Annotated in this window: 50 protein-coding genes; 42 read left to right on the forward strand and 8 right to left on the reverse strand. The window is 61.9% G+C overall.

Going from position 1 to position 55830, the window contains the following annotated elements; genetic code table 11:
* Window positions 1–94: 94 nt before the first annotated feature.
* From PSV26_RS18190 to hppD, 3 genes are all read right to left on the reverse strand, one after another.
* Window positions 95–1867, reverse strand: coding sequence for an adenylate/guanylate cyclase domain-containing protein (locus PSV26_RS18190; protein WP_300572775.1), 1773 nt, complete (start codon window positions 1865–1867; stop codon window positions 95–97).
* 114 nt (window positions 1868–1981) lie between these two features.
* Window positions 1982–2836 (reverse strand): phenylalanine 4-monooxygenase, encoded by an 855-nt coding sequence (gene phhA / locus PSV26_RS18195; protein ID WP_300572778.1) that lies wholly within the window; start codon window positions 2834–2836, stop codon window positions 1982–1984.
* Window positions 2837–2949: 113 nt separating this feature from the next.
* Window positions 2950–4086, reverse strand: coding sequence for a 4-hydroxyphenylpyruvate dioxygenase (hppD, locus tag PSV26_RS18200; protein ID WP_300512414.1), 1137 nt, complete (start codon window positions 4084–4086; stop codon window positions 2950–2952).
* Between the two features lie 129 nt (window positions 4087–4215).
* On the opposite strand from hppD, the gene PSV26_RS18205 reads away from it, so the two are divergent.
* The 4 genes from PSV26_RS18205 to lnt all read left to right on the forward strand — a co-directional run bounded on the left by PSV26_RS18205 (window position 4216) and on the right by lnt (window position 8399).
* Window positions 4216–4689 carry an Lrp/AsnC family transcriptional regulator gene (locus PSV26_RS18205; protein ID WP_300512413.1) on the forward strand — a complete coding sequence of 158 codons (474 nt, stop codon included), beginning with the start codon at window positions 4216–4218 and terminating at the stop codon, window positions 4687–4689.
* A 248-nt stretch (window positions 4690–4937) separates the two neighbouring features.
* A complete protein-coding gene (locus PSV26_RS18210; RefSeq protein WP_300512412.1) occupies window positions 4938–5663 on the forward strand; it encodes a GNAT family N-acetyltransferase in 726 nt (241 codons plus the stop codon).
* 229 nt (window positions 5664–5892) lie between these two features.
* Window positions 5893–6747 (forward strand): transporter associated domain-containing protein, encoded by an 855-nt coding sequence (locus PSV26_RS18215; protein WP_300512411.1) that lies wholly within the window; start codon window positions 5893–5895, stop codon window positions 6745–6747.
* Window positions 6748–6770: 23 nt separating this feature from the next.
* Window positions 6771–8399, forward strand: coding sequence for an apolipoprotein N-acyltransferase (gene lnt, locus PSV26_RS18220; RefSeq protein ID WP_300572781.1), 1629 nt, complete (start codon window positions 6771–6773; stop codon window positions 8397–8399).
* On the opposite strand, the gene PSV26_RS18225 is transcribed toward lnt, so the two are convergent.
* On the reverse strand, window positions 8379–10139 hold the full coding sequence (locus PSV26_RS18225; protein ID WP_300572784.1) for an amidohydrolase family protein: 1761 nt from the start codon (window positions 10137–10139) through the stop codon (window positions 8379–8381). The two genes, lnt and PSV26_RS18225, sit on opposite strands and share 21 nt — an antisense overlap.
* Window positions 10120–11046, reverse strand: coding sequence for a bile acid:sodium symporter family protein (locus tag PSV26_RS18230; protein WP_300572787.1), 927 nt, complete (start codon window positions 11044–11046; stop codon window positions 10120–10122). The genes PSV26_RS18225 and PSV26_RS18230 overlap by 20 nt, the downstream gene beginning before the upstream one ends.
* Before the next feature lie 87 nt (window positions 11047–11133).
* On the opposite strand from PSV26_RS18230, the gene glyQ reads away from it, so the two are divergent.
* The 27 genes from glyQ (at window position 11134) to PSV26_RS18365 (ending at window position 44800) form a co-directional block, all read left to right on the forward strand.
* Window positions 11134–12039 carry a glycine--tRNA ligase subunit alpha gene (gene glyQ / locus PSV26_RS18235; protein ID WP_300512405.1) on the forward strand — a complete coding sequence of 302 codons (906 nt, stop codon included), beginning with the start codon at window positions 11134–11136 and terminating at the stop codon, window positions 12037–12039.
* Window positions 12040–12041: 2 nt separating this feature from the next.
* A complete protein-coding gene (gene glyS, locus PSV26_RS18240; RefSeq protein WP_300572790.1) occupies window positions 12042–14192 on the forward strand; it encodes a glycine--tRNA ligase subunit beta in 2151 nt (716 codons plus the stop codon).
* Between the two features lie 10 nt (window positions 14193–14202).
* Window positions 14203–14760, forward strand: coding sequence for a D-glycero-beta-D-manno-heptose 1,7-bisphosphate 7-phosphatase (gmhB, locus tag PSV26_RS18245; RefSeq protein WP_300572794.1), 558 nt, complete (start codon window positions 14203–14205; stop codon window positions 14758–14760).
* Between the two features lie 86 nt (window positions 14761–14846).
* A complete protein-coding gene (locus PSV26_RS18250; RefSeq protein ID WP_300572795.1) occupies window positions 14847–15602 on the forward strand; it encodes a 1-acyl-sn-glycerol-3-phosphate acyltransferase in 756 nt (251 codons plus the stop codon).
* Between the two features lie 35 nt (window positions 15603–15637).
* Window positions 15638–16651, forward strand: a complete 1014-nt coding sequence (locus tag PSV26_RS18255; RefSeq protein WP_300572796.1) for a SprT family zinc-dependent metalloprotease — start codon at window positions 15638–15640, stop codon at window positions 16649–16651.
* A 146-nt stretch (window positions 16652–16797) separates the two neighbouring features.
* A complete protein-coding gene (locus PSV26_RS18260) occupies window positions 16798–17238 on the forward strand; it encodes a response regulator (RefSeq protein WP_300512399.1) in 441 nt (146 codons plus the stop codon).
* A gap of 399 nt (window positions 17239–17637) precedes the next feature.
* On the forward strand, window positions 17638–22329 hold the full coding sequence (locus PSV26_RS18265) for a PAS domain S-box protein (RefSeq protein WP_300572798.1): 4692 nt from the start codon (window positions 17638–17640) through the stop codon (window positions 22327–22329).
* A 116-nt stretch (window positions 22330–22445) separates the two neighbouring features.
* Entirely contained in the window at window positions 22446–23087 is a 642-nt protein-coding gene (locus PSV26_RS18270) for a response regulator (RefSeq protein ID WP_300512396.1), read from the forward strand.
* Window positions 23088–23143: 56 nt separating this feature from the next.
* Complete coding sequence (locus tag PSV26_RS18275; protein ID WP_300572801.1) at window positions 23144–24727, forward strand: ATP-binding protein; 1584 nt, start codon at window positions 23144–23146, stop codon at window positions 24725–24727.
* A gap of 312 nt (window positions 24728–25039) precedes the next feature.
* Window positions 25040–26242, forward strand: a complete 1203-nt coding sequence (locus tag PSV26_RS18280; protein WP_300572804.1) for an EAL and HDOD domain-containing protein — start codon at window positions 25040–25042, stop codon at window positions 26240–26242.
* A 1-nt stretch (window position 26243) separates the two neighbouring features.
* A complete protein-coding gene (locus PSV26_RS18285) occupies window positions 26244–27731 on the forward strand; it encodes an EAL and HDOD domain-containing protein (RefSeq protein ID WP_300572807.1) in 1488 nt (495 codons plus the stop codon).
* 258 nt (window positions 27732–27989) lie between these two features.
* Window positions 27990–29186 carry an EAL and HDOD domain-containing protein gene (locus PSV26_RS18290; protein WP_300572809.1) on the forward strand — a complete coding sequence of 399 codons (1197 nt, stop codon included), beginning with the start codon at window positions 27990–27992 and terminating at the stop codon, window positions 29184–29186.
* A 199-nt stretch (window positions 29187–29385) separates the two neighbouring features.
* A complete protein-coding gene (locus PSV26_RS18295) occupies window positions 29386–30255 on the forward strand; it encodes a CheR family methyltransferase (RefSeq protein WP_300572854.1) in 870 nt (289 codons plus the stop codon).
* Window positions 30252–30911 (forward strand): chemoreceptor glutamine deamidase CheD, encoded by a 660-nt coding sequence (cheD, locus tag PSV26_RS18300; RefSeq protein WP_300512391.1) that lies wholly within the window; start codon window positions 30252–30254, stop codon window positions 30909–30911. The genes PSV26_RS18295 and cheD overlap by 4 nt, the downstream gene beginning before the upstream one ends.
* Window positions 30908–31993 carry a chemotaxis response regulator protein-glutamate methylesterase gene (locus PSV26_RS18305; protein ID WP_300572811.1) on the forward strand — a complete coding sequence of 362 codons (1086 nt, stop codon included), beginning with the start codon at window positions 30908–30910 and terminating at the stop codon, window positions 31991–31993. The genes cheD and PSV26_RS18305 overlap by 4 nt, the downstream gene beginning before the upstream one ends.
* A 78-nt stretch (window positions 31994–32071) precedes the next feature.
* Window positions 32072–32470 (forward strand): chemotaxis response regulator CheY, encoded by a 399-nt coding sequence (gene cheY, locus PSV26_RS18310; RefSeq protein ID WP_300512389.1) that lies wholly within the window; start codon window positions 32072–32074, stop codon window positions 32468–32470.
* A 1-nt stretch (window position 32471) separates the two neighbouring features.
* Complete coding sequence (gene cheZ, locus PSV26_RS18315) at window positions 32472–33113, forward strand: protein phosphatase CheZ (RefSeq protein ID WP_300512388.1); 642 nt, start codon at window positions 32472–32474, stop codon at window positions 33111–33113.
* A 130-nt stretch (window positions 33114–33243) separates the two neighbouring features.
* The gene (flhB, locus tag PSV26_RS18320) at window positions 33244–34386 is read left to right on the forward strand and encodes a flagellar biosynthesis protein FlhB (RefSeq protein ID WP_300512387.1); all 1143 of its coding nucleotides are present in this window, start codon (window positions 33244–33246) and stop codon (window positions 34384–34386) included.
* Window positions 34383–36473 (forward strand): flagellar biosynthesis protein FlhA, encoded by a 2091-nt coding sequence (gene flhA, locus PSV26_RS18325; protein WP_300572814.1) that lies wholly within the window; start codon window positions 34383–34385, stop codon window positions 36471–36473. The genes flhB and flhA overlap by 4 nt, the downstream gene beginning before the upstream one ends.
* Complete coding sequence (gene flhF / locus PSV26_RS18330; RefSeq protein ID WP_300572817.1) at window positions 36470–38869, forward strand: flagellar biosynthesis protein FlhF; 2400 nt, start codon at window positions 36470–36472, stop codon at window positions 38867–38869. Before flhA ends, flhF begins: the two co-directional genes overlap by 4 nt.
* 10 nt (window positions 38870–38879) lie before the next feature.
* A complete protein-coding gene (locus PSV26_RS18335) occupies window positions 38880–39578 on the forward strand; it encodes a MinD/ParA family protein (protein ID WP_300512383.1) in 699 nt (232 codons plus the stop codon).
* Window positions 39579–39633: 55 nt separating this feature from the next.
* A complete protein-coding gene (locus PSV26_RS18340) occupies window positions 39634–40386 on the forward strand; it encodes an RNA polymerase sigma factor FliA (protein ID WP_300572820.1) in 753 nt (250 codons plus the stop codon).
* An 85-nt stretch (window positions 40387–40471) separates the two neighbouring features.
* The gene (locus PSV26_RS18345) at window positions 40472–40837 is read left to right on the forward strand and encodes a PAS domain-containing protein (protein ID WP_300572823.1); all 366 of its coding nucleotides are present in this window, start codon (window positions 40472–40474) and stop codon (window positions 40835–40837) included.
* A 60-nt stretch (window positions 40838–40897) separates the two neighbouring features.
* Entirely contained in the window at window positions 40898–41086 is a 189-nt protein-coding gene (locus PSV26_RS18350) for a hypothetical protein (RefSeq protein WP_300572857.1), read from the forward strand.
* 93 nt (window positions 41087–41179) lie between these two features.
* On the forward strand, window positions 41180–41713 hold the full coding sequence (locus PSV26_RS18355; protein ID WP_300572826.1) for a chemotaxis protein CheW: 534 nt from the start codon (window positions 41180–41182) through the stop codon (window positions 41711–41713).
* 50 nt (window positions 41714–41763) lie between these two features.
* Window positions 41764–43467 carry a methyl-accepting chemotaxis protein gene (locus PSV26_RS18360; protein WP_300572829.1) on the forward strand — a complete coding sequence of 568 codons (1704 nt, stop codon included), beginning with the start codon at window positions 41764–41766 and terminating at the stop codon, window positions 43465–43467.
* A gap of 91 nt (window positions 43468–43558) precedes the next feature.
* A complete protein-coding gene (locus tag PSV26_RS18365; protein WP_300572832.1) occupies window positions 43559–44800 on the forward strand; it encodes a PAS domain-containing sensor histidine kinase in 1242 nt (413 codons plus the stop codon).
* A gap of 159 nt (window positions 44801–44959) precedes the next feature.
* On the opposite strand, the gene PSV26_RS18370 is transcribed toward PSV26_RS18365, so the two are convergent.
* From PSV26_RS18370 to flgA, 3 genes are all read right to left on the reverse strand, one after another.
* Complete coding sequence (locus PSV26_RS18370) at window positions 44960–45418, reverse strand: flagella synthesis protein FlgN (RefSeq protein WP_300572835.1); 459 nt, start codon at window positions 45416–45418, stop codon at window positions 44960–44962.
* Window positions 45415–45711: a flagellar biosynthesis anti-sigma factor FlgM gene (gene flgM, locus PSV26_RS18375; protein WP_300572838.1), complete on the reverse strand. Its 297-nt coding sequence runs from the start codon at window positions 45709–45711 to the stop codon at window positions 45415–45417. Before flgM ends, PSV26_RS18370 begins: the two co-directional genes overlap by 4 nt.
* Before the next feature lie 79 nt (window positions 45712–45790).
* A complete protein-coding gene (gene flgA, locus PSV26_RS18380; protein ID WP_300512372.1) occupies window positions 45791–46489 on the reverse strand; it encodes a flagellar basal body P-ring formation chaperone FlgA in 699 nt (232 codons plus the stop codon).
* 352 nt (window positions 46490–46841) lie between these two features.
* Here flgA and flgB point away from each other — a divergent pair, with 352 nt between their 5' ends.
* The 11 genes from flgB to PSV26_RS18435 all read left to right on the forward strand — a co-directional run.
* Window positions 46842–47240 (forward strand): flagellar basal body rod protein FlgB, encoded by a 399-nt coding sequence (gene flgB, locus PSV26_RS18385; RefSeq protein WP_300512371.1) that lies wholly within the window; start codon window positions 46842–46844, stop codon window positions 47238–47240.
* Window positions 47241–47260: 20 nt separating this feature from the next.
* Window positions 47261–47677: a flagellar basal body rod protein FlgC gene (gene flgC, locus PSV26_RS18390; RefSeq protein WP_300512370.1), complete on the forward strand. Its 417-nt coding sequence runs from the start codon at window positions 47261–47263 to the stop codon at window positions 47675–47677.
* Window positions 47678–47718: 41 nt separating this feature from the next.
* Complete coding sequence (locus tag PSV26_RS18395) at window positions 47719–48384, forward strand: flagellar hook assembly protein FlgD (RefSeq protein ID WP_300512369.1); 666 nt, start codon at window positions 47719–47721, stop codon at window positions 48382–48384.
* 57 nt (window positions 48385–48441) lie between these two features.
* Entirely contained in the window at window positions 48442–49707 is a 1266-nt protein-coding gene (gene flgE / locus PSV26_RS18400) for a flagellar hook protein FlgE (protein WP_300572841.1), read from the forward strand.
* 66 nt (window positions 49708–49773) lie between these two features.
* Window positions 49774–50517, forward strand: a complete 744-nt coding sequence (gene flgF / locus PSV26_RS18405) for a flagellar basal-body rod protein FlgF (RefSeq protein WP_300572843.1) — start codon at window positions 49774–49776, stop codon at window positions 50515–50517.
* A 70-nt stretch (window positions 50518–50587) separates the two neighbouring features.
* Window positions 50588–51370 (forward strand): flagellar basal-body rod protein FlgG, encoded by a 783-nt coding sequence (gene flgG, locus PSV26_RS18410; RefSeq protein WP_300512366.1) that lies wholly within the window; start codon window positions 50588–50590, stop codon window positions 51368–51370.
* Window positions 51370–52068, forward strand: a complete 699-nt coding sequence (locus PSV26_RS18415) for a flagellar basal body L-ring protein FlgH (protein WP_300512365.1) — start codon at window positions 51370–51372, stop codon at window positions 52066–52068. The genes flgG and PSV26_RS18415 overlap by 1 nt, the downstream gene beginning before the upstream one ends.
* Before the next feature lie 2 nt (window positions 52069–52070).
* A complete protein-coding gene (locus PSV26_RS18420; protein WP_300512363.1) occupies window positions 52071–53219 on the forward strand; it encodes a flagellar basal body P-ring protein FlgI in 1149 nt (382 codons plus the stop codon).
* Window positions 53220–53226: 7 nt separating this feature from the next.
* Window positions 53227–54204 carry a flagellar assembly peptidoglycan hydrolase FlgJ gene (gene flgJ, locus PSV26_RS18425; RefSeq protein ID WP_300512362.1) on the forward strand — a complete coding sequence of 326 codons (978 nt, stop codon included), beginning with the start codon at window positions 53227–53229 and terminating at the stop codon, window positions 54202–54204.
* Between the two features lie 171 nt (window positions 54205–54375).
* Window positions 54376–54897: a chemotaxis protein CheW gene (locus tag PSV26_RS18430; RefSeq protein WP_300572846.1), complete on the forward strand. Its 522-nt coding sequence runs from the start codon at window positions 54376–54378 to the stop codon at window positions 54895–54897.
* A 17-nt stretch (window positions 54898–54914) separates the two neighbouring features.
* The coding region (locus PSV26_RS18435) for a methyl-accepting chemotaxis protein (protein ID WP_300572849.1) at window positions 54915–55830 on the forward strand (916 nt) is incomplete at its 3' end.

Genomic DNA, 55830 nt, shown 5'->3' on the forward strand with positions numbered 1-55830 from the left:
CGCTATACCCACCGCTATACCCACCGCTATACCCACCGCTATACCCACCGCTATATCCACCGCTCATTTTTCGCTCCCAGTTATGTTGATGAGGTTAATGTTCAGTGAGGCCCAGTGCACGAAGCGCAACGGCGCAGCGTTGCCGGGTGACGCTGCTCGCGCTCCCGATGGCGAGATAGCTTGACACAGACATGCCGGGAGTTTCTGCCAAAAGCATGGCCAAGGTCGATTTCGCATCTTCGAGCATGCTCGCTTCAACCTGCGCAGTCAGAAGCACGCGCATGGTCGGTGCGTGATGTCGATTCGCTTTCAGGGACTGTCGCGCATACTGAATTGCGCGGCCGTGATCGTTGACGGTAAGCAAGGCCGCTGCCGAAAGCATGTCGAAATAATATTTAAGGGGGTCTATCGGAGACAGTGCATTCGCATACTCCACTTCCGAAACTGCGTCACTCGGCGCTCCCCACATGGTTGAGGCCACGCTCTTGAAAAGCCAGGCCATTGGCTCATTCGGGTTCGCCTCAATTGACTGCGCAAGTCTGGTTGCTGCAAGGTCAAAGTTGCCGAGCAATTGGCAATATGCATGCCCCTCGACTGCCAGTGTGAGCGCGTTGGCCGGCTCAATGTCGAGCGCTCGCTTTGTTTGCTCAAGTGCCATGCGCGCGTCTTCTTCCGGGCTCTGGCTCAGCCCCCGGATGATCCGCATGATGTACCACTTGGCCAGCCATGCACGCGGTGTGGCGATGCGACCGTGTCGTTCTATCAGGGCATCAAGAGCCTGACGGCTTCGATCAAAGTCACGGACCGAGGATCGGTGCATCATCGAAATTCCACCGAGCAGCAAGGCGCTGCTGTCCAGCCGCGGCATGGGCTGCAGCAAAGTCTGCTGGACTTCAGCATCAATGAGTGCGCGGGATGTTGCCGCTGCTAGGCTGTTGAGCAATTCGCTTTGGGCCTGTAGCAAGTCATCTGTCACGCCCGATACACGTTCCGCCCAGACGATTTGAGTCGTTCGCGCGTCGGCCAGCTCGGCCATGATCAGAATCTTGCCGCCGCTGGCGATGTAGCTGCCGGACAGAACAAACGAAGCGCCCAAACGTGATTCCACATCCGGCATGACGCTGGTTCGTCCTCGGAACGCCGTGGTCGACAGGCGGGAAATGACACGTATGTCAGGGCTGCGGGAGAGCTGCGCAATCACTCCATCCGCAATGAGCTCACCGATAACAAAATTTTCTGGCTCGTTGCTGCGTGCTTCGAAGGGAATGACCGCGATGGTTGGCCGCAAGTCTGAGGGCAGAGCACCGCTGGCGGGTATGACCGGCGCATGGCCCACCGGGCCGACCCGGTAGGCGCGAACCGGTTTTTCAACATGTTTGAGATGGCATTCCCCCAGGTCTTCGACATCGGCGTCCAGCCCTGCTGCGAGCTCATCGCGCAGCTCGGACGAAACCACCATTTCCCCTGGACCGGCGAGCGTGCTCACGCGCGAGGTCAGGTTGACGTCGGTGCCGTAGATGTCGTGCTGGTCGGTAACGAAGCTGGCCAGGTGGCCGCCCATGCGCAGGTGCATCTGGTGCTCGGGCGGCACGCCGAGGTTGGCCTGCCGGGCGAAGCTGTGCAGGGCAAACGCGGCCTTGACACAACTTTGGGCGCTCGCGAACTCGAGCATCAGGCCGTCACCCAGGCTTTTGACAATGCGCCCGCCATGGCGCGGCAACACGTTCTGCTCCGCTTCTTCCACGAGTTGTTGCCACCGCCGTACAAAGCCATCCTGATCCTGCTCCATGATCCGGACCGACTCCACCACGTCCATGACCAGCAACACTTTTGTGCTTCTTGTCAGGTTGGCGGGTAGTTCGATCAACGGGAGCCTCATCGTAGACGGTGTAACAAAATTTTACCTCCTCCTTTTGTAGGAGAAGCCGTCTCGATGAGTTGGACAGACACGATGGCGCACTGGAAGGCGCCATGCGTTGCTTTAGCGCTGAATGGCTTCCTCGTTGCCCTGCCGCGCACCGGCGGCGATGTCGGGCAGTCCCTGCAGCCGCTGGTAAATCGGCGTGAAGTCGGGCGCGGTTTTGTCGAACAGTTCCTGAAAGCTGTTGATGACAAAGTAGGTCTGCTGGTAGCTGTCGATCTTGTAGCGGGTGCGCATCACGCGTTCAATGTCCAGCGGGAGGCGCTGTGGCTCCGGGCTTTGCACCGAGTACTGCAACTCGCCCGACGAGCTCAGGATGCCGGCACCGTAAGCACGCAAACCATCTTTCTGCTGGATCAGCCCGAACTCGACGGTGTACCAGTAGAGCCGGCTCAATTGCTCGCACGCGCCCAGGCCATGCGCCTTGAGCCCGCCCTTGCCGTATTCCTGCATGTGGTCGGCGAAGACGGGGTTGAACAGCAGCGGTACATGGCCGAACAGGTCGTGAAACACGTCGGGCTCAACGATGTAGTCGAACTCTTCCGGTTTGCGTATCCAGTCGGTCACCGGAAATTTCCGGTTCGCCAGCAGCGTGAAAAACGGCACCTCCGGAATCAGCCCGGGCACGGTGACGATCTCCCATCCCGTGGCATGGCGCAGGCGCCGGTTGATGTCCTCAAACCTTGGAATATGGTCACTGGCGCCCAGCAAGGGCAGGGCCGCGATGAACTCGTCACAGGCCAGGCCCGGCAACAGTGTGGCCTGGCGCGCGTACAGGCGCCGGTAGGTGTCGTGGTCGGCGGCGGTGTAGCAGTCGTAGTCCTGCGGGCAGGTGTAGTCGGCGCCGGCGCGCGTGTAGTCGCCGCGCGGCGGGCGTTCGCTCGCGCCGTAGACAACGGGTGGAGCAGCCCCCACGCTCCCCACTGGGTGTGGTTCGCTGCCCCCCGAGGGGGCCGTCGCTTGCTCGGGGCGGCCCTTCGCGGCGCGGGCTGCGTCACCGCTGATTGCTGCCTGAGACATGGTATTTGTCATGCTGTTTGGAGCACGCCACGCCGCATCTGGTCCAATTCCATGCTTTCAAACAGCGCCTTGAAGTTGCCTTCGCCAAAACCCTGGTTGCCCTTGCGCTGGATGAACTCGAAGAAGATCGGGCCGAGCTGGTTTTCGCTGAAGATCTGCAGCAGCAGCTCGCCGGGCGTGCCGTCCACCAGGATGTTGCGCGAACGCAGCTCGGCCACGTTTTCGCCATGGCCGGGGATGCGCTTGTCGAGCAGCTCGTAGTAGGTATCGCTGGTGTTGAGCAGCTTGATGCCGCTCAGTTGCAGGGCGTCCACCGTGGCGAACAGGTCGTTGGACCCCATGGCAATGTGCTGGATGCCTTCACCCTGGTACTTGTCGAGGTACTCCTGGATCTGGCCGGCTTTCTCGTTGCCCTCCTCATTGATCGGGATGCGTATCTTGCCGCAGGGGCTGGTCATGGCCTTGCTCTTGACGCCGGTGGTCTGGCCCTCGATGTCGAAGTAACGCACCTCGCGGAAGTTGAACAGGCGCTCGTAAAAGCCCGACCACTCGGCCATGCGGCCGCGGTGCACGTTGTGGGTCAGGTGGTCGATGTAGGTCAGGCCGTGGCCGGCCGGGTTCAGCTCGGCACCCGGCAGGGGCTCGAAGTCCACATCGAAGAACCCGATGTTGCCGATGTCGCCGTCCTTCGCACCGTTCTTGCCGCGCCAGCGGTCGATGAAATAAATGATGGAGTCGCCAATGCCCTTGATCGCCGGGATGTTCAGCTCGCCCGGGCCGGCGGTGTGCGCATAACCCCAGGCACCCAGGCGGATCGCGCGTTCGTAGGCGGCCTTGGCATCCTGCACGCGGAAGGCGATGGCGCAGACGCTGGGGCCGTGCTGGCGCGCAAAACGCTGGGCAAAGGAGTCCGGCTCGGCGTTGATGATGAAGTTGATGCCGCCCTGGCGGTACAGCGTCACGTTCTTGTGGCGGTGTTTGGCAATCGGCTTGAAGCCCATGCGCTCGAACAAGGCGCCCATGGCGGCCGGATCCGGCGCGGCGTATTCAATGAACTCGAAGCCGTCCGTGCCCATGGGGTTGTCCCAGGTAGCCGTGGCGGCTGGCGGGGAAGACGGGGCGGGTTGGGTGATGGCTGCGTTCATGCGTGTTGTCTCCAGGCGGTTCAGAAAAAAATAGCGGCACATCCACTTTAGACGCGTAGCCCATCAATTTTTATGCAAAACACGGCGTCAAGCTTGCTGGTTGCGCATCAAACCTGCAAAATGCTGGCCATGGAAGCACTCGACAAGCTGGACAAGCTCATATTGCGCAGCCTTCAAGCTGACGGTCGCGCGACTTACGAACAGATTGCCGAACAGGTCAGCCTGTCGCCCAGCGCGGTGCTGCGCCGTGTCAAGCGGCTGGAGGAAAGCGGCGTGATCGACCGGTATGTGGCGCTGGTCAGGCCGGAAGCGGTCGGGCTGGGGCTGACCGCCTACATCAATGTGCGGCTGGAAAAACACACGGAATCGCACAAGCGCAACCCGATGGACCTGTTTCGCGCCAGTGTGCAGACCTGGCCCGAGGTGGTGGAATGTGCAGCGCTGACCGGCGAGATGGACTATTTGCTGCGTGTGGTGGTGGCCGACATGGGGCATTACAGCCGCTTCATCATGGACACGCTGCTCAAACACCCCAGCGTGCAGGACTGCAAGACCAGTTTTGTGCTGGACCGCGTGAAAACGACGACGGCTGTGCCGGTTTGATGCGGGGCCGAGGGCTGGCCCGGGCCAGACGAGGTGCTGATTTAGGGGCCTGCCCCCCTTTTGATGTCCACTAGTACCGGTTTGACGGGCTCCGGGCAAGAAAGTTGCTATAATATTCATAGCTGTTTGCGCATGCCCCACAAGGGATTAATGCCTTTCTGACTAGGAATTTCCGCGGATCCCCGGGCCCAGCCGTTTAAATATCCTTCAGGGCTGGACATTCTAGGGAAAACCCTTATATTGAACCCATGGTTACCCCCGGCACATTCATCAAGGCGTCCATTTCTGCGGGCAGGGAGTTCTTCCGCCCGCCCGCGGACGACGCAACGCGCGCGCCGCATCGCCCGCCTGTGCTGGTGCCCATCCGCTCCATCGGCCCCACGCACGGTGAACGCATCGAAAAACATCTGCTGTCGCTGGACCCGCATGACCGTTACCTGCGCTTTGGTTACGCCGCCCGCGACGAGCAGATCCAGCGCTACGTGGCAGGCCTGAACTTCGAGCGCGACGAGATTTTCGGCATCTACAACCGCAAGCTCGAGCTGATCGCCATGGCGCACCTGGCGCTGTCGATCGACCCGGAGCTGAAAAGCTGCGCCGAGTTCGGCGTGTCGGTGCTCAAGCACGCGCGCGGGCGCGGCTACGGCGCGCGCCTGTTCGACCGCGCCGTGATGCACTCACGCAATGAGGGGGTGAGCATGATGTTCATCCACGCGCTCAGTGAAAACACCGCCATGCTCAACATCGCCCGCAAGGCTGGCGCGGTGATCGAGCGTGACGGCTCGGAAAGCGAGGCCTACCTCAAGCTGCCTCCGGCCGATCTGGACTCGCGCATGACCGAGATCGCCCTGGAGCAGATCGCCCAGACCGACTACCGCCTGAAAGTTCAGGCCAAACAGTTCTGGGACCTCCTGGCCCTGGTCCAGGAAGTGCGGCAGGGCGTGCGCGACAGCCGCGACCGCATGCCTATATAGCCCCCACGGTCGCTCGCTTCGCGTAGCTTCCTGCCCCCCCCCGAGGGGGCCGCTGCGCCTGCGACCCGGCAAAGCCGGTTCCGCGGCCCCTGCTTGAATGGAGATGGCCCCAGGCTCGCTCAACTTTGAACCCGTTCGTCCTGAGCCTGTCGAAGGATGCGCCCGAGCGGGAGCATCGCCAGATCGAAGTACGTTATCCTTGGCAACTTGCCAACTACCGCACACCTCCGTGTCCGACAACCCCCCCAGTAGACCGCCCAAGCCCGAAGACAAACGCGGCTTCCTGCAGAAGCTTGCAGAAATGCTTCATCCCGGGCCCGATTCCAAAGCCGAGCTGATTGAAACCCTGGTCGAGGCGCAGGACAACGAGGTCATCGGCGCGCAAAGCCGCGAGATGCTCGAAGGCGTGATCCGCATGGCCGACATGACGGCCGGCGACGTGATGGTGGCAACGCCCCGCATGGATGTCATCAACATCGATGCGCCGTTCGACGAGTTGCTGCATCTGGTGATCGACACCGCCCACTCGCGCTTTCCGGTTTTCGAGAACGAGAAAGAAAACATCATTGGCATCCTGATGGCCAAGGACCTTCTCAAGCTGCAGCGTGCGCCCGAGCTCAACATCCGCGCCTTGCTGCGTCCGGCGGTGTTTGTGCCCGAGAGCAAGGGCCTGAACGACCTGCTGCGCGAATTCCGCGGCAACCGCAACCACCTGGCCATCGTCATCGACGAGTTCGGCCGCGTGGCCGGGCTCATCACGATTGAAGACGTGCTCGAGCAGATCGTCGGCGAGATCGAGGATGAGTTCGACATCGCCGAGGACGAGGGCGACATCTTCGGCCTGACCGACCACACCTACCGCGTCAGCGGTGACACCTCGATCGAACGGGTCAACGAGGCCTTCGGTGTGCTGTTGCCCGAAACCGACTTCGAGACGATTGGCGGACTGGTGGCCCACGAGATGGGCCATGTGCCCAAACGCGGCGAGCTCTTCGCGCTGGCCGGCCTGCAGTTCACCGTGCTGCACACCAAAGGGGGCGCCGTGCGCTGGTTCAAGGTGTCGCCCGTCGCCACGGGTACCTGAGGCGCGGCGGACGCGAGCAAACGATGGCAAGGGACTCCATTCACAGCATGATGTCGGCGTTGCCCACGTTGCCGGCCCTGCTGGAGCATATCGGGCACCCCCAGCCGCGCAAGGGGCTTTCCTTTCTTGACATTGCTATTGTTTTAATAGCTGGTTGCGCCCATGCCCTGAGCGTTGCATGGCCTTTTTCCTCCGGATTGGCACAAGGCCAGCCGGTCTGGTGGCTGCAGCTGCTGGCCCTGGCTGCGCTGGTCCGGTCGCTGGAGCGCTGCGCCCGTTTCAAGCAGGGGCTGCTGCTGGGCTGGCTGTTTGCCACCGCCTGGCTGTGCGGTATTTTCTGGTGGCTGTTCATCTCGCTGCATGTTTACGGCGGGCTGGCCGCGCCGCTGACGGTGCTGGCCGTGCTTGGCCTGGCGATTTTTCTGGCTACCTATTACGCCGTGGCCTGCGCGGCCTACGTCCGCCTGGCCCCCCTCGGGCAAACGCGCAGGGCGATTGTTTTTGCGGCGCTCTGGCTGCTGGCCGAGCTGGCCCGGGTGGAGTTTTTTACCGGCTTCCCCTGGGGCGCCGCCGGTTACGCGCACCTGGACGGCTGGATGGACGGTTATGCGCGGTGGATCGGGGTGCACGGCATCACCTTCCTGGCGGCTTTCCTGGCCGCCAGCCTGGGGGGCTTGGGCCGGTCGCGGCGCCAGCTGGTCATGTTCCCGGTGCTGGCGGCGCTGATGGTGGCGGGGGCGCTGGCGGCAGGAAAGCAGACCTCCACCCCGGCCGGCAGCCTGCAGGTGACGCTGCTGCAGGGCAACATCCCCCAGGACGAGAAATTCCAGCCCGGCACCGGCCTGCCGACGGCGCTGCGCTGGTACGGCGAGCAGTTGCAGGGTGCCAGAACCTCGCTGGTGGTGGCGCCTGAAACGTCTCTTCCCCTGCTGCCGCAGCAACTGCCCGAGGGTTACTGGCGCGCCGTGCAGGCGCGTTTTGCCTCCGGCCAGCAGGCGGCGCTGATCGGCATGCCGCTGGGCAGCTACAGCGCGGGTTACGCCAATTCGGCGGTGGGGCTCAAACCCGGCCAGGCGCAGCCGTTTCGTTTCGACAAGCACCACCTGGTCCCGTTTGGCGAGTTTGTCCCGCCGGGTTTTCGCTGGTTCATCAACCTGATGAACATCCCGCTCGGCGACTTCAGGCGCGGCCCGCTGGGCCAGCCTTCCTTTGACTGGCAGGGCCAGCGGCTGGCGCCCAACATCTGCTACGAAGACCTGTTTGGCGAAGAGCTGGGTGCCAGCTTCGGCGACGCGGCCACGGCACCCACGGTGCTCGTCAACCTCAGCAACATCGGCTGGTTCGGCAACACCATCGCCATCGACCAGCACCTGGCCATCTCGCGCATGCGCGCGCTGGAGTTCGAGCGGCCCATGCTGCGCGCCACCAACACCGGGGCCACGGTCATCATCGACCACCGCGGCAAGGTCACCCACGAGCTTCCGCGCCACACCCGCGGCGCGCTGGTGGGCGAGGTCGAGGGGCGCAACGGCATCACGCCTTACGCCTGGTGGGTGTCGCGTTACGGCCTCTGGCCGCTGTGGGCCCTGGGCCTGGGCGTGGCGGCACTGGCGCTGGTTTTTCGCCTGCGTTCAGGCCGCTTGCTGGCCTGAGCGGACCAGCCGGCCCGGCCGTGCGGCCGTGACCTCTCCCTCGCGGGCCACACACTGGCCCGCGACCCAGGTGCCGATGTATCCCTGCGCCTTTTGCAGAAAACGTTTGCCGCCGGCGGGCAGGTCGCGCACCAGCTGCGGCAGGCCGACGCTTAATCGCGAGGGGTCAATGACGTTGATGTCGGCTCGCAGGCCGGGCGCCAGCCGCCCGCGGTCGTTCAGGCCCAGGTAGCGCGCGTTGCGCGATGTCATCATCTCCACCGCCTGCTCCAGTGACAGGCGGTCTGCCGCGCGGCCCTGCACCCAGTGGGTGAGCATGAAGGTGGAAAAACTCGCGTCGCACACCGTGCCCACATGCGCGCCGGCGTCGCCCAGGCCGAACAGTGCGCGCGGGTGGCCCAGCATCTGGCGCACGGTGTCGAGCGAGCCCTGGTTGTAGTTGAAGATCGGAAAGTACACCAGGTTGCCGCCGTCGCCTTCGCTGAAGTAGTCGTACAGCGCCTCCAGCGCGGTGATGCCGCGCTGTTTGGCGCGCACCAGAAAACTCTGCATCACGCCGGGTTCGTAGTTGAGGGTGGCGTCGAGCGGGAACATGCGGCCGGCGATCATTTCAATCCGAGCGAGCAGCATGTCCACCAGCGGCGGAATCGGTGTGCCGTCCCCCGCCAGGCGCTCCGACTTCTCGCCCAGTATGCGGGCTTTTCGGGCTGGTTCCCTCATGGCTGCTGCGCGGTCAGCTACTGAAAGCGTAGCAATTTCCTTGTAACCCGGAAAACCCATGAAAGGGTGAAAACTCGCGTCCAGCCCGTTGATGACGCCGATGCCGCGCGCCGCGGTCTGCAGGTACAGCGGCAGGCCGCGCGCCACAGCCGCTTCCACGCGGGCCTGCATGGCCAGGTACTGCTCACCGCCGGGGTCGCGCTGCAACCAGCTCATCGAGAGCGGCCGACCGCTGGCCGCCGCCAGTTGTTCGACCAGGTCGAACTCGGCGTCGAAGTTCTGCGGTCCCTGCATCAGGTCGAAGTCGCTGACGACCTGCACCACGCCGTGGGTCAGGCCCTCAAAGGCGCGGGCAATGCCGGTCAGTTCGGCCGCGCTGGCGATCGAGGCCGGTGTGTCATGGCCCTCGGCCGTGCGGTGGTTGTCCGATCGGCCAGTGGAAAAGCCCACCGCCCCGGCCGCCAGCGCCGCGCGCAGATGCCCGCGCATGGCGGCAATGTCCTGTTCACTGGCAGCTTCACGCGCCTCGGCGCGTTCGCCCATCACCAGCATGCGCAGGGGGTCGTGCGGCACCATGGCCAGGAAGTCCAGGCTGTGCGGCATGGCATCGAGCGCGTTCAGGTAGTCGCCAAAGCTCTGCCATGAAAATTTCACGCCTTCGGTCAGGGCCACGCCGGGGATGTCTTCCACGCCTTCCATCAGCTTGATCAGGCGGTCCTCGCTGCCGGGCCGCAGCGGCGCGAAGCCGACGCCGCAGTTGCCCATCACCACCGTCGTCACCCCGTGGTGGATGCTGGGGCTGAAGGTTTCGTCCCAGGTGGCCTGGCCGTCGTAGTGGGTGTGGATGTCCACAAAGCCGGGCGTGACCCACGCGCCGCTGGCGTCCACGGTGTCGCGCGCGGCCGCGGTGATGCGGCCGATGGCCACGATGCGGCCGTCCTGCACGCCGATGTCGGCCACAAACGGCGCAGTGCCGCTGCCGTCGACCACGGTGCCGCCCTTAATGAGCAAGTCGAGCATCTTTTCTCCTCCAGAACCAGGCCAGCGACAGGCCGCTGACGATGTGCCAGATGCCCCACAGGCTGGCAATGATGACCATGCCGAGGTCCGAGTTGAACTGTACGGCAATGATGCCCAGCGCCAGGCCCGAGTTCTGCATGCCGCCCTCGATCATCACGGCACGCCGGTCGCGTTCGCTCACACCCATGGCCTTGCTGGTGGCCCAGCCGAAAAACAGGCCGCTGGCATTGTGCGCGATCACGATGCCCAGCATCGGCAGCAGGCCCAGCGTCAGCAGCTGGCGCTCCTTGATCAGCCCAAGCACGATGAAGGCCAGCAGGGCCAGCAGCGAAAAGTTTCCCAGCGGTTTCTGGATGCGCGCCGTCAGTGCTGGCAACTGGTGCGAAAATAGCAGACCCAGCGCCATCGGCAGGGCCAGCAGCAAAAACAGGCTGATCCAGATGCCCGAGGGGTCGATGTCCAGCGTCTTGAGCCAGCCGGCCGTGGCCGGGTTGGCCGCCACCATCCAGCTGAAGTTGAACGGTGTGGCGACCAGCGCAATGACGCTCGCCACGGCCGACACGCTGACCGACAAGGCGGTGTTGCCGCGGCCCAGGTGGGTGACCACGTTACTCAGGCTGCCGCCGGGGCAGGCTGCCACCAAAATCATCGCGGCCTCGACATTGGGCGGCAGGTCCAGCACCAGGGTGGCCAGCCAGGTGCCCACCGGCAGCAGGATGAACTGCGGGATCAGCCCGCAGACCACCGCTTTGGGGGTTTGCGCGACGCGCCTGAAGTCGCTCACCTTGAGCTCCAGCGCGACAGAAAACACCATGGTGGCCAGGACCAGGCTCAGAATCAGTTGTTGGGTTGTCATGACACTTTCCTCGTGCCCGAGGGTAACCCGGTGAAAGCTCCGTAAAATCAAGGGTTTTCGCGGGTTCAGGCCCGTGCGGCCCTTTACCTGCGTTTATCTGCGCTCACCTGCGGCCACCCGTCGCGGCACATCCTATTTATGTTGACCTTTCAGCAAATCATCTTGAAGCTCCAGTCCTATTGGGACGCCCAGGGCTGTGCCTTGTTGCAGCCTTATGACATGGAAGTGGGCGCGGGGACGTCGCACACTGCTACGTTTTTAAGAGCGCTCGGCCCGGAGCCCTGGAAGGCCGCCTACGTGCAGCCAAGCCGCCGCCCGAAAGACGGCCGTTACGGCGAGAACCCGAACCGGCTGCAGCACTACTACCAGTACCAGGTCGTGCTCAAGCCTGCGCCGGCCAACATCCTGGAGCTCTACCTCGGCTCGCTCGAGGCGCTGGGCTTTGACCTGAAAAAAAACGACATCCGTTTTGTCGAGGACGACTGGGAGAACCCCACGCTCGGCGCCTGGGGCCTGGGCTGGGAGGTCTGGCTCAACGGCATGGAGGTCACGCAGTTCACCTACTTCCAGCAGGTCGGCGGCATCGACTGCAAGCCCATCACCGGCGAGATCACCTACGGCCTGGAGCGCCTGGCCATGTACCTGCAGGGGGTGGACAACGTCTACAACCTGCAGTGGACAGACAGCATGAGTTATGGCGACGTCTACCTGCAAAACGAAAAGGAGCAGTCCGCCTACAACTTCGAGCACAGCGACGCCGACTTTCTGTTCACCGCCTTCACCGCGTACGAGAAACAGGCCAAACACCTGATTGACGTGCAGCTTGCGTTGCCGGCCTATGAACAGGTGCTCAAGGCCGCGCACAGCTTCAACCTGCTGGACGCGCGTGGCGCGATTTCTGTGACCGAGCGCGCTGCCTACATCGGCCGCATCCGCAACCTGGCGCGCGCGGTGGCGCAGAGTTATTACGAATCCAGGGAGCGCCTGGGCTTCCCGATGGCGCCGCGCGAGTGGGTCGAACAGATGACGAAGAAGGCCGCATAAAAATGACAACGCAAAACCTTCTGGTCGAACTGTTTGTGGAAGAGCTGCCGCCCAAGGCGCTCAAGAAGCTGGGCGATGCCTTTGCCGGCGTCTTGTTCGAGCAGCTCAAGGCCCAGGGCCTGGCCAGCGCCGATACCTCGGTGGTGACGGCTTTTGCCTCGCCGCGCCGCCTGGCGGCGCATGTCACGCAGGTCTGGCGCAAGGCCGCCGACAAGGCCGTGCAGCAAAAACTCATGCCGGTGTCGGTGGGGCTGGATACTTCCGGCGAGGCCACGCCCGCATTGCTCAAGAAACTGCAGGCGCTCGGTGCCGACGTGTCGAACCCCGCCGCGGCCGTGGCCGCCCTCAAGCGCGCGCCCGACGGCAAGGCCGAGGCGCTGTTCTACGACAGCCTGGTGACGGGCGCCGCGCTCGATACCGGCCTGCAAAAGGCCATCGAAGAGGCCATCACCAAGCTGCCGATTCCCAAGGTCATGAGTTACCAGCTCGAGACCGATTGCGCCTTGCCGGGCTGGACCAGCGTGAACTTTGTGCGTCCCGCGCACGGCCTGGTGGCGCTGCACGGCAGCACCGTGGTGCCGGTCACGGCGCTGGGCCTGAAGGCGGGCAATACCACGCAGGGCCACCGATTTGAAGCCAGGGTGTCACCCGTGGTGATCAAGGATGCCGACGCTTATGCCCGGACCCTGCTGGATGACGGCGCGGTGATCGCCAGCTTCGGCGACCGCCGCTTTGCCATCGTGCAGCAGCTCGCGCAGGCGGCCGAACGCCTGGGCCCGGGTTACGAGGTGCTGATGGACGAGGACCTGCTGAGCGAAGTGACCGGGCTGGTCGAGCACCCCAATGTGCTGGTGTGCGAATTCGAGGCGCAGTTCCTCGACGTGCCGCAGGAGTGCCTGATCCTCACGATGAAGGCCAACCAGAAGTACTTCCCGCTGGTGGACGCGAAGGGCAAACTCACCAACAAGTTTCTGGTGGTCAGCAACATCAGCCCGGCCGACGCCAGCGCCGTCATTGGCGGCAACGAGCGTGTGGTGCGGCCGCGTCTGGCCGACGCCAAGTTCTTTTTTGACCAGGACCGCAAGAAAACGCTGGCCTCGCGTGTGGCGGGGCTGGACAAGGTGGTGTATCACAACAAGCTGGGTTCGCAGGGTGAACGTGTGGCACGCGTGAGTCGCATCGCCACGGAAATTGGGATGATGCTGGCGGTGGAGGGCGATTCCACCATTGCCATGCACGCCCAAAGGGCGGCAGAGCTTGCCAAAACAGATCTGGTCACGGACATGGTTGGCGAATTCCCTGAGCTGCAGGGCATCATGGGGCGTTATTACGCTCTGAACGATGGCTTGTCCGCAGATATTGCCGATGCCATTGAAGATCATTACAGGCCGCGTTTTTCCGGCGACGAACTGCCCCGCAATCAGGTCGGCGTGATTGTGGCGCTGGCCGACAAGCTCGAAACCCTGGTGGGCATGTTCGGCATCGGCAATTTGCCGACCGGTGACAAGGACCCGTTTGCCCTGCGCCGTCATGCGCTGGGCGTGATCCGCATGCTGATTGAACGCGACTTGCCGGTTCAGTTTCACGCACTTACGCGCCTGGCTTTCGCCGCTTTCCCCGCCGGCTTGCTGCAGGACAAGGCAGTGGAACTGGACGAGTTCCTGATCGATCGCCTGAAGGGCTATCTGCGCGAAGGCGGCTATTCGGTGACGGAGGTGGATGCGGCGATCTATGCGCAAAAGCTCGGTCTGTGGTCCACCATTCCCAAACGCCTGGCTGCGGTGCGCGCCTTCGCCGCGCTGCCCGAAGCGCCAGCCTTGGCCGCTGCCAACAAACGCATCGCCAACATCCTCAAGAAGGCCCCGGACGTCGATGCCCACGTCAGCGAGGTGCTGCTCAAGGAGCCCGCTGAAATCGCGCTTTACGCCGCCATGAAAGAAGTAGCACCCAGGGCCAACAGTCAGTTCGACGCCGGCGACTACACCGCTTCGCTGCAGACGCTGGCCGCGCTGCGCGCGCCGGTCGATGCGTTTTTCGACGGCGTGATGGTCAACGCCGAAGAGATGGATTTGCGCCTGAACCGCCAGGGCTTGCTCAAGAGCCTGCACGACGCCATGAACCGCGTGGCTGATCTGTCCAAACTCGCCAGCTAGGCGGATCGCCATGAAACTTGTCATCCTCGACCGCGACGGCACCATCAACAGCGACAGCGACGAGTTCGTCAAGACGCCCGACGAATGGGTGCCCTTGCCGGGTGCCCTGGAAGCGATGGCGCGCCTGACCCATGCCGGCTGGCATGTGGTGATTGCGTCCAACCAGTCGGGCCTGGGCCGCGGCCTGTTTGATGTGGCCTCGCTCAATGCCATGCACGCCAAGATGCACAAGATGCTGGGCGCACTGGGCGGGCGCGTCGATGCGGTGTTTTACTGCCCGCACAGCCCGGAAGAAAGCTGCACCTGTCGCAAACCCCTGGCCGGATTGTTCGAGCAGATAGGCGCGCGTTTTGGCGTGCCGCTCAAGGGCGTGCCGACAGCGGGCGACTCGGTGCGCGATTTGCTGGCCGGCGCCGCTGCCGGATGCGAGCCGCACCTGGTGCTGACCGGAAAATCGGCTGGGTACCGGGACGGGGGCCAGCCCGAGGGCCTGCCGCCGGGCACCTTGGTGCACACCGACCTGCCGGCCTTTGTGGAGTTCCTCCTGAACCGCAGTGCACCTGCCTGATGCTATAAAAATAGTAGCTTGTTGCGTCCGACCTGCAAGGGCTACAGGCATAAATCGCTTGAACATCGACTGAAGACACACACGCCATGCCACTGATTCGCTCTGTCCTGCACCTTCTGTGGATGATTGTCACGGTGATTCCGTGGGCGCTTGCCGTGCTGGTGTTTTCGCTTTTTGGCAGCAGCACCCAGATTTACTGGATGTGTGCCGGCTGGCTGCGCCTGGCTGTCAGCGGCGGCACGGTGATTCTAGGCATCAGAAATCGCGTGTCCGGCATGGAAAACCTGCCCACCAGCAACACCAGCGGCGCGGTCCTGCTGCTCAAGCACCAGAGCACGTGGGAGACGTTTTCGATGCCGACATTGATGCCGCACCCGCTGGCCTACGTTTTCAAGAAAGAGTTGCTCTACGTGCCCTTTTTCGGCTGGGCCATGGCGCGCATGGACATGATCCACATTGACCGCAGCCAGCGCACACAGGCTTTCAACAAGGTGGTCGAACAGGGCCGCCGCCTGATGGGCCAGGGTGTCTGGGTCATCATGTTTCCGGAGGGCACGCGGATTGAACGCGGACAAAAGGGCGTCTACAAGACCGGCGGCACGCGGCTGGCCATTGAAACCGGCGCCCCGGTGATCCCGGTGGCGGTGACGTCGGCCAAATGCTGGCCGCGCAAGGCCTTCATCAAGAGGCCGGGCATCGTCGATATCTCGATCGGCAAACCCATCAGCAGCCTCGGCCGCCAGCCGGAGGAACTGATGCGCGAAGTCGAGGCCTGGATCGAAGGCGAAATGCGCCGGCTCGACCCCGAGGCGTATCGGGAAACCACCGGGGCCGGTGTGTAGTCCCTGCCCACCCTCCACAAGGCTAAACTGCTGGCATGCAACGGCTTCTTCAGTTCACGCTTGACCTCTTTGACCTGGAGCCCGCCAGACCCGCGGCACCGCCGCCTGCAAAGCTTGACGCATCTCAGTCAAATCAGCCCCCAGCCCATGCTGCACCAGCGCCGACAGCTATAAAAAATGGAGCGAAAGGCGATCCGCAGCCGCTTGCGGCGCAGACCCTGGCGCAAGTGCTGGCGCCGGCCACCTACCGCCACCCCGCAGCCACCCGTGAGGCCTTGCTGGAGGGCGCCGTGGTGGCGTACCAGTTCCGGCGCGGCAAGCGGCGCACCATCGGCTTTTCGGTGGGTGCTGAAGGGCTGGTCGTGAGCGCGCCCAAATGGGTGCCGCTGTATGACATCGACAAGGCTGTGCAGGAAAAATCCGGCTGGATCGTGCGCAAGCTGCAGGAAACCCGTGCCCGTCACGACCGGCTCGAGTCGGCGCGCATTGAATGGAAAGACGGGACCACCCTGCCTTTCCTCGGTGAGCCGGTGATTGTGGTGATTGACCCGCGCCATGCCTTCGGTGCCGTGGGGGGCGAACTCAAGAGCATCGCCGGGCCAGGAGCGGTGCTCCATACCGGGGCCGACGCGCCCGACAGCACCCTGCCGGGCGTGCCGACCCTGACCCTGCACATCGCCCTGGCGCAAGATGCAACGCCGGAGCAGATCCGCGACTCCGTACAGGCCTGGCTGATGCGCCAGGCCAAGCGCCTTTTCACCGAGCGTCTCAACCACTATGCGCCCCATCTGGGTGTGCAATGGCGAAAGCTGAGCCTGAGCAGTGCCGGCACGCGCTGGGGCAGCGCCAGCGCCGACGGTGCGATCCGGCTGAACTGGCGGCTGATTCATTTCAAGCAGTCCGTGATTGACTATGTGGTTGTGCATGAACTGAGTCATTTGCGGGTGATGGACCACAGCCCGCGTTTTTGGGACACTGTGCGGACGGTGGTGCCGGACTATGCCGAACTGCGTAACCAGTTGAAAGAAGAGTCGGTGCCGAGGTGGTAGCCCGAAGGGACCGGGCAGGGTGCCTCGTGTGCCGGGGGGCTGCTTGAAAAAATTCGCAAAGAATGCTGGACAAATATGTTAAGTTGTGTAATATGACAAATATGACAAAATCGCCAACACAGTCGCAGTGAAGGAAAAGGTTTCTTATGCATGACAAACCCATTCTCGTGGTGGAAGACAACCCCGATCACCTGGAACTCACTGTCCTGACCTTGCAGGAGCAGGGGGCGGACACGGCCATCGTGACCGCGCGCGACGGCGCAGAAGCGCTGGATTACCTGTTTGGCCAGGGCGCGCACACAGGGCGCGACACACAGAGGCAGCCGGCCTTTGTCCTGCTCGACATGAAACTGCCCAAGCTGTCCGGCCTGGATGTATTGCGCAGCCTGCGCAGCAACCCGCTGACGGCGCTGGTTCCGGTGGTCATGCTGACCTCGTCGAGCGAGCAGTCCGACATCATTGCCTGCTACCAGAGCGGCGCCAACGGTTTTGTGCGCAAACCTGTCGACTTTGGTGAGTTCACGGAAAAGCTCAGCCGGTTACAGGACTACTGGCTACGGGTCAACGAGTCCATCGCCGCCGCTTGACGCCCGCCGGGTCGGACCTGGTGCCGTCTTGCATGCTCTCAGCAACATAAAAACGCCTCTTTTGCGCCTTGGCTGTGTTGCAGATCCACGCTGTACCCGCGGCATCGGCGTGGCTTGCGCCTTGCCATGACCCCACATTCATCGCTTCGGTTTGTTCCATCCGGCACGCAACACGGCGCCAGCAACGAAGCGGAACCCATGCAGGAATGAAGCAGGTGCTTGCGCAGATGACTTACAGTGGGGAGCGCCCATCTGAAAGCACCCGCTGGCGGCGCGTTTCAGAAACCCCGACCGCATGAACACCGTCCTGATTCCTTTCCAAGTCATTCAGCCCCGACTCAAGTGCGCCGGCCCGGGCCCGTTCCGACGACGTCGGCCCATGCCGCAGCGGATCACTGCATGAGGGCGGACGTCAGCCTGCGCACGCGTATTGTCGTGCTGGTGATTGTGGCGATCGTTCCGCTGTTCGGGCTGTCCATGTTCAAGGCGCTGCACAATGCGGACGCCGAGCTGGAACGTGCCAAGGTCAACCTGCAGTTTGCCGCTTCGCTGGCCGCCGCCAGCCAGGAGCGGGTGGCGGACTCTGCCCGGCAGGTGCTGACCCTGCTGGCTTCGTTGCCGGAGGTGCGGGACGGCAGCAATGCCGACTGCGACCACCATTTTTCAAGCCTGACCCGCCATCTTCCTGAATATGCCAATCTGGGCGTTGTGGGGCTGGATGGACAGACCCGTTGCCACGCGCTAGGGAGCGCCAGCAAGGCCTTTCTGGGTGACCGCACCTACTTTCGCGAGGCGATCGCCCAGCGCCGCTTTGTCGTGGGCACCTATGTCGTCGGACGGCTTGCCGGCACGCCGGTTCTGACCTTTGCGTTGCCAGTCATGGGTGCGGGCGACAAGGTGACGGGGGTGGTTTACGCCTCCTTCGATCTGGCCCGGATGGCCGACACGATTGCGGGCATACAGCTGCCGGTGGGGGCTGCGCTGGGCGTTCAGGACCGTGAGGGCACTTTGCTGGCGGGCAGACCCGTATTGCCCATCCGTGTCGGCGACAAGGTTCGCAGCCCGGTATTGCAGGAAGCGGTCAAGGCCATGGGTTCCGGCGTGCGCGAAGGCCAGGATGGCGGCGGCCACAAACGTTTGTGGGCGTTCATGCCGAGCAGTCCGCGTGCTGAAGCCGCGGTTTTTGTTTCGGTCAGCATGGACCGCGAACTGATCGTTGCGCCTGTGCGGCGCCAGCTGTGGGTGGAACTGGCGGCGCTTGCCCTGGTGGCCATTTTGGGCGGCTGGATCGCCTGGATGATAGGCGGCCGTTCGATTGTGGCGCCGGCGCGCCAGCTCCTTCACGCCACACGAGAGCTGGAAAAGGGCCATCTGGAGGCACGTGTGCCCATGCGGCCCGGGGATGACCGGAGTGAATTTTCCAGAATTGCAGCGGGCTTTAATCTGATGGCCGATTCCCTCCAGCATCGCGAAAGGGCGCTGGAAAATGAGTTGACACGAAACCGGCAGGCGTATGCCACGCTGGAGCTGACCATCAACAGCATGCAGGAGGGTCTGCTGGCGTTGGATGCGGCCGGGCGGGTGTTACTCGTCAACCAGACCGCCGCGCAATTGTTCGCCATTGATGAGACTTCCCTGGTGCTGGCGCCGCAGTGGCCGCAACGCCAGGGCCTGATGGCACCGGATACCCAGCTGCCATACAGTTTCGAGGAGTTGCCCCTCTACAAAGCCTTGCAGGGCGAGCGCGGCGGGCCACTGCCTGTGCTGGTGCGCAACGAGCGCGAGCCGGAGGGCCGCCTGATCAGCTGCAGCTACCGCCCCATGCAGGGTTCGGACGGCATCGTGGGCGCGCTGATGGTGTTTTCAGACATCACCCGCGTGCAGCAGCTGCAGCAGGAGCAGACACGCAGCTACGAGGAACTGCGCGAAGTCCAGCGCAAGCTGCTCAATGCGCAGCGGCTGGGGCGGATCGGCAACTGGGAGCTTGACCTGAAAACCGGGAAGCTCTGGTGGTCCGACGAGGTGTATGAGCTGTACGGGCTGACACCCGGGGAATTCGACCACCACCCTGACAGCGTGACCACGATGATCCACCCCGATGACCGCGCCGGATACATTGCGCGGCGCGATGAAGCCATGCGCGCCGGTCTGGGGCTGGATGTGGAATACCGCATACGCACTCCTGGTGGACAGACCCGCTGGATCCATCAGATGGGCGAGCTTTATGCCGACGACAAGGGCACCCCGCTGCTTCGTGCGGGCGTCGTGCAGGATATCACCGGCCGCAAGGTTGCCGAGCAGGCCGCCACGCGGACAACGGAGTTGCTGCAGCGTACCGGCGACATGGGAAAAATCGGTGGGTGGGAAGTCGTGCTCGACGGGATGCAGGCCATCTGGTCCGAGCAGATCTACCGGATTCACGAGGTGGACCAGAATGTTGCGGTCAGCGCCACCGAGGCTCTGGCCTTCTATGCGCCCGAGGCGCGGCCCGTCATGAACGCTGCGGCTCGGGCGGCCGTAGAGCATGGGAGGCCTTGGGACCTGGAGCTTCCAATGGTCACGGCAAAAGGGCGGCGCATCTGGGTGAAGACACAGGGGCGTGCGCTTTGGCGCGATGGCAAGGTGGAGCGCCTTGTCGGTGCGCTTCAGGACATCACGGAAAAGCACGAGTCGGAGGAACAGCTGCAGTTGCTGGAAACAGCGATTGCGCGATTGAACGACATCGTTCTCATCACCGAAGCCGATCCCCTCGACGAGCCAGGGCCGCGCATCGTGTTTGTCAACAATGCCTTCGAGCGCCGCACCGGTTATAGCCGCGAGGAAGCGCTGGGCCGGTCGCCCCGTTTCCTGCAGGGCCCCGCAACCCAGCGCGCCGAGCTGGACCGCATCGGTGCGGCGCTGCGCAAGGGAGAGTCGGTACGCGCGGAGCTGATCAACTATAAAAAGGGCGGTGAAGAGATCTGGCTGGACCTGGACATGGTGCCCATTGCCGACCCACACGGGCGGGTCACCCACATCGTCGCCGTTGAGCGCGACATCACCCGGCGCAAACTCGCCGAACAGGCCATGGTCGACAGTGAGCAGCGTTATGCCGCCCTGTTCAAGGCCGCGCCTGTACCGATGTGGATCGTCGACGCCGAGACTGCGCGGTTTCTCGCGGTCAACGAGGCTGCGGTCGCGAACTATGGTCACTCGCGCGAAGAGTTTTTGCAGCTGACGCTTTTTGATATCCGGTCCGGGACGGAGCAGGCACGGTTGAAGCAGCACCTCGCCAAAGGAATCATCGACCAGCCGGGCCGCTGGCTGCATCTGCGCAAGGATGGCGTTGAATTTCCCGTGGATACCGTGGCCCGGGCCATCACGTACATGGGCCGGGAGGCGCGTTTTGCGGTTGCTGTGGACATCACCGCGCAGATCAGGGCAGAAAAGGACGTGCAGGATTACCTGTTCACGCTGCAACGTGCCGCCGACGCGACCCATGCCATCACGCGCCATCGCACTGTCGAGGCGACGATGCAGGAAACCGTGGACCAGGTCCGTGCTGTGGTGGGTGTCCACCAGGCCGTGGTGAGCCTGACGGTCTCGGGTGAGCAGGCGCGGACCGTCAACGCCGTGTCGCACTCGGACAAATATGCCCACTGCCGCGACATGGTGCGCCTGACCCATGCCTGTGGTCTGGATGCCGTCGTCTGCGAAACCAACCGACCGGTGCGGCTGACCCAGTCCGCGCTGGAGGCGGACGCGCGCTGGGCGGGTGCTGGCGATGACACCGAGGCCGGCACCTTCATGCGCGGCTGGCTGGCGGTTCCACTGACGGGCCAAAGCGGCGAGAACATCGGGCTGCTGCAATTGAGCGATAAATACGATGGCGAATTCACATTGCAGGACCAGTATGTGGGCGTCGAACTCGCGCAACTGGCGTCCATTGCCATTGAGAACACCCAGCTTTTCGAGCAAGTCCAGCAGCTCAATCAGGGGCTGGAGGAAAAAGTCGTTGAAAGGACAGCCGCCCTGACGCGGCAGGAGGCCCTGTTCCGGGCGCTGGCCGAGCAGGCCCCGCAGATCATCTGGAATGTCGACGTCGACGGCAAGGTGACCTATCTCAATCGCAAGTGGTACGAATTGATGGGCGGGGAACCGGCCGACTGGATGGGGTACAAGTGGACCGCCGTGGTGCACCCGGACGACCTCGCTGACATGTCTGCCAAGTGGAAGATGTCCCGCCTGAGCCTGACCTCCTACGTGGGAATGCGGCGCCTGCGTGCGGCGGACGGAACCTACCACACCATGTCTTACCGGGGATCTCCGGTGCTCGATGACGCAGGTGCCGTACTGTTCTGGGTCGGTATTGATGCCGATGTGACCGAAATCAAGGACATTGAAACAGCCCTGCGCCTGTCCAACCAGGAACTTGAAGCCTTTTCCTACTCGGTGTCGCATGACCTGCGTTCACCGCTGAATACGGTGGACGGCTTCAGCCGCCTGCTGGCCAAGCAGCTCAACGCCGGCAGCCCGAACGAAAAGATCCAGCACTACCTGTCCCGCATCCACGCGGGCGTGGCCCAGATGGGGCGGCTGATCGAAGACCTGTTGTCCCTGGCGCAGGTGTCGCGCATGCAGTTGCGCCATGAAACGGTGGATTTGAGCGCCATGGCGCGGGAAATCGCTGAGGAATGCCAGGGGCGCAACCCGGAGCGCGTGGCCAGTATGAACATTGAACCGGGTTTGCAAGCCCAGGGGGACGGGCGGCTGATCCATGTCGTGATGGAAAACCTGCTCGGCAACGCCTGGAAGTTCTCGTCCGGGCGATCTCGCACCGAGATCCGGGTTGGCCGCACGACCGACGCCGCGGGGCTGCCGGTCTTCTTTGTGCAGGACAACGGCGCGGGCTTTGACATGGCCTATGCCGACAAGCTTTTCAATACCTTTCAGCGGCTGCATGCCGTGACCGAGTTTCCGGGAACCGGTGTGGGGCTGGCGACCGTCAGTCGCGTGATCAGCCGTCACGGCGGCAGGGTTTGGGCGCAGGCCGAGCCCGGCAAAGGGGCCACCTTCTTTTTTACCCTGCCCGGTAGCGGGGCCGCCGCTTGAGGGCAGTGAGCATGTCCAGTTGTAGAAGTTGGACAGGAATTGATAGCCATTAAATCCAATTGATTAAATTCATTAAATTGTTTAAATTGCAGGTGTCATTTTTAATAGGCCTCCTTATGCCCCGCGAACCCCAGACTTTCGAAAATGCCATCACTGCGAGCGAGTTCTCGAGCGATGACTATTGCGGGACCACTTATGCCGCCAAATTGCTGGGCTTGTCGGTCGCCACCGTCCAGTCACTGGTCGAAAAGGGCGAAATTGAAGCGTGGAAGACCCTGGGCGGGCACCGCCGGCTTTCCCTGCGTGCCATCAATGCCTATCTTCAGAAAAGCAGTCCGCAACGCGCCCAGGTGGATGCAGATCCACGCAATCGACTCAGCGTCCTCGTGGTGGAGGACGACGATGCCACCTGCGAGCTTTACAGGGCCCATTTCGACGAATGGGACATGGCGGTGGACTGCAGCTTCATGCCGTCTGCCCTGGAGGCCCTGATGGACATTGCCAGCATGCGACCGGACCTCCTGATCACGGACCTGAACATGCCCGGCGTGGACGGCATGGAGATGCTGCGCGCCCTCAAGCGCAATCAGCAACTGCTGGCGATGCAGATCCTGGTGATCAGCGGCTTGCCGCGTGAATCGGTTACGGAAAGAGGAGGCCTGCCACCCAACTCGTACTACCTTGAAAAGCCGATCAATTTCGACTGGTTGCACGGGTACGTGACTGCCCTGCTGGTGGCCAACCGCAAGTGGCGCTAGCCGGACCATTTCACCGGTAAGCGTGGGCGGTCTCCTGCGTTGGAAGAAGCCTGACCTTGACCCCGCTGACCCTCCTCAAGGCGTGGCTGAAGTCACTGAGGGGAAGCCGGCGGGCGCTGTTTCCAGGGGCCCAGACCAGGCCGGCGCACCCCAACGCAGAGGCCTTGCAGGCCGGTCTCGATCTGTCGTCTGACGGCATCGTATTGCTGGACAACAGCGGCCGGGTGGTGGCCTACAACAGTTGCGCCCAGGCGCTCATGCATTCCCCGCTTGGTGATTTGCATGGCCTTGATTTCTGGGATGCAGCAGCAGAAGAAGTAGCAGAGGAGTACCGCAGCGCCGCCGAAGAGGCGCTGCTGAAAACGGGGAGCCATACCTTTACCGTCCGTCATGCATTTGAGGACCAGTGGGTCGACTACTGCCTGCGCCGGCATGCCGACGGCCTGCTGGTGACCCTCAAGGATGTCAGCGCGATCCAGCGGGTCTCGCGCTCGCTCAGACACAGCGAAGCCAGCAACCAGGCTCTGTTCGACGCCCATCCGCAGGCGATGTGGCTGTTCGATCCAGGCTCCCGGCGCATTCTGGCAGCCAACAACGCTACTGCCGCACTGTATGGCATGGCGCCGGAAATGCTGAGCGCGCTGTTTGTTGAATCGCTTTTTCCCGACGATGAGGGGGCCGCCCTGCTGGACTCCCTGCCGCCAGGCGACTTTCAGCAGGAGACGCGACTGTGTACCCAGAAGAAGGCCGATGGCGAGCGCATGCTTGTTGAACTCACTTGCTCCAGCGTGCAATGGGCGTTGCGGCCGATCGTCCTGGTCAGCGTGACCGACGTAGGCGCACGCCATCTTGCCGACGCTCACCTCTCCAGGCTCAATGAAGAGCTTGAGATGCGCATCGAGGCGTGTACCGGGGAACTGCAGCGCAGCCGTGGCGAACTGGAGGCTTTCACGAGCGCGATGCTGCACGACCTGAAGGCGCCACTGCATGTCATCGTCGGTTTTGCCGCCACGCTGGCAGAGCGCCACGGCGGCTCGCTCGACGCGCAAGGTCAGCACTACCTCGCGCGTATCCGGGTGAGCAGTCTCCAACTGGCCAGGCTGATCGATGATTTGCGCACCCTGACTTATTTGCCGAACATGCCCATGACGCCGGAACGGGTAGATCTGGCCCCCGTGTGCCAGCGTCTGATGGACGAGTTGCGCAAGCGCGAGCCGGCACGGCATCTGGTGCTTGAAATGGAACCCGAGTTGCCGCTGATCTGCGACAAAACCCAGCTTTCCATGGCGCTGGCCTGTCTGCTCGATAACGCCTGGAAGTTCACTTCCCGGAAAGAGCAGAGCTGGATCCGGGTGGCCCTCATGACAGGGGGAAATCCCGCAGAGATCGTGCTGTCGGTGTCTGACAACGGGGCCGGTTTCGATACCGCCTACACGGGCAAGCTGTTCACCGCCTTCGAGCGTCTGCACTCGTCGGTGGATTTTCCCGGTGTCGGTTTGGGTCTGGCGATCGTCAAGCGTGTCGCGCAGTTGCATGGCGGTGAAGTCTGGGCTGTTGCTGCTGACAAGGGCGGGGCCAGCTTCTTCATGTCCCTGCCGCAGGACTCGGAATCGGCCGGCAGGTCCCCGCCAGCAGTCTGACCGATCCGGGGCGGCCTCCTTTCGCGCGTCCCGACGCGCGAAAGGAGGTCTGGCTTTCGGATTCAGGTGGATGAAGCGGTTGGGGCGGGGCTCCGGCTCAGGGCAGGCAGCGCCCCCTTTCCGCCGTCGTGAACTCCTATTTCGTCGACGCGCGGCATTTCGGTTTTACATACGGAAAACAGAAGGAGAATTCCGGTCTTTCTTGGGTGATCGAATTCATGCCCCAGGCTTATAGTTCCGGCTGGAAAGCCCGCTGTCTGCGCGATTGGTCAAAGACGGGGATAACTTCTTCTCACCACCTGGCGCCAGAGATTGTCACGCGAAAATAGCTTTCTTTTCCGAGTACCGCTGCTGGACGCGAAGCAACACGTCATTGGCTACCGGCTGGCCTTCCAGGGCGACGGAGCTGCGAGCGAAACCTCTGGTGGAGCTGGCGCGGACCTGCTCCTGACCCTTGTGGCCGGGCGTTCCGGCGAAAACAGGTCGGGCCTGTATTTCATGGAGACGGGTCCCGCCGGGCTGTCCGATGAGCTGGTGCAAACCCTGTCCCCTCCTACCGCGGTGCTGGTCCTCAAGCCGGACGACCTGCTCGCTGAAAACCACCTTGCTCTGGCGTCGTCCTTTAGGGAGAAGGGTGGGGTCCTGGCGTTGCGCGATGCCAGCCCCGACCTGTTGAAGGCAAACGGACCGCTGCTTCCTCACCTGAGCTACATTTTTCTCCCCCATGGCCATCCGGACCTTGGCGAGATTGCCGATTGGTCCCGCCGCAGGCAGCCGGACATGGCCCTGATCGTGGACGCCATCCCGGGCTGGCGGGAGTTTGAAGCCTGCACGGGTTCGGGCATTCACGGTGTCTTCCAGAATTTATGTGCTGCTCGCCGCGAGACGAGTTCGCCGGGGAAACTGGGGCCCCAGGCGCAACAGATTTTGCAACTGATGCACATGGTTCAGGGGGATGCCGATATTCGCCACCTGGAAAAAGTCCTCAAGAGCGACGTTGCCCTTTCCTATAAATTGCTGCGCTATATCAATTCTGCGGGTTTCGGCCTGGAATTTGAAATAGACTCGCCGCGACATGCCGTCGCCATGCTCGGTTATGCGCCCATGTTCCGCTGGCTTTTGCTCTTGCTGGTGCGGACCAATACCGTGGCATTTTCTCCCGCGCTGATGCAGGCCGCCATGGTTCGTGGACGGTTCGCAGAACTGCTGGGCCAGGGCTTTCTCTCCAGGAGAGAAGCGGAAAACCTGTTTGTGGTTGGCATGTTCTCGTTTCTCGACCATCTGCTGGGAATTCCGGTACAGGAAGTACTCAAGCAACTGACCTTGCCCGAAACAGTGTCACAGGCCTTGCTCTCGCGCGAAGGCGTCTACGGGCCGGTTCTGGCACTGGTCGAGGCATGTGAACAGGTGGATGGGCGGGCTGCCCATCTGGCGCAAGCCCTCTCCATGACGGCGGCCCACGTGAACGAGGCGCATTTGTCGGCGCTTGCCTGGGCGCAGAACATCAAGCTTTAACTTGCCCGGTCGACATACACTCCGGGCACCGTCCCGCCGCCCATCACCCGCAATACTCCTCGCCGCCCCGACAAAGTCCAGCATCTGGCCACGAGAAGCGGCGTTACCGCAGCGGGCATGGATTGGGCAAGGGTCTGAGGTTCCTTCTGCCCACGCGGTAAAACGAGGGGGCATTACCCGTCTTTTCTGGCAACCGATCGAGCCTCCCGCCGCCTACATTAAAAATAATGAAGAAGACCGTAATGAAACAGTGTCTGGCCTTTGTTGTGCCAGCGAGGCCTGGCGTCTGATGGCGGCCAACAGCTACCTTGTCCGAGCTCCCCTGCTTGACCCGAAGCAGCAGGTCATCGGGTACAAGTTCGCCTGGCAGAAAACTGGCGAAAGTGGCGACTTGGCCCGAGAGGCGGAGCAGCATCAGCTATTTTCCTTTGTTGCCGAGCATGTGGGCGATGCCAGGCTGGGCCTGCTCTTCCTTGACGCCCATTCCGCCGTGCTGTCTGCTGCGGCGCTGCAGATATTGCCGCCTGCAAGCACGGTGCTGGTGCTGAACCGTGCCGACCTGGTGGACGAGGACCATCTGGCGCCGGCTGCGGGGTTGCGCAGGCGTGGTTTTGGTCTGGCACTGCGCGATGCAGATCTCGCCTGGCTGGAGTCGGATGAGACGGTGGTACCGCTGATCACCCACGTGGAGCTGGGCGCGGATCACCCGGAGCTGGCCCCCATCAGCAAGCTCGCCAGAAGCAGGAAAATTCCGCTATCAGTGGTGGTCAACCGGTTTCCCGGATGGCGGGAGTTCGATGCCTGTGCCCTCATGGGCCTGAATGGGATTTTTGGGGATATCTGCCGGACACCGCGCCTGCCGAACCCCGCGGAAAAACCAAGCCCGCAAGCCGTGCTGATTTTGCAGCTCATGCAACTGGTGCAGGACAACGCCGACATTCGCCATCTGGAGAAAATCCTGAATCAGGATGGGTCGATTTCCGAAAAATTGCTCCATCACATGAATTCCGCCAGGTTCGGCCTCGACGGCCGGATCGAGTCGATGCGCCAGGCGGTGGCCATGCTGGGTTACAAGCCATTGTTCCGCTGGCTGTCGCTGTTGCTGGCCATCACCAGCAAATCCGGGTTTTCCCCCGCACTGTTGCAGGCCGCCATTATTCGCGGGCGCTTTATCGAACTGCTTGGTCAGGGGCTGCTTCACAGGAGTGAGGCGGACAACCTGTTTGTTGTCGGTACATTTTCCCTGCTGGACCAGTTGCTGGGTATTCCTGTCGACCAGGTATTCAGTCAGGTGGTGTTGCCGGAACCTGTCGCGCTGGCATTGCGATCCCGCGAAGGGGTGTACGGGCCGTTTCTTGCGCTGGCAGAGGCCTGTGAGCAAGACGACGGGGGGGCGGAGGCACTGGCCAGTGCGCTGTCCATGGACGCCCAGCGTGTCAACCAGGCGCATTTTGCTGCGATGGTCTGGGCGCAGAACATCAAGCTCTAGAACTCCTGCAAAAGAAGCTGATGTCGGGGACGCAGGTCATGGCGGCAGGAGCCTTGTCCGGAAAACCGCGCAAGGGCGGTGTCCGGATATTAGCGCCATGTCTGATTTTTCAATCAAAAAACAGAGGGATGATTTCCTGTCTTCTTTCAGGAGTCAAACCCGCTCGCTGTACTTACAGTTACTTCAGGAAAGACCCGCTATCGGCACTGCCGACCAAGCGCGGGCCTATCCTCGTCCTCCCAACTGGTCAGAAGCCTGATGTTTGAAACCAAATACCTTGTGCGCGCTCCCTTGCTTGATCCCCGGCAGAATGTGCTGGGCTACAAGCTCGGATGGCAGAAAAAAGAGAATGGCGCTGCCTTGTCCAGAGAGGCAGACCTGCGTCAGCTGCTGGCTTTTGTCGGTGAGCATGCCGCAGAGCGGCTGGGTTTGTTGTATGTGGAGGCTGTTCCCGGACTACTGACCGCCGACGCGCTAAAAAGCGTGTCTCCGGCGACAACAGTGCTGGTTCTCCAGCAGGACGCCCTGCTGGATAGCGGGCACATGACATTGGTCGTGTCACTGATCGAACAGGGTTATGCCGTCGCACTACAGGATGCGGATCTTGCCCGCCTGGCCGCGAGCCCGGCCCTGCTTTCCATTGTGACGCAGGTGGAGGTCGCGCACGATCACCCGGACCTGGCTGCGATAAGCAGGCTGTCTCAGATCAGCGCGTCGTCGTTCTCAGTGCTCGTGAGGAGGTTCCCGGGATGGCGGGAGTTCGACGCGTGCGCGTCACTGGGCTTGAACGGATTTTTCCCGAATCTCTGCATGGCGGCTCGCGAGTCAAATCCCCGCGGGGAGCTGGGGCCGCAAGCGGCACTGATTCTCAAGCTGATGAAGATGGTTCAGGATAATGCCGACGTACGCGAGCTGGAAAAGGTTCTCAAACACGACGCAACCATTTCATACAAGCTGTTTCGCTACATCAACTCAGCTGGTTTCGGTATCGAAGTCGAGATCGAATCGCTTCGGCTTGCGGTGGCCATGCTTGGTTACAGGCCACTGTTTCGCTGGCTTTCGCTGTTGCTGGCAGCAACCAGCAGCACCGGGTTTTCCCCGGCACTGATGCAGGCTGCGATTGTTCGGGGGCACTTTGCGGAATTGCTCGGACGGGGCGCACTCCCGAAAAGCGAGGCTGAGAACCTCTTTTTTGTCGGCATGTTTTCCCTTCTCGACCGGTTGCTGGGAATTCCTATGCAGGAGGTGATGAGCAGAATCCTCCTGCCCGAGCCCGTGGTGCAGGCCCTGCTTGCCCGTGAAGGCCCGTACGGACCGTTTCTTGCGCTGGTGGAAGCCTGCGAGCAGGAAGACGGATGCGCGGCACTTTACGCAGATGCCTTGTTCATGACGGCCGCGGACGTGAATCAGGCGCACGTCTCGGCATTGGCGTGGGCGCAGAACATCAAGCTTTAGAGCTCCAGGCCCGCCTGGCGTTCGCCGATCAGGGACTGCCATCCAGTTGCGAAGCTTCCCGGCAAACCAAAAAGAGCAGGCTCTTTGGAGCGCTTTTCCGTGTATCGGTACAGACGGGTGCTGGATACATTGAAGCATATGCCGTCGGCGCGATGCACCGGGGATTTACCGGGCGCGCCCGATGGGTCAAAAAGAAAACATGAATACAAACACGGATTTTGCTGCTTCTGCACCGGTCGGACCGGACTTCCTTCTGACGGACCAGGATTTTTCGCGAATACGCGAGCTGATCCATCAGCGAGCGGGAATAGCGCTGAGCGGGCAGAAACGGCAAATGGTCTACAGCCGCCTTGCGCGACGCTTGCGCGAGCTGCGGCTCAAGGAGTTCTCCACCTACCTTGGCTTCCTGGAAGCCAATCCGGACGGTGACGAGTGGCAGCTATTCACAAATGCGCTGACCACCAATCTCACGGCGTTCTTCCGTGAGGCACACCATTTTCCGGTGCTGGCAGAGCATGCCAAAAAATGCCCGCAGCCCCTGACGGTCTGGTGTTCGGCTGCGTCCACGGGGGAGGAGCCCTATTCGATCGCAATGACACTGATCGACGCGCTGGGCTCCCGGGCCGGCGCGGCCAGTGTTGTGGCCACCGATATTGACACCCAGGTCCTTGCCAAGGCGGCAACGGGTGTATTCACCGCCGAACAGGTCAGCAAGCTTCCGCCTACCTACCTCAAGCGGTTTTTCCTGAAAGGCACGGGCGCGCATGAGGGCAGGGTTCGCGTGCGGCCGGAAGTGGTGGCGATGGTGAAGTTCGAGCGGCTCAACCTGCTCGATCCAAAATGGGCTCTCAAGGACCCGTTTGATGCGATTTTTTGTCGCAATGTGATGATCTATTTCGACAAACCCACCCAGGGAAAAATCCTGGAGCGGTTTGCGCCCCTGATGAAGCCGCATGGCCTTCTGTTTGCCGGTCATTCAGAGAACTTTTCATTCGCCAGCCAGACTTTCCGCCTGCGCGGGCAGACGATTTATGAGCTGGTTGGCAACAGCACAAAGGCAGCGACATGAGTTCGGCGCACACGGAAACGGTCGCCACCCACCACTATTTCGATCGCGAGTTTGGCGTTTCAGCGGTGAAGTTGCTCCCCGGCGAGTACTTCGTCACGTCCTGCGACATGGTGCTGACAACCGTGTTGGGGTCGTGCGTGTCCGCTTGTGTGCGTGACAGCACAGCAGGCGTGGGCGGAATGAATCACTTCATGCTGCCGGAGGATACAGACCCAAAGTCCCGTGGCGCCGCCTCGGCCATGCGTTACGGCGCCTACGCCATGGAGATGCTCCTCAATGAGTTGTTCAAGGCCGGCGCAAGGCGTGAGCGGCTGGAGGCCAAGGTATTTGGCGGTGGAGCCGTTCTGGCGAACATGACCATGCTCAATATAGGCGAGCGTAACGCCGATTTTGTGCTTCGGTATCTCCAGATGGAGCAGGTCCGGATAGCGGCTCAGGATCTGCGGGGAAAGCTGCCGCGCCGTATCAACTATTTCCCGGCGACCGGAAAAGTCACCATGCGAAAGCTCAGTCAGCAGGAGGATGCTGTGCAGGTCAATCGCGGAGAACAGGCCCTGGTACAGGCCTTGTCAGGACGGCAGGGGCGCAACAAGGTGGAACTCTTTGGCGCGAACGTGGCACGCGACACGGTCAACAAGAATGCGTGGGCTCTGTGACCGTTCCTAAAATCAGGGTGTTGTGCGTTGACGACTCGGCACTGATCCGCAGTTTGATGACGGAAATCATCAACAGCCAGCCCGACATGGTGGTGGTGGCAACCGCGTCCGATCCACTGGTGGCCCGTGACCTGGTCAAGCTTCACAATCCCGACGTGATGACGCTGGATGTCGAGATGCCGCGCATGGACGGTCTCGAATTCCTCGAAAAACTGATGCGACTGCGGCCCATGCCGGTGGTAATGGTGTCCTCGCTGACCGAACGCGGCTCGGAAGCGGCGCTGCGCGCGCTGGAGCTGGGCGCCATCGATTTTGTCACCAAACCGCGCCTGGGCATCCGTGATGGTCTGCTGTCATACACCGACCTGATTGCGGGGAAGATCCGCATCGCTGCCACGGCCCGGCTGCTGCCGGCGAAGAGGATTGCAGCGCCCGGCGGGACGGAGACCATGGCAGAAGTTCTGCCGCTGCACAGCCCGCTTCTGAGCACGGAAAAACTCATCATCATTGGCGCATCAACCGGCGGAACTGAAGCGATCCGTGAGGTCCTGCAGCCACTGCCTCCGGACAGCCCGGGCATCTTGATCGCGCAGCACATGCCGGCAGGTTTTACAAACTCATTTGCGCAACGCCTCAACAGCCTGTGCCGTATCGCCGTGTCGGAAGCCGTTCAAGGCGAAAGAATTTTGCCCGGCCACGCTTACATCGCGCCAGGTGGCTTTCATCTTTCTCTCACGCGCAGCGGCGCCAACTATGTGGCGCAGGTCCATCAGGAGCCACCTGTGAACCGGCATCGCCCCTCGGTGGATGTGCTATTTGATTCGGCTGCAATACACGCCGGCAAGAATGCCATTGGCGTGATTCTGACCGGCATGGGGCGGGACGGTGCCGAAGGCCTGCTACGCATGCGGCAGGCCGGTGCCCATACGCTGGCGCAGGACGAGGCCAGTTGTGTGGTTTTCGGCATGCCGCGCGAGGCGATTGCCATCGGCGCTGTCAGTGAGGTCGCCCCGCTGCAGGAAATGAGTCAGCGCGTGATGACCTACCTGAGGTCACTCGGTGCGCGGAGCAATCGGGTTTAGGCAAAGTAAAAGAGCGCTTGGAAGGCACCCTGTGAGCCCGCCGTTAATGTGTGTTGATAGTCAAAATTTGGAGTTAACGTGATCGACAAAAATATCAAGATTCTGGTCGTGGACGATTTTCCGACCATGCGCAGGATTGTTCGCAACCTGCTCAAGGAGCTGGAGTTCGTCAACGTGGATGAGGCCGAAGACGGCGCGGTGGGCCTGGAAAAGGTCCGAAACGGCAACTACGGTTTTGTCGTCTCTGACTGGAACATGCCAAATATGGACGGCTTGGCCATGTTGCAGGCAATTCGCGCAGATCCCTCTTTCGCCAAGTTGCCTGTGCTGATGGTGACGGCGGAAGCAAAGAAGGAAAACATCATTGCAGCCGCCAAGGCGGGGGCCAACGGGTATGTGGTCAAGCCGTTTACAGCCATCACGCTGGAGGAAAAGATCACCAAGATTTTCGAAAAAATAGAAAAAGAAGGTGCTTGACATGCCTCACGACACAACTTCTCCGGCGGCCGTGGGCGATTCGACCGAACAGCTGGTCAATCGCATCGGGCATCTGACGCGCCAGATGCGCGAGGGGATGCGCGAGCTGGGCCTGGACAAGGGCATTGCCCGGGCAGCCGAAGCCATTCCCAATGCGCGTGACCGCCTGAACTATGTCGCCCAGATGACCGAACGTGCAGCGGAAAGGGCGCTCAACGCGATCGACGTGGCTCAGCCCATCCAGGACGGCCTGGCGAAGCAGGCCGCCGACCTGTCCCAGCGCTGGGACGTCTGGTTTGCCAGCCCACTGGAGCTCGACGATGCACGTGATCTGGTGAAAGACACGCGCAGTTACCTGGCAGACGTCCCGCAGCAGACCAGCGCGACCAACGCGCAACTGATGGAAATCATGATGGCCCAGGACTTCCAGGACCTGACCGGTCAGGTCATTAAGAAGATGATGGACGTGATCAAGGACATGGAGACCCAGCTGCTGCAACTACTGATTGACAACGCGCCCATCGAAAAGCGGCAAGAGGCTGGCCACGGCCTCCTCAACGGCCCCCAGATCAAGCTGGGAAACACCGACGCGGTGGACGATCAGGGTCAGGTCGATGACCTGCTTGCCAGTCTCGGCTTCTAGCCTGCACCTGAAGGCTGATTGCCGAAGGAACAGGCCTATCCCCGGCCTGTTTGCCTGATCGGTTCAGAGGGCTTTCACCAATAATCTTCGAGATGGGACGCCTTCCGGCGTCTGTCGTTCCGGAGCATTGATGGCGGAAGAAAGTGATCTCGAAAAAACCGAACCGGCTTCGCCCCGACGTCTGGAAAAGGCGCGCGAGGAGGGGCAGGTCGCCCGGTCGCGGGAGCTGGTGACCTTTGTCATGCTGACCACGGGCGTTGGCGCCCTTTGGACCCTGGGAGACATGATGGGCGGGCATTTCGATAGTGCGCTGCGCAATGGCCTGCAATTCGAACGTGCTTCGGCCTTTGACGCGTCACACATGATGGTGCAGGCAGGGTCGGCCGTCCTGCACGCGATGCAGGCGCTGATGCCGTTGCTTTTCATGATGCTGGTGGCAGCGCTGGTGGCGCCGATGATGCTCGGTGGCTGGCTGCTCTCGGGGAAATCACTGACACCCAATTTCTCCAAGTTGAACCCCGTGGCCGGCATCGGGCGCATGTTCTCGGCCGAGTCGCTGGCCGAACTGGTCAAGACCATCGTCAAGTCGTTGCTGGTTGGCGGCGTGGCCTGGTGGGTCATCTCGGGCAAGCTCGACGCCATCATGGCCCTGATGAACGAGCCGGCGCGTGCTGCGCTGCCGCACACCCTGCACCTGGTGGCTGGCAGCTGTGCCCTGATCATCGCTTCGCTGCTGCTGGTGGCGCTCATCGATGTGCCGTACCAGCTGTGGAGCCATGCGCGCAAGCTGCGCATGTCGCGCGAGGATTTGCGCCAGGAGCAGAAGGAAAGCGACGGGGATCCGCAGGTCAAGGCCCAGATCCGCAGGCAGCAGCAGCAAATGGCCAGGCGCCGCATGATGGCCGAGGTACCCAAGGCCGACATCATTGTCACCAATCCAACCCATTTTGCGGTTGCGCTGAAATACCACGACAAGGATATGCGCGCGCCGCGCGTGGTTGCCAAGGGGTCCGACCTGGTGGCCCTGCGTATCCGCGCCATGGCCGAAGAACACAAGGTGCCGGTTCTGGAGGCGCCGCCATTGACCCGGGCCCTGTTCCGTCACACCCAGCTGGGCGATGAAATCCCGGCTGCCCTGTATGCCGCCGTGGCCGAAGTGCTGGCCTGGGCCTACCAGTTGAACCGTGCCGGAACGGAAGGCGGCGCGTTGCCCCGCCCTCCGCGTGACCTGCCGGTCCCCGAATCACTCGATCCTCTTGGAAGTCCCGCATGACACTGGCCAGTTCATTGTTGCGTCTGCCCAGGCAGATGCTGGCCGGCAACCAGGGCAAGGGGCTGGTTGGCCCCATCCTGATCATTCTGATTCTCAGCATGATGGTGTTGCCGCTACCGCCGTTTCTGCTGGACCTGTTGTTCACCTTCAATATTGCACTGTCGATCATGGTGCTGCTGGTCAGCATGTACACCATGAAGGCGCTGGATTTCGCGGCTTTCCCGGCCGTGCTGCTGTTCACCACGCTGCTGCGGCTGTCGCTCAATGTCGCTTCCACCCGCGTGGTGCTGATGGAGGGCCACACCGGTCCGGATGCCGCGGGCAAGGTGATCGAGGCGTTCGGACATTTCCTGGTCGGCGGCAACTTTGCCGTGGGCGTCATGGTGTTCATCATTCTGGTCGTGATCAACTTCATGGTCATCACCAAGGGCGCCGGGCGGATCGCCGAGGTGGGCGCTCGTTTCACGCTCGATGCGATGCCGGGCAAGCAGATGGCGATCGACGCCGACCTCAATGCCGGCCTGATTGGCGAAGACGTGGCGCGCAAGCGCCGTGCCGAAGTGGCGCAGGAGGCCGACTTCTACGGTTCGATGGACGGCGCCAGCAAGTTCGTCCGCGGTGACGCCGTTGCAGGCCTTCTCATCCTGGTGATCAACATCATTGGTGGGCTGATTGTCGGCATGGCCCAGCACGGCCTCGGTTTTTCGGATGCCGCCACGACCTACACCCTGCTTGCCATCGGCGACGGCCTGGTCGCGCAGATCCCGGCCTTGGTCATTTCAACCGCAGCGGGTGTCATCGTCTCGCGCGTGACGACCGACGAAGACGTGGGCGGCCAGCTCACCGGCCAGCTGTTTGCCAATCCCCAGGTCCTGTTCCTGACGGCGGGCGTGATTGGCCTGATGGGCCTGATCCCCGGTATGCCGAATCTCGCTTTCCTGATCATTGCGGGCGGCCTGGTCTGGCTTGGCCGACGTGTCATGCACAGCGGCGGTAAGAACGCCGATACCGCGGTGGCGGTGCCTGCCCCGGTGGCAACCGCCGTGGAGTCGCAGGAGGCCACGTGGGACGATGTGGCGCTGGTGGATCCGCTCGGTCTCGAGGTGGGCTACCGCCTGATTTCCCTGGTGGACAAAACCCAGAACGGCGAGTTGCTGGGCCGCATCAAAAGCATACGTAAAAAATTCGCGCAGGACATTGGCTTCCTGGTGCCCGTGGTTCACATCCGCGACAACCTTGAAATCAAGCCGAACGCATATGTGGTCAAACTCAAGGGCGTACAGATCGGCCAGGGCGAGGCCTCCCCCGGGCAGTGGATGGCCATCAACCCAGGGCAGGTCAGTGCCACGCTTCCCGGGACCCAGACCCGGGACCCGGCCTTCGGCCTGCCGGCAATCTGGATCGACAGCAGCCTGCGCGAGCAGGCCCAGATTTACGGCTATACGGTGGTGGATGCCAGCACGGTCGTCGCCACCCACCTCAATCACCTGATTCACGCGCATGCCGCGGAGCTGCTGGGGCGGCAGGAAGTCCAGCAACTGCTTGATCGCATCGGGAAAGAGTCACCCATGCTCATTCAGGATCTGGTTCCCAAAACCCTGACGCTCACGACGCTGCAGAAAGTGCTCCAGAACCTGCTCGACGAGAGCGTGCCCATCCGCGACATGCGCACCATTCTTGATGTGCTCGCTGAGCACGCACCGACGGTCACAGACACCACGGAGCTGACGTCGCTGATCCGGCTGGCACTGGGTCGCGCGATTGTGCAGCAGATTTTTCCGGGCAACGAGGAACTGCAGGTGATAGGCCTCGACAGCTCGCTGGATCGTGTTTTGCTGCAGGCCCTGACCAACAGCAGTGGACTTGAACCAGGTCTGGCTGACAGCCTGCTGAGGGAAACCCAGCTGGCCATGGACCGCCAGTCACAGCTGGGCCTGGCACCCGTGCTGGTGGTCCAGCACCCGCTGCGTGTATTGCTGGCCCGTTTTTTGCGCCGTAGCCTGCCGCAGCTCAAGGTGCTTTCCCACGCTGAGATACCCGACACCCGCACCATCAAGGTGACGGCCACCATTGGAGGAAAAGCATGACTACCCATCTGCCACCCGGCACCTCGAACTACCGTTTTACCGCGCCATCCAGCCGTGAGGCACTGCGTCTGGTTCGCGAGACACTGGGGCCCGACGCCATGATCCTGTCCAACCGCGTGACGGCGGGCGGCGTTGAAGTGGTGGCGACCATGGATGGCCCTGTGGCCAGGGAGGTAGCCCCGACGGCGCCGCTACCGGTACCGCTGCCGCCTCCGGCCCCTCCCCAGCAGGCGGTAGCGCCGCTGCCGGCCGTGGACGACGGCAACAGCCTGCTGCGGGAAATCCACTCGATGCGCGGGATGATCGAGGAGCAGCTTGCCGGCATGGCCTGGAACGAGCATCAAAGGCGTGACCCGGTGCGCGGGCACCTGCTGCGCACACTGCTTGGCGCAGGTTTCAGTGCACGTCTGGCCAAGGACATTCTGGAAAATCTGCCTACAGGCCTGAGCCATGCCTGCGGCATGGACCATGCCAAGACGGAGCTGGCACGCCGCCTGCCCGTGCTCGAAAACGAAAATGCACTGATGGACGAGGGGGGCGTTTATGCCCTGATGGGCCCGACGGGCGTCGGCAAGACCACCACGACGGCCAAGCTGGCTGCACGTTGCGTCCTGCGTTTCGGTGCAGACAAGCTGGCGCTGGTGACCACCGACAGCTACCGGATCGGCGCTTATGAGCAACTGCGTATTTATGGCCAGATCCTCGGTGTATCGGTGCACGCGGTCAAGGACGCGGCCGACCTGGCGCATGTGCTGGCAGGCTTGCGCGACAAGCACATGGTGCTGATCGACACCGTGGGCATGAGTCAGCGTGACCGGGCCGTGTCCGACCAGATTGCCATGCTTTGCAGTGCCAGCCGGCCAGTCAAGCGCCTGCTGCTGCTTAATGCTTCCAGCCATGGCGATACGCTCAATGAGGTGGTCGAGGCCTATCGCCATGGCGCTAAGACGGCGAAGGCTTCCGATCTCGCGGGTTGCATTTTTACCAAGGTGGACGAGGCTACCCACCCTGGTGTGCTGGTGGACATGGCCATTCGTCACCAGCTGCCAGTGCACTACATCTCCAGCGGACAGAAGGTTCCCGAGCACCTGATGCTGGTGGATCGCCAGGCGTTGGTGGACAGCGTGTTCCAGGCCAAAAGCCGGAGCGCCTTGTTCGTGCCCGGTGAAGCAGATCTTGACGAGCGGCCTGCGCCGCTGGGCAACGAGGCCGAAGTGGCTGCGGCAGAGGCCGTCAACGACCGCTTGCGCGCGCAATGCCAGCAACTGATTCGGGCACTGACCCACAATGCCCAGGAACTGGCGTCCAATGCCAGCGCGTTTGCCAATGGCCAGATCGGTTTTGAGGAAACCCGCGCGATCTGGCGCAAGCTCTGCGACGCCAAGCTTGGGGAGGAAGCGCTTGCACAGACATTGCGTTCCCAGGCCCTGGCCGACATTCATGCCGGCTGCAGCGACTATGTCCTGGCGGTGACTGGCGATACCAGCCTCGCAGGCGAGGACGACGCAGAGCCCCGGGTGCTCACCAGCACCGTGCTGCTGTCGGATCGCACTGGTAGACCCTTCGCTGCACCGCAGCGGATTCTGGCCGGTCCCGTCCAGGCGGGGATGCCACTGCCGGGTGACTGGATCCGGAAATCCGGGAAATCGGTTGTCCATTTGCTGGCCCGTCTGCCTGCATCCGCGTTGATTGAGCAGTGGCGGTTCAGCGGAAATGAATGGGCGGCATCTGCAACCGCCGCCCTTCGCATCCTGGACACAGGAAATGGAACGCCAGGAACACTCGCCAAGCTGGCTGCAGGGCTCACCTTCAGTACGCCACAAGCGACGACATATCGCAGAAAACCCGCGTGGGTATCGGTGGCAGAAGCGCTGGTCATTGTCCGGCCTCTCGCCGGGAGCGACGCACCGGGCGCGCAGGGAGTGGTTTCCAGGTTGCGCTGTGTGGTGCGGCGCATTGTCGACGCAGACAGCGGCAAACCGCTGGCGCACAGCTACATGCTGGCCAGTAACGGCATCCAGGCGACAGCACTACAAATGGTGCAGTGGCCTGGCTGGCGGACTTCGGCCGAGCCGTATTTCAAGCTGCTCAAGCAGGGCATTGTGCAACTCGCGAGCGATGTCCCGCCAGACGACGCATCCATGCGCAAGCAATGGCTGGTTGCGGGGCAGGCTTCAACCACGGTGTTCCGCCTGCAATATGCGCAGGACCCCTGGGCTGTCGCGGCACGCAATGTGCTGGCGCGGCTGGCCGGACGATCAGTGCGCCCGGGTCGACCGGTGCCGGGCCCGGTACTGCTGGAAGGCCTGGGCAAATTCTTTGTATTGCTCGACGCGCTGGAGTCCGACGGCACCGACCTCTCGCCCCAGCCCCGCAGGGTGACGGCGCAGGCATGAGGAATCCACAGTGAAGCACGTGATCGCCGATCAGGCAGATGGGCTGCGGCGCCTGATGGCTGGCAACATCGGGCGACTGGTGGCTGTGGTTGGCAGCGGGCCGGCCGTGGGCGCCACAAGCGTCACACTGAATCTGGCTGCAGCGCTGATGCAGCAGGGCAAGGATGTGTTGCTGCTCGATGAGCGCAGCGCCGTGGATTCAACCCCGGCCCTGCGCCAGGGACGGCTGGTGTTGATCGACACCGTCCTTGACAAGGATGGTGCACTCTCGCCGCTGGCCGCCCAGGCAGACCATGTTTTCGTGGTGTTGCAGCCCAATGTGGCGTCCATCACGGCAGCTTATGTATGTATCAAACGGCTTTGCCACGCGCATGCGCTGCAACGCTTGCGCGTGCTGGTCAACCATGCGACCGGTGCGGCAGAGGCGCAGCGCATTTTGTCGAACCTCGCGTTGACGGGGAGCCGCTATCTTGCCGTGGCGCTGGAGCCCGCCGGGTGTGTAAGGGCAGACCCGCGTCTGCCCCAGGCGCAGCGACTGAACCTGACCGTCGTTGAAGCATTTCCGACGAGTCCTTCAGCGACGGATTTTTGCCAGATCGCATCTGATTTTCTGGATTGGTCCCATCCGCCACGGGGTGGCCAGGCGCCATGGCTGGCTCGGGCTCCGGTGGTCATGCAGGGCGAAAGTCCCATGCTGGAGGTGCATTGATGCAGCTGCCGAATTCCGAGTTTCACGAGTGTTAAAAATGCAGGAGGGTTCCTCGATGTACACATCCCAGGGAAAAATCGACAAGTCCGGCCCGTCTGACTTGCTGATGCAATACGCGCCGCTGGTACGGCGTCTGGCGCTGCAGCTGATCGCCAAGCTGCCGGCCAGCGTCGAACTGGACGACCTGATCCAGGTAGGCATGATGGGGCTGCTCGATGCCGGCAATCGCTACAAGGATGACCAGGGGGCGAAATTTGAAACCTATGCCAGTCAGCGCATCCGCGGCGCGATGCTCGATGAACTGCGTGCCAATGACTGGGTGTCGCGTGGTTTGCGGCAGTCCTCCCGCGGTGTTGCCAAGGCGGTCCAGGCCCAGGAGCAAAAACTGGGTCGACCGGCCACTGAAGGCGAGATCGCCCAGGAATTGGAGCTTTCGCTGGATGCCTACCAACACCTGCTGCAGGAGATCCAGGGTTGCCAGCTCGTCTATTACGACGACTTTGACCAGGGCGATCAGGAGAACAGTTTTCTGGACCGGCAGGCCCTTGGCGCTAGCCTGGCCGACGAACCCCTGACACAGCTGCTCAGAGGCGACTTTCGCCGCCAGTTGATTGAAGCCATCGAACTCATGCCCGAGCGAGAGCGCCTGTTGCTCAGTTTGTATTACGACGAAGAACTTAATCTGCGGGAAATTGGCGCTGTACTGGAAGTGACGCAGTCGCGGGTTTGCCAGCTCCACAGCCAAGCCATCAGTCGCCTGCGCGCCAGTCTCGGCGACTCGCTGGATGCCCTGAAGAACTCCCTTTAAGCAGGCGGCGAACGGTCTGCGAATAACGCGTCAATCATTCTGAATGCATGTCAGAGAACGGCCTGTCGTGCGCAACAATTTTCCCGTGACAACGACCGAATATGAACTTCCGGAGGGCGCCACGCTGGTTTCCAGGACGGATCTCAAGGGTCGCATTACCTATGCCAAACCAGCGTTTGTGGAGGCTAGCAATTTCACCAAAGAAGAGCTGATGGGAAGCGGGCATAACATCATGCGCCATCCCGACATGCCGGAAGAAGCGTTTGCTGATCTCGGGACGACACTGGGCAGGGGGCTCCCCTGGACTGGCCTCGTCAAAAGACGGCGCAAAAACGGCGATTTCTACTGGATGCTTGCCAATGCGGCGCCCGTTCAGATCGATCGCAGGACCCAGGGGTTCATGTCGGTGCGCGGCAAACCGGAACGAAGCCAGACCCTCAAAGCCGAGTAAATTTACCGGGAAATCAGGGAAGGCGCATCAGCACATTTGACCGTCCGGCAGGGCAGCGTGGTGCGGATTGACGATTCCGTCGGCAAGGTCGAAGAAGGCAGCAGCAAGGTGGCCGAGGCCGGCAAGACCATGGACGAGATCTTGGACAGCGTCAAACGCGTGACCAACAACAGGGAACCGTTCTCTAGAAACCATCCGGCAGCAATGATTTTCAATTTTTCCTCAAGTTTTCCGCTCTCTGGCCGTTAAACAGATGTAGAGACCTCAACGGCATTGCTTCCAGTTGCACAACGTGCGGGTGCCGGACCGGGTCTGTCCCCACCCACGTTTCAAGGAGCACTCATGCAAGCAAGCACCAGCCAGGCCGGAGTCACGGCCGTCCCAGCCACGCCGTCCGGAGGCCTGGCGGCCCAGCCACTGGAGTTTCTGGCGTTCACGCTGGGCCAGGAAGAGTACGGGGTGGACATCCAGAAGGTGCAGGAGCTGCGCGGCTATGACGCGGTCACGCGCATTGCCAATGCGCCCGAGCACACCAAGGGGGTGGTCAACCTGCGCGGGATCATCGTGCCCATCATCGACATGCGCATCAAGTTCAACCTGGGAACGCCCACCTACGACCAGTTCACGGTCGTGATCATCCTCAACATTGCCAGTCGCGTGATGGGCATGGTGGTTGACAGCGTGTCGGACGTGATCACGCTGAGCCCGGAGCAGGTCAAGCCGGCGCCGGAGATGGGGGCGGTGCTCGATGCCGACTACCTGATCGGGCTGGGCACGCTTGATGACCGCATGCTGATTCTGGTCGACCTGGAAAAGCTCATGACCAGCGAGGACATGGGACTTGTCGCGCAAGCCGCCAGCGCCGCAGAAAATTAATCAAAATTATTGGGAGAACGCACATGTCAAAGCTGCAAAGCCACACATCCATGAGCATTGCAAAAAAAATGGGTCTGTTTACAGCCAGCGCCATCCTTGGTATCTTCGCGTTGACCGCCCTGTTTCTGGTGTCGGAGCGAAAACTGATCATGGAGGAGCGGCAAAACAACGTGCGGCAGGTGGTGGAAGCCTCCCATGGACTGCTGACCTACTATCACGCCCTGGCGACCAAGGGGGCGCTCACCGAACTGCAGGCGCAGCAGCAGTCGATGCAGGCAATCAGGGGCTTGCGGTACAGCGGATCGGAATATTTCTGGATCAACGATATGCAACCGCGCATGCTGATGCATCCGATCAATTCGGCGCTGGAGGGAAAAGATTTGTCGGAGAACAAGGATCCGACCGGCAAGCACTTGTTTGTTGAATTCGTCAACACGGTCAAAAAAAGTGGGGCGGGATTCGTTTCCTATATGTGGGCCAAACCGGGCAGCGAAAAACCGGTGCCCAAAGTGTCTTATGTGCAGGGGTTTGCGCCATGGGGCTGGATCATCGGTTCCGGTGTGTATGTGGATACGGTTGAAGCCACCATTGTGAACCGGCTGATCTCTTTTTCGATCGGTGCGCTGATACTTGCCGTCATCCTGTTTGTCATCGGCCTGATGATTTCACGCGGCCTGCTCAAACAGCTGGGCGGCGAACCCGACTATGCGGTCAGCATTACGCGCCGTATTGCAGAAGGCGATCTGGCCGTCTCAGTCGACGTGAAAGACTCCGACCAGTCGAGCCTGCTGTATGCCATGAAGGGTATGCGCGACAGCCTGGCCAAAGTGGTCGGCGAAGTCCGCAGCGGCACCGACACCATCGCCACCGCCTCCAGCCAGATCGCCGCCGGCAACCACGACCTGTCATCCCGCACCGAAGAGCAAGCCAGCTCCCTGGAAGAAACCGCAGCCTCGATGGAAGAGCTGACCAGCACCGTCAAACAGAATGCCGACAACGCCCGCCAGGCCAACCAGCTGGCCGTCACCGCCTCCAGCGTGGCCGTCAAGGGCGGCAGCGTGGTCGCCGAGGTGGTCGGCACCATGGGCGCCATCAATGCTTCTTCCAGAAAGATCGTCGACATCATCGGCGTGATCGACGGCATTGCCTTCCAGACCAACATCCTGGCCCTGAACGCCGCCGTTGAAGCGGCCCGGGCCGGCGAGCAGGGAAGAGGTTTTGCCGTGGTGGCCGCAGAAGTCCGAAACCTGGCCCAGAGAAGTGCGGCAGCGGCCAAGGAAATCAAGACCCTGATCGGCGACTCCGTCGACAAGGTCGAGGAAGGCAGCAAACAGGTGGCCGAGGCCGGCAAGACCATGGACGAGATTGTGGACAGCGTCAAACGCGTGACCGACATCATGGCCGAGATCACGGCGGCCAGCCAGGAGCAGACGGCGGGAATAGAGCAGATCAACCAGGCGATCACGCAGATGGACCAGGTGACGCAGCAAAACGCTGCGCTGGTGGAAGAAGCCGCTGCTGCAGCGTCCTCGCTGCAGGAGCAGGCCAGCGGGCTCAGCCAGGTGGTCAGTGTGTTCAGGCTGGAAGGTGAGCAGGTGCAGCACCAGCATCACCAAGCGCCCGCCCGTCCAGCGAGTCCCAAGGCCAGGCCCATGCAGCCGCCACCGGCCAAACGCGCCATTGCGGCGCCGCGCCGGCCCGCCGCTCCTGGTGGTGAACTGGCCGCGGCCGGGGGCAGTTGGGAACAATTTTGAAAATGGTGATGAAGGGTGTTCCGGTCTGCAGGTGTGTTGCCACTTTGTTGGCTGATACATCGACTTGGCATCAAACCGCATAGGAGTTTTCATGCCCGCGAGAAACCTGCGCCAGGAACGAAACGAACTGCCCCTGGACGCTCGTTCTCGGCCGGTGATCCAAGATGGACGCAAGGCCCTGTTTGTGCTGGCGCAGGTTCAATCTGCGCAGCAGGGAATCGGTGCTCCTCCCGGGCCGCAGGCCGTTTCGGCTGCGCCTGTTGCCACCCTGCCGCTGCAGGACAGCTTGTTCCGGACGTTGACTGAGGAGGCGCCCCAGGTGATCTGGTACGCCAATGCGCGAGGCGGCTTGGTCTATGCCAACCGCAAGTGGTACGCCCTCGTCGGCGGCAAGCCCGAAGACTGGATGGGCAGCAAGTGGCTTCAGGCTGTGCATCCGCAGGACCGGGAAGACCTGCTGGAGGCATGGCAGCGCTCACTTCGAAAGCGCGAGAATTATTCCGGCGTGCGGCGAATCCTGTCACGGGACGGGAGTTACCACACGATGTCGTACAAGGCCAGGCCGGTACTCAGTGAAAAGGGCGAGGTGGCCTTCTGGGTAGGCATCGATACGGACATCAGCGAAATCAAGGCGACGGAGACCGCATTGCGTCTGTCCAATGAGGAACTGGCTGCGTTTTCCTATTCTGTATCTCATGATCTGCGTTCGCCGCTCAGTGCCATAGACGGCTTCAGCCGCCTGCTGGCCAGGCAGCTGGGCCCGCAGGCCAGCGACGTGGCGCGGCATTACCTCGCCAGGATCGAGGCGGGGGTAGGTCAGATGGGACGGCTGATCGAGGACCTTCTTTCTCTGGCCCAGGTCTCCCGCACCGACTTTCGCAACGAAATCGTTGATCTGAGCCAGCTCGCGACGCAGGTGCTTGAGCGGCATCTTGGAAGTCGCGATGAGCGAGAAGTGTCTGTGACCATCACCCCTGGCCTGAAGGCCCGGGGTGACGCCCGGCTGATTCGGGTGGTGCTGGAAAACCTGCTTGGAAACGCGTGGAAATTCACGTCGCAGCGGGTCTCCACCATCATTTCCGTCGGCCAGCTCGCCGATGCCGAGGGAGAGCCCATCTTTTTTGTGCGCGACAATGGCGCCGGATTCGACATGGCATATGCCGACAAGCTGTTCAAGACTTTCCAGCGCCTGCATTCAAGCACAGAGTTCCCGGGGACTGGTGTGGGACTGGCGACGGTGCACCGCATCGTGACCCGGCACGGCGGTGAAGTCTGGGCAGATGCAGAGCCCGAAAAAGGCGCCACGTTTTTCTTCACGCTGCCCAACCAGTAAGCACTACGCCGTACGACGCGGGCCCCGGCCATCCAGGCGGCAGGCGTGATCGCTGGCGTTGCCGCATGGGGAGCCAAGCTTGTCCAAGGTGGTGAATGGGCGCCGCAGCGCTTGGGCAGGGCGGGCTGAAAATGCCCGCGCGGTCAGGACGGGTCTGTCTCAGCCGACTGCAAACCGGCTGCCGCTGCTGGAGCCTGCCTTGTGCGTGCCATCCGGCCCATACAGAGGCTGGCCACTGGCTTTCAGGAAGTTGATGGACTGACGTGTGTAGTCCAGATGGGTGTGGATCATCACCCCATTTCGGTGATTGAACTCATGGGCTTGCGCTGCGCGCGCCAGCAAATTGCTCCATGCCGTTTGGAGGGCTTCTCCCCCGGCCATTGCAGCTGCATCGCAGCCATTGCGTCCCGGGGCGTAGCCCAGCGCCTGCTGTTCCGTCTCACGCTGGCGGCCGATCAGGGCGATCTGGTCGGCCAGTTGGGACTTGCGCTCGGAAAGACCGGACAGGCGTTTGAATTCGCCATGGGTCATGGCGTCCGATTCCTGGGCGAGCAATTCGAGAAATTCGCCGATGGCGGCGTGTTCGCGGACGAGAAGGTCGACCAGCGGTGAACTCATGGTGCTTTTTCTCCCAAGAGATCACGCACCGACCGGAGCAGGCCGTCGGCTATTTTGGCGGTGTCGACATGGTAGCGGCCGGCACTGATGTCTTCGCGGATTTTGCCCACGCGGGCCGCGTCGAAGTCTCCGTTCGTCGAGGGCAGCAAGGGCGTCGCTGCGACCGCACGGGTCTGGGCGGCCTCTGCCGGCATGCCTGGCACCGCGCGGTTTGGCTTGACGCCTTCCCTTGCGGGCACAGCCGCGGAATCGGCTGCATTTTTCAGGAAAGTGACGTTTTGATTGATTTTCATGATGTTTTCCTCAGGGGATCTCACCGGTATAACGGCAAGTCATCCCGAAACTTGAGGGAATGACTGCAATTTAACAGGATCAATTGGTTCGTTCCACCATTCCGTCCGGGCCGACGATGCCGCTGATCAGTGTGCCGCCCTGCATTTTGACCTGAATCAGGGTGCCCACGGCCGCACTGGTCATGGCTTTTCCCTCGGCACTCACCACAAAGCCTGCTCCCTGGGTGCGCACGCGAATGGTCTGTCCCCTTTGCACTGTCACGGCATCTCGCAGCAATTCCCGCCGCAGCGGTGAACCCGATGCGATCTGGTTCAGGGCGGTCGCGCCGTTGAATTGCGACGGGTCGACGATCACGCTTCGGGGAAGGGTGGTGAGGTCACCTTCGCGTGCAGTGGCATCGGTGAGTGTCAAGGCCTGGCCCGCAAGGATGGGTCGAGCGGCGACATAGTAGACGGACCGGACCGCGATGTAGACCGGTACAAAGCGGGTCCATGGTTGATCCGAATGGCATCGCACCCCGACCGACATGCGTCCCCACAAGCGGGCGCCACCAGGCAGGAAGGGCTCCGGTGATTCACACGCCGGCAGTGCACCGGAAATCGGCGTATCGATGGTGATGCCAACCTTGCCTGGCAGGCCGGCTGCCTGGCGCAACAGGAATTGCTCAATCACGGGGCGTGCACTGCCTGACAGGGGCACTGGCTGCGACGTTGCGTTGCGGGCCTGAAGAGGCAGGCTGGCAAGGGCCGCAAGTCCAAGCGCCAAAAATTTGTACATGGGCATCTTCATGAAATCCCTCGCTGGAGTGGCGGCTGTGACTGGGGCAGGCAGGTATCAATGGACACCCGCGCGCTCCGCGGCCGGGTAGTTGCTGAAATTTTAGGAGCCTGGGCGGCGAGGCCAAGGGCTGAACTGCGCTGCAATCCGGATGCTGTTTGTCCGATTGAAATCCGTTGTCCCGGCATGCAATTCATGAAAGCGGAATGTCGGTCGCCGACGCTGCAGCAAGAGTTGAATTGAACCTTGAAACGCCGTCTGTTCAGATGATTGCGCAAGCAGGGGCTCCCTACAATTATTTTCATCGAAGCCGGCTTTGCCATGAGGTGCGTCACTTGAAACGAGGAAGAAAATGATCGACAAACTGGATTCAGCACTGCGCTTTCATCAGGAGGCGCTCAGCCTGCGGGCGCGGCGGCAGGAGGTGCTGTCGTCCAATATCGCGAACGCCGACACGCCCAATTTCAAGGCGCGTGATTTCGACTTCGGCAGCAAGCTGACGGAGGCTGTTGAACGCGGCAGGCAGTCCATGTCCATGTCCGCCACGTCGTCCCGTCATCTGTCCGGTGAAGCGCATGTGGCAAGCGAAAGCGACTTGATGTACCGCACGCCCTATCAGACAAGCCTCGATGGAAACACCGTCGAGATGGACGTTGAGAGGGTCAATTTTGCCGACAACGCCATGCGTTATGAAGCCAACCTGACCATCCTCGGTTCCAAAATCAAATCGCTGTTGTCAGCGGTTCAGTAATAGCCAGGCGGAGCCCGTTCATGCCGTTTTCAAATCGCTCGCTCAGCATCTTCGATATCGCCGGCTCGGCCATGACTGCCCAATCGCAGCGCATGAACACCACTGCCAGCAACATGGCCAACGCGGACAGCGTTGCAGGACCGGATGGCCAGCCTTACCGTGCGCGTCAGGTTGTGTTCGAAGTGTCGCCCGGGGCTGGCCAGGGCATAGGCGGTGTCAAGGTGGCGCGCGTCATCGAAGATCCTTCGCCGTTGCGTATGGTGCATGACCCCAAGAATCCGCATGCCAACGCCGAAGGCTACGTGGCCATGCCAAACGTCAACGTGGTCGAGGAAATGGTCAACATGATCTCGGCTTCGCGTTCCTACCAGGCCAATGTCGAGGTTCTCAATACTGCCAAGACATTGATGCTTAAAACATTGACGGTAGGTCAGTAAGGCCGTCGGCAACTGCCATTCCCATTTTCGGAGAATTTCATATGACTGCTTCTGCAATCACCTCAGCTGACGGCGCCAGCGCGGCCGGCGCACTGTCATCAAAGACTGTTTCCAGCGCCGATGGAGAGCAGCGCTTTCTCAAGCTGCTTGTCACGCAGCTGAACAACCAGGACCCCCTGAATCCCCTGGACAACGCCGAGCTGACCTCGCAGTTGGCGCAGATGAGCACGGTCAGCGGAATTGAAAAGCTCAATACGGCCTTCCAGTCCCTGCTGGCTCAAAGCGGCTCAAGCCAGGTCCTGCAGTCGGCCTCCCTGATCGGTCGCGCAGTGCTCGTGCCCGGAAACGGACTGGCGCTCGAACAGGGCGCCGCTGTGCCGTTTGCCGTTGAGCTGCCGCAGGGTGCTGATTCGGTGAAAGTCACCGTCACCGACGTAGCCGGCAACACCGTTCGCAATTTCGATCTGGGTGCCTTGCCGCAAGGGGTCAAGACACTCTCCTGGGACGGCAAGTCAGATGGTGGGGTGCAGTTGGCAGATGGTGCCTACACCGTCAACGTGGCGGCGTACGCCGGGGATTCCAGGGTGACGGCGACTGCGCTGACCTATGCCGGCGTTGCCAGTGTGTCGCAGGGCGGCAATGGCGTTGCGCTGGACCTGGGGGCCGGTCGCAAGGCTGCGCTCAGTGAAGTCCGCCTGATTCTCTGAGTCTTACCGCCTGGCGGCAGTCTCGATTTACAAGTCAATTCAACAGAAGGAAATACCATGGGTTTCGCACAAGGTGTAAGCGCTCTGAATGCCTCCGCAGCCAATCTCGACGTCATCGGCAACAACATTGCCAATGCCGGAACGATAGGCTTCAAATCCGGAGGTGTGCAGTTTTCGGATGTATATGCAGGTTCGAAGATCGGTCTGGGTACCCAGGTAGCCAGCGTTGCGCAGAATTTCACGTCTGGCTCGGTGCAAACCAGTTCCCGCGCACTGGACGTCGCCATCAGTGATGGCGACGGATTTTTCCGGCTCGCGAGCCCGGAAGGGGAGATAGCCTATTCGCGCAACGGCCAGTTCGACATGGACAAGAATGGCTACATTGTCAACACGGCCGGCCTGCAGCTGACCGGTTATGCCGTGGGTGCCAACGGCAACCTTGCCGGCGGCACCCCGGCGCCCCTGCAAATGCCAACGGCCGCCATGGCACCGAAAGCGACCGGGTCCGTGACCGGGATCACTGCACAGTTCAATCTTGATTCGCGAAGCACCGCGCCGACGGCTGCATTCGACGCCACGGATTCAAGCACCTACAACTATGCCAATTCCGTGACGATTTATGACTCGCTGGGAAACCCGCATGAGTTGGCCACCTTCTTTGCAAAACAGACGGCTCCGGCCCTCAATACCTGGAATGTTCATGCGACCGTCGACGGGAGGCCGCTGGATAACGGTGGTGTTCTGCCAGCCGTGGCCAATGGGACGGCGATCGGCACCTTGACCTTTGACAGCAACGGCATTCTGGATACCGCCATCGTGGGTAACGGTGTTCTGGGTTTCAAGACGCCCGGCTTTACCCTGGGCAATGGTTCGGCGCCTATGACGTTCGATATGAACGTCGCGGGCACCACCCAGTTCGGCAACGCCAATGACGTCAGAAAGTTGACACAGGATGGTTATGCATCTGGCACGCTGACCTCCCTGGCCATTGAACAGAATGGGACCATCACAGGGAAATACAGCAACGAACAGTCCAATACGCTTGGGCAGATCGTCCTGTCTTCCTTTGTGAATCCGAACGGACTGCAGTCCAAGGGCGACAACGTCTGGGCCGAAACCGCTGCGTCAGGCCAGCCATTGACGGGCACACCGGGTGCCGGCACCAAGCTGGGCGCCCTGGTTTCGGGGGCACTGGAAGGCTCCAACGTGGATCTGACCTCCGAACTGGTCAACCTGATCATTGCCCAGCGCACCTACCAGGCCAATGCCCAGACCGTCAAAACGCAAGACCAGGTGATGCAGACCCTGATGAACATGCGTTGATGACCCCATGACCGTCGGCAAGGCGGTTTCTGGCGTCAACAAAATCAGGACAAGCAAGGAAGCAATATGGACCGGATGATCTATGTCGGCATGACGGGTGCCAAGCAGGCCATGGAGCATCAGGCTGCGGTGGCCAACAACATGGCCAACGTGTCAACGCCTGGATTCCGCGCGCAGATCAACAACTATCGTGCAGTTCCTGTCGTCGGCGACGAGATGGCAACCCGTGCCATGGTGGTTGCCACGACCCCTGGCGCCGATATGCGTTCCGGGCCGCTGATGCAAACAGGCCGTCCGCTGGACGTTGCCATCCGCGGCGATGGCTGGCTGACCGTCCAGACGCCGGACGGCGGCGAAGCTTACACCCGCGTCGGCAATCTCCAAGTGGGTGCCGACGGTCAATTGATGACCATGGATGCCAGGCCGGTGTTGGGCGAGGCTGGCCCGATGGTTGTGCCTCCGGGCTCGTCGCTGGTGGTGGCTGACGATGGCGTGGTGACAGCGCTGGGCGCCGGTGATCCGGCCGTGGGTGCAGCGGAAGTGGGGCGCCTGAAGCTGGTCAACCCGGCCGTCGATGCGCTGGTGCGTGGCGACGATGGCTTGTTCCGCATGCAAGCCGGCACGGCCGCCCCGCAGGCCGACCCCAGTGTGCGTTTGCTGTCCGGCACGCTGGAGGGAAGCAACGTCAATGCCGTGGAGGCCATGGTCGACATGATTGCTAATGCACGACGTTTTGAGATGCAAATGAAGACGCTGCAGACAGCTGAAAGCAACGACCAGCAGGCCAACAAGCTGCTGGGCAACGGCTGATTCGCCGTCCACCCCTTGTCGCCCGATCTGAATTGAACACGGCCCCGGCCATCCCCCAGGAGTTTTTCCCATGATTCGTTCCCTTTCCATTGCCAAAACAGGGCTTGACGCCCAGCAGATGCAGCTCGACGTTGTTGCCAATAACCTGGCCAACGTGGGCACCACCGGTTTCAAGCGCAGCCGCGCCGTGTTCGAGGACTTGATGTACCAGAACCTGCGCCAGACCGGTGGCCAGACCTCGGACCAGACGCGCATGCCTTCCGGCCTGCAATTGGGGACAGGCGTTCGTGTGGTAGCCACCGAACGCATTCATACACAAGGCAATCCAACGAAGACCGAGAACCCGAAAGATGTGGCCATCAATGGCGACGGCTTCTTTCAGGTGTTGATGCCGGACGGAACGACCGCTTACACGCGGGACGGTTCATTTCAGTCCGACCAGAGTGGACAGCTAGTCACCGCCAGCGGCTTTCCCGTGCAGCCGGCCATTACCCTGCCGCAGAACACCACCAGCATGACCATTGGCCGCGATGGCACGGTGTCGGTGACCCAGGCCGGCAGTTCGGCCAACGTACAGATCGGCCAGATCCAGCTGGCAACCTTTCTCAACGCCGCGGGTCTTCAAAGCAAGGGTGAAAACCTCTATGTGGCAACAGATGCCTCTGGCGGTGCCAACGAGACCGCGCCGGGCCAGAATGGCGCCGGCATCCTGAACCAGGGTTATGTGGAATCGTCGAACGTCAACGTCGTCGAGGAACTGGTCAACATGATCCAGACCCAGCGTGCGTATGAAATCAACAGCAAGGCTGTCCAGACCTCTGACCAGATGCTCGCGCGCCTGGCGCAGCTGTAATGCACGGGTTGCCTCAGAGCTGCGGGCGCACAGGCGGCTGGACATTGGTCGTCGCAGGGCTGCTGGGCGGCTGCGCGCAGATTCCACGCGAACCGCTGGTGCATCAGCCGATGAGTTCGCGTGCCGATGCGCAGGTGCGCCCCGCCGCGCCGGTCAATGGCGCGATCTACCGGACTGGTTTCGGCGCGCAGGCCCTGTTTGAAGACAGGCGGCCGCGTTACGTGGGCGACATCCTGACCATCCTGGTCAGCGAGAACGTCAATGCGAGCAAGAACTCGGCGGCCAATGCCAGCCGCAGCGGAAGTGCCAGCACCGAGCTGAGCCTGATCCCGAAAATCTTCAGCGGTCTGATCTCCAGCGCGCAGGATGCAACGGCAGGTGGAAAAAACATACTGAGTGCCAAGGGCGGAGCCAATGCCACCAACACCTTCAACGGCGTGATCACGGTCACGGTGGTTGAAGTTCTCCCCAATGGCAACCTGATTGTCAGCGGAGAAAAGCAGATGCTGATCAACCAGGGCACGGAATTCATCCGGTTCTCGGGTGTGGTCAATCCGCGTACCGTCAGCGCGAACAACACTGTCCCTTCCACCCAGGTCGCCGACGCGCGCATGGAATACAGCGCCAAAGGTTATATCGACGAAGCCCAGACCATGGGCTGGCTCCAGCGCATCTTCCTCAACGTGCTGCCGTTCTGATCATGAACACCACATCCACTTCGCGCCCGCCTCGGGGAATACGCACGGCGCTGACGTTCTGCCTGAAGCTTTGCCTGCTTCTGTCTGCCCTGGTCGGGCTGCCATCGCAGGCGGAACGCCTGAAGGATCTCGCGAGCATCCAGGGCGTACGCGACAACCCGCTGATCGGTTACGGCCTGATGGTCGGCCTCGATGGTAGCGGCGACCAGACCATGCAGACACCGTTCACCACGCAAAGCCTGAACAACATGCTGGGGCAGCTCGGCGTGACGGTGCCGCCGGGAACCAACATGCAGCTTAAAAATGTGGCTGCCGTGATGGTTACCGCATCCCTGCCGCCCTTTGTGCGGCCCGGGCAGACCATCGATATCACAGTGTCATCCCTGGGCAATGCAAAAAGCCTGCGCGGCGGAACCTTGTTAATGACACCACTGAAGGGCTCGGACGGTCAGGTCTATGCGCTCGCCCAGGGAAACATGGTGATAGGCGGGGCCGGCGCCTCGGCCAATGGCAGCCAGGTCAAGATCAACCAGCTCAGCTCCGGCCGGATTCCGGCAGGTGCCATTGTGGAGCGGGCTGTGGAGTCGCCGCTCGGTGGGGACGGAACCGTGATGCTTGAGTTGACGACCAGCGATTTCGGCACGGCGCAGAAAGCGGTGGACGCCATCAACCGTAGTTTTGGTCCCGGGACGGCCCAGGCGCTTGACGCCCGGGTAATCCAGGTCAACGCCCCCCCCCGATCTGAAGACCGCGTCGGGTTCCTTGCCCGCATCGAGAACATTGATGTTGCGCCATCACAGGCGATCGCCAAAGTGGTCATCAATGCGCGAACCGGCTCGGTCGTGATGAACCAGTCAGTCCGGATCAATGACTGCGCGGTGGCGCACGGCAATCTGTCAGTGGTGATCAATACCGAGCCGGTCGTCAGCCAGCCCGGGCCCCTGTCGGGCGGCAATACGGTGGCGACCCAGCGCTCGCAGGTCGAAGTCACCCAGGCGGGTGGCGCACTGCAGATCGTGCGTGGCGGGGCCTCGCTGGCAGAAGTCATCAAGGGGCTCAACACGCTGGGCGCCAATCCGCAGGATCTGGTGTCCATACTGCAGGCCATGAAGGCCGTAGGCGCCCTGCGCGCCGAACTCGAGATTATCTGAGGGCGACATGAACAGCGCCGGTTTTGCCAACCTCAACAGCATGAATGCCCCTGCTGCGGGCGTGCTCGACCAGCGTTTGTCGCTGGATGTGCAGGGTGTCGATGTCTTGCGGCGCACGGTGCGCAGTTCACCGCAGGAAGGCATGAAACAGGCCTCCAAGCAGTTTGAAGTGATGTTCATGCAGATGGTGCTCAAGAGCATGCGCGAAGCCACGCCGTCAGAAGGCATGTTTGGCAGCCAGCAGGAAAAGATGTACACATCGATGCTGGATCAGCAACTGGCACAGAACCTGTCCGGCCGGGGTCTGGGTCTGGCCGAGGCCATGTTTGCCCAGCTCAACCGGACTGTCGGCGGGACCGATGTGCCGACCGCCGCATTGCCCGCCGACAAGCAGCCCGGTATGTCTGGCGCCGCGGTGTCCAGGGTACCGCAGCCTGTTGCTTCTGTTGCCGCACCAGCCGTGCGGACACCGGACCTCTCGCTGTACGAGACCGCCACGGCGCAGGCGACCCTGAGCAGGAGTGCCCTGCCGCAAGCGCACGTTGAGCAATTTGTCTCACGCATGTTGCCTGCGGCGCAGCGTGCCAGCGACGCGACGGGTGTTCCGGCGCAACTGATCATGGCGCAGGCTGCGCTGGAGTCTGGCTGGGGACGCCGCGAGATCCGTGCGGAGGACGGCCAGACCAGTTACAACGTGTTCGGCATCAAGGCCGACAAGAGCTGGAGGGGGCCGGTGGTCGAAACCATGACCACCGAATACGTCAACGGCGTTGCGCAAAAGGGCCGGGCCAGCTTTCGGGCCTACGGCTCTTATGACGAAGCGTTTTCCGACTATGCGCGTTTCCTGGTGACGAACCCGCGTTACGCCAATGTGCTCTCCACGCAGGATCCGGCTGAAGCGGCGCATGGCCTGCAGCGTGCAGGTTATGCGACTGATCCCCAATACGGCGGGAAGCTGGTCCGCATCATGAGGCAGATGTCCTGAGACCGCGAATGGCCCGGGTGAGTACCGTTGAACGAGACAGCAGGCATGTGGCCTTTTGTTTTTGAATACTAAAGTTTTTTCTTGTTGTGGTCGTTAATACAAATAGCCGCTTTAGTTGTCACTATTTTGAAGCGCTTACGGAAGCGCTGCCCACCTGATTGAGGAGCACTCATGCAAGCAAGCACCAGCCAGGCCGGAGTCACGGCCGTCCCAGCCACGCCGTCCGGAGGCCTGGCGGCCCAGCCACTGGAGTTTCTGGCGTTCACGCTGGGCCAGGAAGAGTACGGGGTGGACATCCAGAAGGTGCAGGAGCTGCGCGGCTATGACGCGGTCACGCGCATTGCCAATGCGCCCGAGCACACCAAGGGGGTGGTCAACCTGCGCGGGATCATCGTGCCCATCATCGACATGCGCATCAAGTTCAACCTGGGAACGCCCACCTACGACCAGTTCACGGTCGTGATCATCCTCAACATTGCCAGTCGCGTGATGGGCATGGTGGTTGACAGCGTGTCGGACGTGATCACGCTGAGCCCGGAGCAGGTCAAGCCGGCGCCGGAGATGGGGGCGGTGCTCGATGCCGACTACCTGATCGGGCTGGGCACGCTTGATGACCGCATGCTGATTCTGGTTGACATTGACAAACTGATGACCAGTGCCGAGATAGGGCTGATGGCCGAGACCGCATCTTAAGTAACAAGGTAGCTATCATGAATAATTTCAAAATTTCTACTCGTCTGATCCTCTTGATTGGCATCCTGTCTGTCTTACTGCTTGCCATTGGCAGCGTGGGCCTGTTTGGCATCAACCAGTCCAACGAGGCGCTGAAGACGGTGTACGAAGACCGCCTGGTACCCGCGGGGCAGGTCGCCGAAATCCAGAAAGACTTGTTGGAAAACCGGCTGCTCGTGGCGGTTTCGTTGGTCACGCCCACCCCCGATATCATTGCCAAAAACACCGACCAGGTTGAGGCCAACATCGCTGCCATCGGCAAGGTCTGGGAGGCCTACATGGCCACTTCGCTGACCACCGAGGAGGCCAAGCTCGCCAAGGCCTTTGCCGAAGATCGCGCGAAGTTCGTACAGCAGGGCCTCCGGCCGGTCGTAGCCGCCTTGCGTGCCAACGACATCAAGGAGGCCAGCCGCCTGATGACAGAGGTGGTTCGACCGCTGTATGTGCCAGTGGGCGCAGACATCGAGGCGCTGATGAAGTTGCAGCTCGATGTGGCCAAAAGCGAGTACGACAACGCGCTTGCCCGTTATGCCACGATACGCATCGGCGCCATCAGCGCTATCGTGGCCGGCGTGCTGTTCGCCTTTGTCTTTGGCATGACCTTGGTACGCGGTATCTCGCGTTCGCTGACCCAGGCCGGGGAAGCGGCCAACGCCGTGGCGCAGGGTGACCTGACCCACACCATCCTGGTCGACGGCAAGGACGAAGTGGCCCAGCTGCTCACTTCCCTGTCCGCCATGAAAGACAGTCTCGTCAATATTGTGGGTCAGGTCCGCAGCGGCACCGACACCATAGCCACCGCCTCCAGCCAGATCGCCGCCGGCAACCACGACCTGTCCTCCCGCACCGAAGAGCAAGCCAGCTCCCTGGAAGAAACCGCAGCCTCGATGGAAG

Origin of the sequence: Polaromonas sp. (genome assembly GCF_029945685.1) — a bacterium.
GTDB lineage: Bacteria > Pseudomonadota > Gammaproteobacteria > Burkholderiales > Burkholderiaceae_C > Polaromonas.

Bases quoted from the DNA above. Each gene is read 5' to 3' on its own strand.
- hppD (WP_300512414.1), bottom strand. From the start codon at position 4,086: ATGAACGCAGCCATCACCCAACCCGCCCCGTCTTCCCCGCCAGCCGCC.
- PSV26_RS18205 (WP_300512413.1), top strand. From the start codon at position 4,216: ATGGAAGCACTCGACAAGCTGGACAAGCTCATATTGCGCAGCCTTCAA.
- PSV26_RS18210 (WP_300512412.1), top strand. From the start codon at position 4,938: ATGGTTACCCCCGGCACATTCATCAAGGCGTCCATTTCTGCGGGCAGG.
- lnt (WP_300572781.1), top strand. From the start codon at position 6,771: ATGGCAAGGGACTCCATTCACAGCATGATGTCGGCGTTGCCCACGTTG.
- PSV26_RS18225 (WP_300572784.1), bottom strand. From the start codon at position 10,139: ATGCTCGACTTGCTCATTAAGGGCGGCACCGTGGTCGACGGCAGCGGC.
- glyQ (WP_300512405.1), top strand. From the start codon at position 11,134: ATGTTGACCTTTCAGCAAATCATCTTGAAGCTCCAGTCCTATTGGGAC.
- glyS (WP_300572790.1), top strand. From the start codon at position 12,042: ATGACAACGCAAAACCTTCTGGTCGAACTGTTTGTGGAAGAGCTGCCG.
- gmhB (WP_300572794.1), top strand. From the start codon at position 14,203: ATGAAACTTGTCATCCTCGACCGCGACGGCACCATCAACAGCGACAGC.
- PSV26_RS18250 (WP_300572795.1), top strand. From the start codon at position 14,847: ATGCCACTGATTCGCTCTGTCCTGCACCTTCTGTGGATGATTGTCACG.
- PSV26_RS18255 (WP_300572796.1), top strand. From the start codon at position 15,638: ATGCAACGGCTTCTTCAGTTCACGCTTGACCTCTTTGACCTGGAGCCC.
- PSV26_RS18260 (WP_300512399.1), top strand. From the start codon at position 16,798: ATGCATGACAAACCCATTCTCGTGGTGGAAGACAACCCCGATCACCTG.
- PSV26_RS18265 (WP_300572798.1), top strand. From the start codon at position 17,638: ATGAGGGCGGACGTCAGCCTGCGCACGCGTATTGTCGTGCTGGTGATT.
- PSV26_RS18270 (WP_300512396.1), top strand. From the start codon at position 22,446: ATGCCCCGCGAACCCCAGACTTTCGAAAATGCCATCACTGCGAGCGAG.
- PSV26_RS18290 (WP_300572809.1), top strand. From the start codon at position 27,990: ATGTTTGAAACCAAATACCTTGTGCGCGCTCCCTTGCTTGATCCCCGG.
- PSV26_RS18295 (WP_300572854.1), top strand. From the start codon at position 29,386: ATGAATACAAACACGGATTTTGCTGCTTCTGCACCGGTCGGACCGGAC.
- cheD (WP_300512391.1), top strand. From the start codon at position 30,252: ATGAGTTCGGCGCACACGGAAACGGTCGCCACCCACCACTATTTCGAT.
- cheZ (WP_300512388.1), top strand. From the start codon at position 32,472: ATGCCTCACGACACAACTTCTCCGGCGGCCGTGGGCGATTCGACCGAA.
- flhB (WP_300512387.1), top strand. From the start codon at position 33,244: ATGGCGGAAGAAAGTGATCTCGAAAAAACCGAACCGGCTTCGCCCCGA.
- flhA (WP_300572814.1), top strand. From the start codon at position 34,383: ATGACACTGGCCAGTTCATTGTTGCGTCTGCCCAGGCAGATGCTGGCC.
- flhF (WP_300572817.1), top strand. From the start codon at position 36,470: ATGACTACCCATCTGCCACCCGGCACCTCGAACTACCGTTTTACCGCG.
- PSV26_RS18340 (WP_300572820.1), top strand. From the start codon at position 39,634: ATGTACACATCCCAGGGAAAAATCGACAAGTCCGGCCCGTCTGACTTG.
- PSV26_RS18355 (WP_300572826.1), top strand. From the start codon at position 41,180: ATGCAAGCAAGCACCAGCCAGGCCGGAGTCACGGCCGTCCCAGCCACG.
- PSV26_RS18360 (WP_300572829.1), top strand. From the start codon at position 41,764: ATGAGCATTGCAAAAAAAATGGGTCTGTTTACAGCCAGCGCCATCCTT.
- PSV26_RS18365 (WP_300572832.1), top strand. From the start codon at position 43,559: ATGCCCGCGAGAAACCTGCGCCAGGAACGAAACGAACTGCCCCTGGAC.
- PSV26_RS18370 (WP_300572835.1), bottom strand. From the start codon at position 45,418: ATGAGTTCACCGCTGGTCGACCTTCTCGTCCGCGAACACGCCGCCATC.
- flgM (WP_300572838.1), bottom strand. From the start codon at position 45,711: ATGAAAATCAATCAAAACGTCACTTTCCTGAAAAATGCAGCCGATTCC.
- flgA (WP_300512372.1), bottom strand. From the start codon at position 46,489: ATGTACAAATTTTTGGCGCTTGGACTTGCGGCCCTTGCCAGCCTGCCT.
- flgB (WP_300512371.1), top strand. From the start codon at position 46,842: ATGATCGACAAACTGGATTCAGCACTGCGCTTTCATCAGGAGGCGCTC.
- flgC (WP_300512370.1), top strand. From the start codon at position 47,261: ATGCCGTTTTCAAATCGCTCGCTCAGCATCTTCGATATCGCCGGCTCG.
- PSV26_RS18395 (WP_300512369.1), top strand. From the start codon at position 47,719: ATGACTGCTTCTGCAATCACCTCAGCTGACGGCGCCAGCGCGGCCGGC.
- flgE (WP_300572841.1), top strand. From the start codon at position 48,442: ATGGGTTTCGCACAAGGTGTAAGCGCTCTGAATGCCTCCGCAGCCAAT.
- flgF (WP_300572843.1), top strand. From the start codon at position 49,774: ATGGACCGGATGATCTATGTCGGCATGACGGGTGCCAAGCAGGCCATG.
- flgG (WP_300512366.1), top strand. From the start codon at position 50,588: ATGATTCGTTCCCTTTCCATTGCCAAAACAGGGCTTGACGCCCAGCAG.
- PSV26_RS18415 (WP_300512365.1), top strand. From the start codon at position 51,370: ATGCACGGGTTGCCTCAGAGCTGCGGGCGCACAGGCGGCTGGACATTG.
- PSV26_RS18420 (WP_300512363.1), top strand. From the start codon at position 52,071: ATGAACACCACATCCACTTCGCGCCCGCCTCGGGGAATACGCACGGCG.
- flgJ (WP_300512362.1), top strand. From the start codon at position 53,227: ATGAACAGCGCCGGTTTTGCCAACCTCAACAGCATGAATGCCCCTGCT.
- PSV26_RS18430 (WP_300572846.1), top strand. From the start codon at position 54,376: ATGCAAGCAAGCACCAGCCAGGCCGGAGTCACGGCCGTCCCAGCCACG.